Here is a 57045-nt window from a genome sequence, read left to right on the forward strand (position 1 = left end):
ACTGTCTCGCGAAGAACCGCAGATCAGCAGGTCGGGTGACCTCCGAGGTTAAACAACAAGCTCAGAAGCCGTTGTCGTACCGAACTTGATCGGCAAGTTTCCGCGGTTCAGGCATGATGCCGGCATGGCGAGGCATGCTCGGGCCGTTGGGTTGTCCCGTTGATGGAGGTGCCGGGATGGCGTCGGTGGTGGGTGTCCTGGAGGAGCGGGAGCTGGCCGCGCGTGAGCGCGTGGAGGAGCGTCGGGAGGTGGCGGACCGGGTATGGCATCCCGCGCTTTCCATGGACGCGCTCGCTCCCCACTACCAGCGCATCCTCGCCACGCTCACCGAACAAGGATCCGGCGGGAAGCCAGTGATGTCCTGTCAGGCGATCACTGCCGTACTCGGACTGGAACCGGTTCCGGCAAGTGTGGAAGCAGTTCGGTCGAAGATGAAGCGGCTGGCCGACCGGGGCTGGGCCGACGAGCCCACCCCGGGACGGTTCACGCTCGCCGCCGGGCCAGCCGGCGGCTCATGAGCATCGTCATCGACCACAGCACCATCTGCTCATGCACGGCGGGCAGCCTCTCGTAGTCAAGCACCAGGCGCCGCGAGCGCATCAGCCAACTCAGCGTGCGTTCCACCACCCAGCGTCTGGGCGGCACCACGAACCCTGAGGCGTCGTCGCTGCGCTTGACGATCTCCAGAGCGAGAGCCCCAGTTGCTGCTTCGCCCAGCCGACCAGGCGACCCGCGTAGCCACCGTCGGCCCACACCAGGACGATCCTGCGATAGCGGGCCCGGACACATTCCAGCAGCGGCAGCGCGGCCTCCCGGTCCGTCACGTTCGCCGCGGTGACCATCACGGCCAGCAGCAGCCCCAGGCAGTCGACCACGATGTGCCGCTTGCGCCCCGGCACCTTCTTAGAGGTCCTGACAGAAGCCGCTGAGGGCGTGACTGTCGAGCTCGGTGCTCGCTGGTCGGCCTGTGGGGAAGAGGGTGTCTCGCCCGTGGGTGGTGTCCGATGAACTGTGGGCACTGATCGAGCCGTTGCTGCCACCGAAGCCGCCGAAGCTGAAGCCGGGGCGCCCTCGGGTGCCGGATCGACAGGCCTTGTGCGGGATCCTGTTCGTGCTGCACACCGGCATCCAGTGGGAGTACCTGCCCCAGGAGCTCGGCTTCGGCTCGGGCATGACCTGCTGGCGGCGGCTCGCGGCCTGGAACGAGGCCGGCGTATGGGACCGGCTCCACCTGGTGCTGCTGCGAAAGCTCAGGGTGGCCAGGGACACGGCGTCCTCCTGGGCGTTGCGGATGGTCTCGGTGGCGGAGAGCTGGGCTCCCTCGCGGCCCAGGACGCGCTCCAGTGCTTCGACCATCGCGGTACACGAGCCGCTGACCACCCGCTGGTTGGCGAAGTAGAAGTCCAGCCCGGCGTTGTCGCCGGTGCGGATCTTGAGGGTGGCGGCGTCCTCGTCGTTGTCGCTGACCGGTGGAGGATGGTGAGTTCGACGACGCCGGCTTCGGCAGCGATCAGCCGCAGCGAGAACCCGCGAGGCCGCTCCAGAAAATTGGGGCCCGGCGATCGCACGCTTTCATGATCACAATGCACTAGGTGACATGAGCAAAGAGCAGCTGGCACTTCCCGGCGACGACGATCAGCAGGCGGACCTCGCGGGGCGCCCTGCTGACGACCACGAGCCGGCTCGGTCAGGGTCAGGGCGGGGCTCCGGGCGAGACTCTGGACCGGAGTTGGTGCTGCAGTCCGTCACGGCGGTGACGATCACGGTCTACGCGTCCACCCGGTCAGTTCTGCTGACTATCGTCACGCTGGTGGTTGCCGTCCTCATGGCCGCGTGGTGGATCGAGCGCCGGAGGTAGCGCCGACCTCGCCATTCGCTCAGTCCAGTGCCTGTACCCGATCGGAGACCAGACCATTCCCCCGAACTCCGAACTCCACGGCTCATTCGAGGAGTTCTGCCAACTGAACCTTTCCCACCTGCATCGTCACCTGCGGATGTCGGGGGCCGATCAATGGGAGGCCGAGGATGCCGCGCAAGACGCCATGTGCGCACTCGGTGAGGTCTGGGGAACCGAAAGGGCGATCCACCCCCGCGCCTGGGTCCGGACGGTTGCGTGGCGCAGAGTGCTCGCCGTACGTGACGGAGAGCGGCGGCTGCGTGAAGTGCACGACCGAGCAGCAACGCAAGCCGCAGAACGGCTGCTGGGAGAGCTGGGCGATTCGGACCTCGCGGAATTGCTGAGCGTCCTGGGGTCATTGCCAGAGGTCCAGCAGCGCGTCTTCGCCTGGACCTACGACGGCTACAAGCCGAAGGACATCGCGGAGATCCTGCACATGAACGCGGCGACCGTCAGGTCCGCGCTCCGAGAGGCGCGGAACAAGCTCAAGCCGGTGGTCGGCGCGGGACACATTAAAGAGGACGCCCGATGAGTGACTCGGAGGAGAGGGCTGAGATGACCGACGTTCAGTTGGATGACGAGGCGGGCGAGGACGCCGCCTTCGACAGCTGGGTCAGCCGGACGGGCGATCGGTTTTCGGCCGCGCTGCTGCCGGCCGACCGGGCGGCGGCGATGACCGCGCGAATCCTGGAGAGGGTCTCGGCTGCACGCTTCGTGATGGAAGAAGCGGGGGCATTCGAACTGAACCTGGAGCAGACGGGGACCGACACGTTCGCAGCAGTTCGTGCCCTGGTCGGGCGAGCCAATCCGGTGGCACGGAGGGCGAAGCGGGCCGCCGACCTGTACGGGCTGCCCGTCTTTGACGGCTTGGCAGAGGACGATCGCACCTCTGCTGATGTCCTCCAACTGCCGCGCGCCTACATGATGGTCGTAGACGGGCTGGACGATGACCACGAGGACGCCCGGGTCGAAGGCGAGGAGAGCCAGGGCCTTGCCCTGTTGCCGCCAGACGGCATCCGGGAACTCCTGATGGGAACTCAGCTCTACGGCGATCCGGCTCTAGCGCTCCGTGAGATGTATCAGAACGCACTGGACGCCTGCCGGTACCGGCAGGCCCGGTTCCAATTTCTTGCCAGGACGAACAGCGGGGCCGTGACCGACTTCGATCCCGCGGTCACGTTCACGCAAGGCTATGACGAACAGGGACGACGTTTCGTCGAGTGCCGCGACAACGGTGTGGGAATGACGGAGGAGGCGGTCCGGGAGCTGTTCTCCCGTGCCGGCCGCCGGTACGTCGCCACGGCCAAGTTCCTGGCCGAAAAGGCAGAATGGGATTCATGCGACCCGCCGGTAAGGCTTGAGTCGAACAGCCGATTCGGCGTCGGCGTGCTCAGCTACTTCATGCTGGCTGACGAGATCGAGGTGACGACCTGCGCAATGGACCGTCACGGGCAGGGCGGCCCGGTACTGCGACTCGCCATCGCCAGCTCAACCTCGCTCTACCGGATCCACCGCCATGCCGAAACTGGCGCACCTGGGACCAGCGTCAGGCTCATCCTCCGTGAAGGAGAGTCCAGCTTCGAGGCTGCGAGCTCAGAGCCTCTGGACGTTTTGATGTCTCTGGAGCGGGTGCTTGGTATCGCCGAAGTCACAACTACCCTCCAAAGCCATTCAGTTGAGGCGACTGCCCATAATCATGATTATGGGCAGTCGGTATGGAAGACCGGAGAGCTGAGGGCCGCGCGGTGGCTCGGGCGCGAGAAGAGCGGGCCGCGCGCTGAAGGCTGGACTCTGCCCTGCCTCGGAGGGCAGGTCATCTGGTGCGAATACGGGGGCGGGCTTCTCGTCGATGGGCTGCGCGTCGACCCCCAGCATTCAGGGCCCCACGCGGGAAACGAGGGCCTTCGGGGCGCAGTCGTCAACCTACGGCCCTCAACTCCCGGCCTGACGCTTTCGGTTGACCGCAAGCATCTACTCAGTGACAGCTCGGCTGTTGTCGAGGAGTTGTTGGAGGAGGCCGCCGACGAACTCGTAGCCAATCGCAGCGACTTGCTGACAGCTACCTGGCTGGAGGAGGTAGCACTCAGTAGCCCGCTGGTGGCCAGGGTTGTGTGGGAAGCGCTGCGGCGCCGGGGGCGGGCGGTCACACGTCGCGGTTGAGTTCTCGGTGCAGGCGATCGGCCTGCGCCCATAGCGTTCGGGCCTCCTTAGCGGCGGTCGTGGCGCGCTTCACCGCCGAAACGACCGCCAGTTCAGAGCAGTGCGTACGCCTGCTGGACCCGGGCCACCAAATCGGCGACCCGGTCGGCGACCTGGCCTGAACCGTCCTGCGCCAGGTCGGCGCGAGGAAGGACGTCGGCGCGGATCCGGTCCAGGTCCAGGTTGACACCGCCGAGCCCGCGGCCGATGTCGGAGCGTTCCACCTCGCCGTCGGTGACGCTCACGCACCGCAGTTCCGCCGCGGCGGCGTCCACGACCACGGCGCGCTCCGCCCCAGCCGCGAGCGCGGCGCCCCGGGCGGCGCTCGCGGTGGTGGAGGCGGTTGCGAGCTCCGGGTCGGGCCTGGTGAGCGCGCCAGCCGCCGCGGGATGACAAGGCGGGGAGATTCGCAGGACGGCGACCGGCCGAAGCCGCAGCGGGCCGCGTTCCAGATCGGTGGCGAGGCCGACGGCGTCAACCTCACCGGTCCGGTCCTCGGGCAGTTCGGCGAGCACCGCGCGCACGCAGTCCCCGAGGCCGGGGACGCTGTCCACCACCGCGCGTGCCACGGTGTGCCCACCCGGGAACCATGCTCCGGGCACAGCCGCCGAAGTCCCGAGTGTGCTCCCAGCACGGGTGGCCGGCGGGACAACGGCAAGCGAAGCACCACGCCCCGGACAAGGAGGCCCGAACTGCACCGTTCCGGGCGCACACCGAGGCCGATGCCCCCGCAGCCTCGCACTGAACGCCCCCGGCCCGGGCACTCGGCCTCCGTCCCGGCAAGCGATCGCCGGCAACGTGCGTTTCCTCGGAAGACCGAACCCTCGCGGAAGGTCCTGCGACCAGTTGCTGTCGGCGATGAACCCCCAGGCAGTGGCGGTGCACGGTGAGTGACCCGACCGGCTCGGGCCTGGAGGAGCTGGTACGCCGCCGCGGGTCGGCGGCTCGCGTCACACGAGGGCGTAGGCCTCGGCCTGGCGGTCGATGAGGTGCGGGGTGATGCCGGCGAGGACCAGTCGCTGGTAGGACACGCTCTCGCGGTGGGCCGCCAGGGCGTTCTCGTCCTCGTACTCGGCGAAGACGACGAAGGCGCCCTGGTCCCGCAGGGAGCGGACCACCCGGTAGGACAGCACGCCGGGCTCGGTGAGCGCGGCCTCGGTGACGGCGGGGAGCAGATCGGCGACGTGCTGGTCGGCGCCGGTGTCGGCGAGCCAGTCGGTGATCACGACGAGAGACACGGCGGGTCCTTCCGGGGTGGTGCGGGACGGTCCTGGTGATGGGGGCGGTTCAGGCGGGGGTCAGGGGATGGTGACGACGATCTTGCCGCGGGTGTGGCCGGCCGCGTTGAGGCGCTGGGCGTCGGCCGCCTGCTCCAGGGGGAACGTCGCCGCGACCTCGACGGTGAGGCGGCCGCTCTCGGCGAGGTCGGTCAGGGCGGCGAGGTCGGCGGCGTCGGGGCGCACGAAGACGTAGCGCCCGCCGAGGGCGAGGACGGCGCCGTCGGCGACGGAGGCGAGGCGGCCGCCTTCGGCGAGCAGCGCCGGCGAGATCTGGAGGGCTTCGCCGCCCACCAGGTCGAGTACGGCGTCGACGCCCTCCGGCGCCAGCGCGCGGACGCGGTCGGCCAGGCCCTCACCGTAGGCCACCGGCTCGGCGCCGAGGCCGCGCAGGTAGTCGTGGTTGCGGTCGCTGGCGGTGCCGATCACCCGGGCGCCGAGGGCGATGGCGATCTGGACGGCGAGTGAGCCGACCCCGCCGGCGGCCGCGTGGACCAGCACGGTCTCACCCGGCTTGAGTTCCAGGGCGCGGCTCAGCGCCTGGTAGGCGGTGAGGCCCGCCAGCGGCAGGCCGGCAGCCTGGGCGAAGTCCAGGTTGGCGGGCTTGCGGGCGAGAGTGCGCACGGGCGCGGCGACGTACTCGGCAAAGGTGCCGCGGCGGACCATGTCCTCGCGGACGTAGCCGATCACCTCGTCGCCCGGCGTGAACTCGGTGACTCCGACGCCGACCCGCTCCACGACCCCGGCGACGTCCCAGCCCGGGATCACGGGGAAGACCACGTCCATCGCGCCGTCGAGGTAGCCGGCCTGGATCTTCCAGTCGACCGGGTTGACCGACGCCGCCACCACGCGGACCAGGACGGAGTCCGGACCGAGCTTGGGCTCGGGCACGTCCCCGTACTCCAGGACGTCCGGTCCGCCGTAGCTGCGGTAGGTGATGGCCTTCATGGGTGGTGCTCCTCGCAAGAAGTGTTGACTCACTCGATGGTTCATCCCATTAAGTAATGCCGAAACGGTAGAACTGAACAGTTGAGGATGTCAAGTAATTCTGAACGGGCCCCGGCTTCGCTTCACCCATCGCAGGTCTTACCGGTAGCGGGCGGCCGGTGGCATGCTTGCCACCGCATGTGATCAACCGGGGTGTCCGTGTCCGCGAAGCCACCGGGCCAACCTGTCATCGGTGACGCCCAGGCCCGACACTCCGACAGAGAGAGGCCGCCTCCGATGGACACTACCGACCGCCTTCCCGATGACCTGACCGAACTGGAGAGGCTGCTCATGCGGGGCGCATCCACCATCCGGTGGGTGGAGGCGGCCGAGCGGCTCGTCCTGCAGGTGGACAATCTGCGGGACTGGCTCATCAAGAACCACTTCCTTCGCCTGTACAGGAGCGAGTCCGGCTCGTATGCCGCCACGGATTTCGCCGAGGCCTTCGACGCCGCGTGCGAGATCCTGCGCGGCGGCAGCAGTGCTCTGGAGGCGTCCGGTCTGCGCAGGTCGAGCTTCTCGGTTCTCGGCGTCGCCGCCAACCTCTGTGGCCGCGTGCAGAACTCGCTCCGCTATTCCGTCCACGAGATCGACGACCACGATGCCCAGGCGGTGGCGTTGGCGGTCCTCTATGCCATCGGCCACATGGACGCCACCGTGGACGTGAACGGCAACGAAGTGGACGGCTGGGGGCCGAACTCGTTGGCCTACGAGGAGCGATTGTCCCAGCCCTGAGCATCCGCCCGGCTTCTGCGACAGCGTTGTGGGGTCGGCGATCCGGACCGAAGGGTCGCCTCCCCGACGCCCGAGCCCGGCGGGCAGTGGGCCGAACGTGGCGGCAAGGGCAAAGACCCGGACCGCGGACCCCCGCCCCGCCCCGCCCCGCCCCGCCCCGCCCCGCCGCCGGGCGACCCACTCCCGACCGCACGCGGTCCTGCACCAGTGCGCTGGACCGACGTGATCACCACCGCGTTCGAGTGCCTCCAAGTCCCGCCGCAATCAGGCCGGCCGGCGACCGCAACCCTTCAGTTCATCACATCCGATGTCCGGAAGGGCTTCACTCACGGAAGTGGTGACGTGAGCATGGCCCGACGGCTACCGTCTGCTCCCGTCGTCAAGATCGTGATCAGAGGGTGGGGAAGTCGCGTGCGCAGCGGGATTTATGGGGACCGGCGGCTGCTGGTCAGTGTGTTCGGGCCGCAGGAGGCCCGTGAGGCGGTGCTCTGCGGGGCGCGGATCATCGACAGCGAGGACCCGCGCAGTGCGCTGGGCACGATCAAGCCCCGGCGCATCATGGACATCGCCGACGCCGTGCTCGCCACCCGCCGGGACCTGCCGGTGCAGTTGAGTACCAACATCGGCGAGGACCAGCTGCTGTACCGGCGCGCCGCGGGCGGGTTGGCGATCGGCAAGTCCCCGTACGAGATGGTCGGCAAGGCCGCGCAGGCGGCGCTCGGCGTCGCGGTGTCGATGGGCACCGCCGTGCACCCGTGCCCGATCGTGAAGGTCGGTCTCGACGGCATGGGTGTCGGCCAACTCTCCGACGTCCTGGGTGAGATCACCGCCACGCTGCGGCGCGCCGACGGGCTCGGGCGCACCCGCGTCATGTCCGTGCTGTTCGCCCAGGATCTGGACCTGTGGGACGCCCGCAAGAGCCTGCCCCAGGTGCGCCGTGCCCTGGTGGGTCTGCGCGAGTACGACCCGGCCGCGGCCGACGCGCCGGGCGCCTTCGACCTGGCGGAGCACGCGGACGCCCTGCTCGGCGACGACGGACGCCCGCTCTTCGCCGACCGGCGTCCCGACGAGGCCGAGCTGAAGGCCTGCGGTGCCCTGCCGGCCGCGGCGCGCGGCACCCACGTCACCGTCAACGAGCCGTTCCCGCATGCCGATTACGGCCTGACCCGTCGCCGCCGTACCGACACCGAGGCGATCCGAGCCATGGTCGAGGCCAGCGCCGCCGCCGGGGCGGACGCCATCATGATCGACACCAGCATCCTGCTGAAGGTCGCCCGCATCGGGCTGATCTCCACCGCGGGCAGCGACGAGCTGGTCGACCTGGACGCCCACGACACCGACGCCCACGGCCTGCCCCGCACCGGCATCCTGTCCCTGGAGGAGATCCGCTTCTTCGTCGACCTGTGCCACGCCCGAGGCCTGGAGGCCAACCTCGCCGGCTCCGTCCAGAGCCACCAGGCCCAGCAGATCTGGCGCTTGGTCCCCGACCTCGACCAGCTCTCCGCCCGTGGCGGCGTCGTCGCCCTCGCCCACGACCCCCTCCACGGCACCGGGGCCGCCACCCGCCACGACCGCGTCGTCCGCCGCGCCCTGGTCGCCGGGATCATCCCGCCGGAGCAGGGCGGATACCTGGTCGTGCCCGAGCACATGACCCGCTCGCCGAAGTTCCGCACCGACCTGGACGGACTGCTCACCCGCCACCGGGACCTCCGCGTCCACGTCGCGGACCGCTACGGAACCCTGTCCGCCCTGGACCGGCCGGCCCCGGGCACCCACTGACACCGGCCCTCCCCCAGACGTCCCGAACGGTCCGGGCGAGCCGGTCGCAGCGTAGAAAAACTCCTCCCCGGTGACGGCGAGCGCCCGGGTGAGGAAGGCGTTGGAGTGGTCGCAGGCTGCAGGAAGCCCGGTCAAGGCCGGGCTTCCTGGAAGGTGGTGAAGGACGAGGCGACCGCACCGGTCATGGTCGTGGCATTGACCCGGACCGTACCGGCCGACTCGCTGCGGATCTTCCCATGACGACGCGTCAGTCCACCATTGCTCTTGACAGATCGGGAGGTGCCCGCAGGACGCCCGCAGCGGCGGGACCCGCGCGCGGTGCCGGCCGTCGCACTGCTCGGCGAGGCGCATCAGACGCTGGGGCGGGGGATGCCGCGTCAACGTCGGCGGCCTGGAAGTGGTCTACGATCCGCCCGAGTCGGTCTCGACGTATCGCGGTGCGCGAGTGCCGTGCCAGGACAGGGGTTGGGGCGTTGTCGTCAGTGGACGTGGTACGGGAGTCGGCCGGGGCCGGGCGGGTCGTGTTCTTCGAGGAGTCGGCACGGGACGGTGCCCAGGCCAAGACCCTGATGAGCGCCGGCTTCCGGGTCCGGCTGGCCCGGGAGCAGGGGGCGGTGTTCGGGGCGGACGGGCCCCGGCACGTGGTGTTCGCGGCCGGCTTCCCCTCCGTGTGCGGGCAGGAGTTCGAGGCGACGCGCCAAGTCGCTCTGGAGGCGCAGGGTTCGGTCAGTCCGTCCGCGATCTGCCGGGGCACGGTGGCGGACGTACGGCTGGCACTGAGCGCGGTGCGGGGTGCGGCGCACGCGCGGGTCATGGTGATCGTGGCCGCTTCCGAGGCGACCGCCCGGGCCCTGGTGCACAGCGGTGCCCGCGAGGCCCTGCGCCGGGGTCTGGACGTGGTGAAGGAGGCCGTGGGTCTGGCAGACGGCGTCGCGGTGGACGTGTGCCTGGTGGACGCTCCCCGCGCGGACCACGCCCTGGTGGCGGAGTACGCGGGGGCGATGACGGCCCAGGGCGCGGGGACGATCGTGCTGGCCGACACGGTCGGCGACCTGCTGCCCGGCCGGACCCGGGACCTGTTCCAGCGGGTCGCGGCCGGCGCGGGGCCCGAGACCGTCCTGGTCTCGCACCTGCACAACGACCTGGGCCTGGGCCTGGCCAACACCCTGACCGCCCTGGAGAGCGGAGTGCGGGTGGCGGCGTGCTCGTGGCTGGGCATGGCCGAGCGCAGCGGCATGGCCGCCACCGAGCAGCTGCTCTTCCTGCTCGCCCACGACCGGACCAAGGCCGAGCAGATCCTCGGCCCCGGCTGCGAACCGTGGTGGACGCAGCCGGACCTGACCCGGCTTCCGACGATCGCGCGGATGGTGTCCGCCGAGACCGGAGTCCCGCTCACCGTCACCACCCCCGTCGTGGGCACCGGCGTCGCCACCATCTCCACCGGAACCCCCTTCACCCACCCCCAGACCTTCCAGCCCTACGACCCCCGACAGCACCTCGGGCTGGCACCGACCGTGGTCCTCACCCACCTCGCCAGCGGGCGCGTGCTGCGCGCGGTCGCCGAGCGACTCGGCCACCGACTCGACCCGGCCCAGACCCGCACCGCACTGGCCTGGGCCAAGGACCGCGCCTACCGCCTGAACCAGGCCGTCATCGCCGACGCCGACTTCGCCGCCTACCTCGACGGCCTGACCGCCGCCACACCCCGATCCTGAACGGAACCGCCCCCATGCCGGCCACCGCCCCGCTCGACACCAGCCCCGCCGCCCACGCCCTGACCGCCGGGCGCGCCGTCATCCTGCCCAACCCCAGCCCCCTCACCTACGTCGTCACCGCCACCACCCCCCAGGCCGTCAACAACGCCAAGGGCCGCCCCACCGACCAGGAAGTCGCCCTGTGGGTCCACGACGACACCACCTGGACCGACCTCACGGCGCGACTGGACCTGACACCGACCGCCCTGCGCACCGCGTACACCCTGCTCCGCGAGCACCTGGTCACCCTCCTGGTGCCCGTACACACCGACACCCCGCCACCGGCCTGGACCACCCCCGCACTGCGCGACGGCCACCTCCTCCTCTTCGGCACCCGCTGGCACCCCCTCACCCCGCTGCTCGACCGCTTCCCCCGCCTGTACGTCAGCAGCGCCAACCGCACCGGACAACCACCCGCCGCCACCGCCCCCCAGGCAATCGCCATGTTCGGCCCCGAAACCCCCGTCACCGACGCCGACACCCTGCGCCGCACCGGCACTCCCCACGCCGCCACCACCATGCTGCGCATCACCCCCGGCGGAGACCTGGCCCACATCCGCCACGGAGCCCAGGACCAGGCCCACGGCAGCGACCCGAACCGCTACCTGGCACACCTCCGTGAGGCGACAGGCAACTGAGGACGGACGTCCGCTGACACCCGTCTGAGCCCCCTGGCGGATGCGGTGGAGCAGGAGGCCCCCTGGCTGACGGTCCGCTTCCCTCTCGCCTACACGATCTGTCGTCCGCGGACCGCTCAACACTCTCCACCAGTTGCTGGACACCTTCGAGTACTGGTTCGGCCTCACCACCCCCTGACCGGCCCCAGGCGCCCGGGCCCGCCTCCGGCCGCCTGCGGCGGCGACGCGTGAAGGCTGACGGCCTACGCCTCTTCACCCCGGTCGACGTCGTCGTGCAGCGTCTCGCCGAACCGTTCCAGCGCCTCCTCCGGCCCGCAGCCGAAGGCGCGGCCGATGTACTCCCAGGTCATCATGCTGCTGCGGGCCTTGCGGCCGGCCAGCAGCGCGGTCGAACCGGCGGCCCGCTCGAAGCGGGCAGCCGCGCGGGCGGCGGCGTACGGCCGGCTCTCCGTCAGGTCGCAGATCCGGTCGACCAGCGCCGCGACCAGCTCCTCGACCTCGCGCGGCACCACGCCCTCGGCCAGGTCGACGTGCACCTCCCAGTCCGCGAACGGCCCGGTGGCCTCGCCCACCGCCTCGGTCGCCACGTCGTCGCCGAAGTCCAGCAGGTGCACCCGCTCACCCCGCCAGCCGCAGCTGCAGCCACCGCGCACCGCAGCGGCCCGAGGACCGTCCGCACCGTTGTAGAGCCACCAGGTGGTGCGCCCGTCCGGCAGCGGCGCCGGCTCGCTGCCGTCCGCCAACACCGCCGCCGGGAAACCCTCGTGGCGCTTGCTCTCGTCGATCCACGGCATATCGTGCCCCTCGCGTCCCTGGAGTACAGCACCAGGGTTCTCGGCCCGTGACGCAGTGTCAAGGCTTCGCGACAACCGGTGCGACCCACAGCTCAAGGGGGCGCGCACCGTCCGCCGCACGCCGGGCCAGCGGTGCTCCGGCAGCTCGGTGAGCCGCTCGATCCAGGCGACCGCCTCCCCGCCCCCGAGCTCCCTGGCATCCCGCTCAAGCTCGGCGGCCGCGCCGGCGGTGGCGGTCGACGGGCCGGCGTCTGCGCCGGATCCTGAGAGCGAGGAGAGCGAGGAGGACGAGACCGGCCGCGGCTGCCAGGGCGGCGAAGGCGGCGGCGGCCGAAGGGAGCGTCCCCCAGGCCGTACCGCCCGCCCGGGCCACGGCCGGGCTGTCGGTTGGCCCCGCCGGGGCCGGGGGGTCGGCCTGGCCGGGGGCGGCGTTCGTGGCGCTTGCCGACGGGGAGGCGGACTCGGTTGCCGCCGTCGTGGCCGTCAGCTCGATGTGACCGGCCGTGCGGGCGACCGAGAAGGCCGCTCCTCCCACGCTGAGGGTGTCGCCGGAGAGCGCGGCGTCCTGCGGGCCCACGGTGAGGCTCTGGGCCCCGCCGGGCAGGATGATCTTCGCGCCCGTGACGGCCTCCAGCTTGCGCAGCGTCGTCGATTTCGCCGCGGAGAGGTCGAGGACCGCGGACGCACCGGTGAGGGCGACCCCGCTGGAGGAGGCGAGCGAGGCACCGGCCACCGCGAGCGTCCCCTTGGCCACGGTGGTGGCGCCGGTGTAGGAGGCGGCGGTCAGCGTCGTCGTCGCGGTGCCGTTCTGGGTGACCGATCCGGAGCCGGACACCGCCGGGAGGGTGACGGGCGTCCGGACGTTCTGCATGATCAGCGCGCCGTCGTCGCTGATCGCGTCGAGAGCGCCCTTCGTGTGGAGACTCCCGTCCGCTCCCGCCCCGGACCCGAGGCGCAGCGTGGCGCCCCGCTGGATGGTGGTGGAGCCGTCGTAGAACTGCGCCGCGGCGAAGGTGACGTCGTTCCCGGACGTGCCGGCGATGACGATGTCGCCCGCTCCGGGAGCGGCGAGGGTGTCGTGGTACTTCCCGCCGCCGATGGGCAGGCCGAGGGTGACCGGGCCGTTGTAGTCGAAGGTCAGCCGCGAGCGCTGCGAGTTGGCGTGCAGGTTGATGTACGCCGTTTCGGCCGTGCCCGGCAGGAAGATCTGGTGGGTGGTGCCGTCGCCCCAGTGGACGTCGGCGCCCTCGATGTTGGTGCCGCGCTTGTTCAACTGGTGGGCGACCGGTACCAGGTTGAGGTTGCCGTTGCTCAGCGTCGGCGGGGCCGTGCCGGTGTTGTCGCTGTAGCTGTAGGTGCCCGTCAGGATGACCTTGCTGCCGGGCCGGGAGTGGACGTTGACGTCGTTGCCGTATTCGCGGCTGTAGAAGTTCTGGCGCTGGACGACCGTCTGGTTCAGCGGGGTGTCGATGATCCACGAACCGCGGTTGAGGACGGCCTTGGCGTTCGGCAGGTCGGCCGCGCAGGTGGTGGCGGCGTAGTTGGCGCCGGTGCCGATGTCGAGCACCCCGGAGAAGGGGCTGCTTCCGCACAGCTGGAGCGTGCCCCACAGGTTGCGGGGCTGGAAGATCGTCCCGGAGCCGCTGACGGTGCCCAGGTTGAACAGCCGCGTGAGCGACAGGTTGAGCGTGCCGTCGATCCGGATGTTGTCCTGGTTCTGCTGGTAGCCGGGCGAGTTGTAGGGGAAGGCGCCGATCAGGCCGGTGGTTCCGCCGTTGCCGTACTGCAGGGTGGCGCCGGCGTCGACGGTGATCGCGGGCCGGTCGGGGTTGCTGACGACCACATAGGGGTGGTTCCCGCCGAGGATGGTGACGGACTGGCCCTGCTGGGAGCCGGGCAGGGTGAAGGTGCTGTCCTTGGTGAGGATCAGGGTGCCCGTGCCGGAGACCCGCAGGGACCCCTGCCCGCTGATCACCCCCGAGTAGGTGTGCGACCCGGGCGGCACGTTCACGACGGCGCTTCCGCCGAGGACCACGTCGCTGTTGGCGAGGATCGACGGGGTGATGTCACCGTCGGCCGCGACGGCGTCGGTCGGCGCCAGGGCCACGGGCACGGCCGTCGCCGCCACGATCGCGGACACCAGCAGTGCGTGCCATGAACGTCTCATCGGTGGTGCTTCCTGGGTGCGGGCGGGGAAAGAAGGCGGTGCCGGCGCGCTCCTCGGAGGCGCCGGCACCCGGTCGGGTCAGCTACCCGGTCCGGTCAGCCGGTCACGCGGAAGGTGGCGTCACCGCGGCCGGTCGCGGTGGTGATCGGGTCGAGCTTCAACTCGTACGCGTAGTGCCGGATGTAGTGGTCGGGGTGGTTGTACGACTGGAACGAGGACCAGGTCGGGTCGGCGAGCCCGGCGACCTGGCGGAAGGTCGCGTCCTGGGCGAACTGGCTGCTGCCGTCGTTGGGGACCAACTGGAAGTCGTAGTCGAAGTGCCGCAGGAAGTACCCGGGGAAGTTCACCGACTCGAAGGAGACGGTGCCGGTGCCCGCGAGGCCGGGCCGCAGGCGGAACCGGGAGTCGTCGACGGGGCTGACGTTCGGGTCGATGCGCGCGTCGAAGTTGACGTGCCGCACGTACCGGTCCTGGAAGTTGAAGGACTGGAGCCGCTGGGCGGGGGTGCTGGGCCAGCGGGCGAGCACCCGGCTCTCCTCGGCGGCCGTCAGGTTGAGGATCCAGCCGTGGCGCTTCTTCGTGCCGCCCATGTCGTAGGCGCTCGACGCCTGCCGCTGGTAGACGGCCGGGTTGGACGGGTCGGTGGTCAGGACCGGCATGTAGCCACCGCTGCTGGCGTACTGGTCGAGGTAGAGCGCCCACTTGTCGGTGCCGTTGAACTTCATCCACATCGGGCCCTCCACCTGGGAGCCGGTGAGGCCGATGCCGGAGAGGTTGCCCAGGTCGGTCCACGTCCCGAGGATCGAGTTGCCGCCCTCGAGGGTGATCTGCCCGTCGCCGGAGGCCCGCACGTAGCGGAAGTTGCCGACACCCGACGGCACCTCGATGATCTGGGTGTCGATGATGCCCTGGGTGCCGGGGCGGTCGATGTACACCTGCGGGGTGGTGATGGTGCGGAAGTCCGACGTGCGGGCGGCGTAGATGCGGTGCTTCAGTACGCCGTCGAGGGTCGCGTTGGTCGCCCAGTACAGGACGTAGCTGCTGCTCGCCGGGTCCCAGATCGCCTCGGGCGCCCAGGCGTTGCGGCCGTCGGGGATCGCGCCGGCGACGTTGAGCAGCCACGGCTGGGACCAGGTGGCCAGGTCGGTGGACTCCCACACCACCAGGTTGCGGCTGGCGTTGTTCACGGCCTGGTCCCAGTTCTGCCCGCAGCCGATGCACAGGTCGGTCGCGATGATCCAGTACCGGCTTCCGTCCGGGGAGCGCACCAGTGCGGGGTCGCGCACGCCCTGTGTGCCGACGGTGGAGCGCAGGACCATCCCGCCACCGTTGAGGTCGTTCCAGTGCACGCCGTCCGTGCTGTGCGAGAGGTACATCTGCTGACCGGTCGAGCCTTCGCCGATGAAGTGCACCATCAGGTAGCCGGGACCGGCGGCCGCGGCCTGCTGGGGGGCGGCCGCGGCCAGGCCGGTGAAGAGCAGGCAGACGGCGATGAGCATCGCCGACAGCCGTGCGCGAAGCGCGGTCATGGACTTCTCCTGTCGATCTGCTGTGCCACCGGGAGGGTGGTCCGGGCAGCGGTGTGGGCTGAACCGGAGGTGGCGTCGCCGTTTCGCTCTGGGGAGAGTGTTAACGCTAACAATTCAGTGGACAAGAAGCCGGGACGGCCGTTACCCAATCTTGACCGGTCATGTACAAGTCCGCTGAATCCGGCCGCTCCGGCCCGAGTTGACGGCCGGTCGAGCGGCCCCGTCAACCCGGGATCGACGCCCGCGTCGCAGGCCACCCGGTCTTGGTGTCGCGTCACGACATCATGATGATCAGGTAGCCTGCGTCCGCCGACTCGGTGTTCATCGACACCTGGAACCTGGCGCATCCCCGATACCGCCGTCGCCAAGGAGGCCGTGCCATGGAACCCGTCACGTTGATCACCGGCGGTTCGAGCGGGATCGGTGCGGCCACTGCCCGCGCCCTGCTCAAGCAAGGCCACCGCGTGGCGATCACCGGCCGCGACGCCGATCGCCTGGCCGCGTTCGCCGCCTCCGCCGGAGCCGGCGAGCGGCTGCTGACCATCACCGGTGACGCCGGCGACGAGAACCATGTCGCCGCCGCCGTGCGTCACGTCACGGGCTCGTGGGGACGATTGGACACGGTGATCGCGAACGCCGGGTTCTCCCTGCCCGGCACGCTGGAGGACCACGACCCCGCGGCCATGCGCGCCATGATCCTCACCAACGTCCTCGGCCCGGCTCTGCTGGTCCGCGAGACACTGCCGCACCTGAGGGAGTCCAAGGGCCGGATCGTGATCGTCGGTTCGGTCGCGGGCACCAGGAACACGCCCGGCAACCTGTACTCCGTCACCAAGTGGGCCGCGCACGCCCTGGCCGAGAACGTCCGGCTCCTGGTGGCCGGGGACCGCGTCGGCGTCACTCTGGTCGCCCCAGGGGTCGTGGACACCCCGTTCTGGGACGAGCGCGGTGGATCACCCGCGGCGGCGCCGACCCTGACCGCCGAGCAGATCGCCGAGACGATCCTGTTCGCCGTCAACCAGCCCGAAGGCGTGGACATCAACCACCTCGTCGTACGGCCCGCCGGCCAGGTCAACTGATCTCGATCGCGCCGCGGGCGACGGGACGTACGAGCAGCATCGGGCCACGGTCCCGGGGCTGTCACGTCCAGACGGAACCCAGCTGCCACGCCCGCATGCGGTCGAGGGTCGCGGTGCCGTTGTCGGCGAAGACGTCGACGCCGGTGCTGGAGGGGTCGGGAAAGACCTGGTCGGTGAGGACGACCTGTCCGCCGCGCGCGTTCTCGGCGTAGACCTCGACGGAGGAGGCGTCGACGAGGACGTGCAGGCTGAGGGGTCCGCCGTCGAGGGCGAGCGGGGCTCGTTGGACGCCGGGGAAGGTGGGGTCGAAGTCGACCAGGCCGGAGGCGGTGCGGTCGATGGAGACCTCGCCGGTGGTCGTGTCGTAGCCGATCCGGGTGCGTTGTCCGCCGCCGGTGCGGACGTCGAGGCCGAAGCGGTCGGCGGTACCCGGGGTGAGTTGGGCCTCCAGCTCCAGGGTGCTGCCGTGGACGGCGAGCGGGGTGCTGCCGCTGTCGACAGGGGTGGTCGGCATGGTGGAGCCGGCGTCGCGGAGGGTCCTCAGTTCGCCGACCGGCTGTTGGACCAGTCGGGTCCTGCCGTTCACGGTCCGCAGGGAGAGCTGACGGGGGAAGGCGTCGGCGCTGCGCCAGGGGGAGGTGGGGACGGCCTGCGCGTAGTTCCAGTTGCTCATCCAGGCGAGCATGACGCGGCGTCCGCCGGGCGCGTCGTTGTAGGTGACCGCGGCGTAGAAGTCCTGACCGTAGTCGACCCAGTGGGCGCGCTGCGGGGTGCTGAGCGCGGGCTCGTCGGCCGCCGTGAAGTCGTCGGCGAGGATGTGTCCCCAGCCGTCGGTGTTGTGGTCGACGAGCTGGATCCGGGCCTGCTTGCCGATCAGGTCCTTCAGGTCCCAGGAGGTCCAGTCGAGGGTCTCGCTGTTGGAGCCGGTGGAGGTGCGGACCACCTTGCCGTCCACGAGGAGGTTGACGGCGGTCTGGGTGTCGGCGCCGTCGGTGTGGGGGTGGTTCCCGCCGCCGACCAGGAAGTTCAGGTAGCGCCTGCCGACGGTGAACTCCGGTGAGGTGAGGGTGCCGGTGGAGCCGTCGCCGCTGTTGTAGCTGTTGACCAGGCCGGTGCCCCGGTAGCCGGAGACGGTCTGCTGGTCGGGCAGGGTGCCGGTGGCGGGGGCGGTGCCGAAGGCGGTGCCGTTGGTGGTCCAGTCGCCGTAGGAGCCGGATTCGAAGTCCTGCAGCACGGTGCCGCCGGGCGGGACGTAGGCGGCGGGGTCGTCGGAGGTGAAGCGCTCGCCGTCGAAGTCGCCGGTGAAGTACTGGGTGCCGGTGCCGCCCGCGACGGACTGGGTGCCCACGACCAGCACCCACTTGGTCTTCCCGGGGTCGCCGTCCACCGCGAGCGGGAAGAGGTCGGGGCACTCCCACACGCCGCCGGTGGCGCCCGCGGGGCCGAAGTCGCTCAGATGGGTCCAGCTCTTCAGGTCGGACGAGGAGTAGAAGGAGACCTTGTGCCGGTCGGAGAGGGCGACGGCCATCAGCCAGCTGTGGGTGGGCGCGTACCAGAAGACCTTGGGGTCGCGGAAGTCGGCGGAGCCGATGGCCAGGACGGGGTTGCCGGAGTACTTGGTCCAGGTGGTGCCGCCGTCGGTGCTGTAGGCGAGCGCCTGCTCCTGCCTGCCCGTGCCCTTCCGCTGGCTGGTGTAGACGGCCACCAGCGGCGGGTTCTCCTTGCTGCCGAAGCCGGTGGAGTCGTCCTTGTCGAGGACGATGCTGCCGGAGAAGACCATCTCGTCGGCGTCCTGCGCGATGGCGAGCGGCAGTTGCGTCCAGTGCACCAGGTCGGTGCTCACCGCGTGACCCCAGGACATGTTGCCCCAGCTGTTGCCCGACGGGTTGTACTGGAAGAACAGGTGGTACTGACCCTGGTACCAGATCAGGCCGTTGGGGTCGTTCATCCAGTTCCGGGCCGGGGAGAAGTGGAACTGGGGCCGGTACTGCTCGTGATACGGCGGGCCGGCGGTGGCCGGCGACGCGGTGAGCAGGGCCAGCCCGGACAGGACGGTCGTGGCGGCGAGCAGTCGGCGGCGCCGGGTGGTTCTGGACATGGTGCTCCTTCCGTCGGGTGTGCGGGACTGGGCGACGGGGACGATCCGCGGGGTGGGCCCCTGGGCACGACGGTGCCGAGGCATTGCGGCGGGACGGCTGTGTCGGAACGGTGTCCGGGTGGGCCGTTGTGCTCGTTGGTCGGTCCGAAACGCTAGGCAGCGGGCGGGAGTTCGCCGGAGCCGCGGACGATGAGACGGGTGGGGACGGTGACGGTCCGGGCCCGGCTGCGGTCACCGTCGAGGCGGGCGAGGGCGAGTTCGGCCGCGGCGGCGCCGATGGCGGCCGGGTCCTGGGCGACGGCCGTGATGGCGGGTTCCAGCACCTCCGCGAACGGCAGGTCGTCGAAGGACACGAGGGCGGTGTCGCGTCGGCCGGCGCGGGCCAGCCCGAGTACGGTGCCCATGGCGGACAGGTTGTTGGCGGCGAGGATCGCGGTCGGCGGTTCCGCCCGCTGCATCAGTCGTACGGTGGCCTCGGCGGCCTCGGCCTGGGTGTGGCCGTCGACCACCAGCGAGCGGTCGTAGGGCAGGCCGGCGGCGTCGAGCGCCTCCCGATAGCCGGCCAGACGCTCGCGGCGGGTGAAGAGGCCCACCGGCCGGTCGCCGACGAAGGCGATCCGCCGGTGCCCGCGGGCGATCAGGTGGGCGGTGCCGTCACGGCCTCCGTCCCGGTTGGAGCTGACCACGCAGTCGGCGGTCAGGCCGGCACCGGGCCGGTCGAGGAAGATCACCGGCATCCCGCTGTTGCGGGCCGTCCGCAGGTGGGCGTGGTCGGCCCGGGCCGTGGGCGCCACCATCAGGGCGCTGACCCGGCGGGCCAGGAAGGTGCTGGTCAGCGCCCGTTCCCGGTCGGGATCGTCGGCGCTGGAGCCCATCAGCAGGGTCAGTCCGCGGTCGCGGATCGCGTCCTCGATTCCTCCGGCGACGGTGCCGAAGAACGGGTTGCCCATGTCGGGGATGATCAGTCCGACGGTGGTGTCCGGGCCGCCGGTGCGGATGTTGCGGGCCATCAGGTTCGGCTGGAAGCCCAGCCTCTCGACCGCCGCCAGGACCTTCTCGCGGGTCTGCGCCGAGGTCGGGCCGTCGCCGTTGAGGACTCGGGAGACGGTCTTGGCGCTGACGCCGACCTCCTGAGCCACATCGTGCAGCGTCGTACGACGGGGCGCGGCCATGTACCCACCTTCGCCAGGCAGCGGCCCCGGTCTCGCGCGCGAGGCCACTGCGGGGGACGTTCTTCTCAGTCGGTTCCGACTCCGGCGGCCTTGGCGGCCTCGGCGTCGGCGACAACGGTACCGCCGCCGTCCTCGTCGACGGTGAGCGCGCCGGTCATGATGGCGACCACCTCCGACATCGAGTGGTCGCCGGGCTTGATCAGGGCTGCGCGCCGGCCCATCCGGTGCACGTGGATCCGGTCGGCGATCTCGAAGACATGGGGCATGTTGTGGCTGATGAGCACCACCGGGAGGCCCCTGTCGCGGACCCGGCGGATCAGGTCGAGCACCTGTCCGGACTCCTTGACGCCGAGCGCGGCCGTGGGCTCGTCCATCACCACCACGCTGCGGGCCCAGGCGACGGCGCGGGCCACGGCCACGGCCTGGCGCTGGCCGCCGGAGAGCGTCTCCACCGGCTGGGTGAGCGAGCGCAGACCGATCTTCAGGTCGGCCATGTGCTCGGCCGCCTCCTCGCGCATCCGTTTCCTGTCGAGCATCCGCAGCACGCTGCCGAGCGGGCCGGGCCGGCGCAGTTCTCGGCCGAGGAACATGTTGGAGGCGATGTCCATCGAGGCGGCGACCGCGAGGTCCTGGTAGACGGTCTCGATGCCGTGCGCCCGGGCGTCCTGCGGGCCGCTGAAGCGGACGGCCTCGCCGTTCAGGCGGATCTCCCCCTCATCGGGGGTGACGGCCCCGGTCAGGGCCTTGACGAGGCTCGACTTGCCGGCGCCGTTGTCGCCGATCACGGCGAGGACCTCTCCGGGCAGGAGGTCGAAGTCGGCGCCGTCGACGGCGGTGACGTGACCGTAGCGCTTGACCAGGCCGCGGGCCTGCAGGACGGGCGTGGGAGTCCGGGTGCTCATCAACGGGTCCTCTTCCGGGAGAGCTGGTCGACGGTGACGGCGAGGATGACCAGGACGCCGGTGATCAGCGTCTGGTAGATGGACGCGACGCCCATCAGCTGGAGGCCGTTGCGGAACACTCCGACGATGAGAGCGCCGATCAGCGAGCCGAGCACGCTGCCGCGGCCGCCGAACAGGCTGGTGCCGCCGAGCACCACGGCGGTGATGCTGTCGAGGTTGTCCGTCTGCCCGGCCTGCGGGTCGCCGACGCCGGTGCGGGAGATCAGGAGCAGCGCGGCGACACCGTAGACCAGTCCGGCCAGCGCGTACAGGCCGATGGTGAGCCGGCCGATGCGGATGCCGTTGAGCCGGGCGGCCTCGGAGCTGTTGCCGAGTGCGTAGACGTGCCGGCCCCAGGAGGTGCTGCTCAGCAGGTAGGCGAAGAGGGCGAACAGCGCGAGGGCGACCAGCGAGCCGTAGGTGACGTCGGTGCGTCCGAGCGGGAACGTGCCGCCGAGGAACGTCAGTTGGCTCGGCAGGTCGGAGACGGTCTGCTCCTTGGAGTAGATGTGGGTGAGCGCGAAGGCCACGTTCAGCATGCCGAGCGTGACGATGAACGGCGGCAGCGGGATCAGCTTCACCAGCAGACCGTTGACCAGTCCGAAGCCCGCGCAGACGGTGAGCCCGAGCGCGATCGCCACCAGCGGCGGCACCGTGCCCGCCGCGGCCGTCCTCGCGATCACGATCGATCCGAAGGCCATCACCGCCCCGCAGGACAGGTCGATGCCGGCGGTCAGGATGATCAGCGTCTGGCCGATGGCCAGTGTGCCGACCACCATCACCTGCTGGATGACCAGCGAGAAGTTCCCGCCGGAGAGGAACTGGTCCGTCGTCAGGGAGAAGAAGGCGCAGGCCAGAACGAGGGCGGCAAGCGGGCCCGCGGTCGGCGCGGTCATGATCCGGCGGGCGAACGTCGGCCCGGTGAGGTCCGCGTACGGGGCGGTGGAGGTCGTCATGAGGAGGTCCTTGCCGATGGAGCCGGTCGACGGGCCGAGCGAACGGCGTCGCGCCGGCGGAGCGGTAGCGGCCCGGGCGGGGCGGGTGGCCCTGGTCAGGTCAGGTCAGGCGAGGGGGTCCTGGCCGGGCCGCTGCTTCGGAGCGGGGATCAGCCCCAGCAGTTGGCCAGGCCGAAGCCGGTGTCCTTGTGGTCCACGCCCGGCTGCGGCTTGTCCGTGACCAGAGTGACGCCGGTGTCGGTGTAACCCGAGGCCTTGGTGCCGGTCTTGGCGAAGTCGGCGACCGCCTTGACGCCCTTCTCGGCCATCACCAGCGGGTACTGCTGCGAGGTCGCCGCGATCTTCCCGTCCTTGACCGCCTGGGTGCCGGCGCAGCCGCCGTCGACCGAGACGATCATCACGTCCTTCTCGCGGCCCTTGGCCTTCAGCGCCGTGTACGCGCCCAGCGCGGCGGGCTCGTTGATGGTGTAGACGAGGTTGATGTCGGGCGCCTTCTGCAGGCAGTTCTCCATCGCGGTCTGGCCCTTGGCCTGGTCGCCGCCGGTGTCCTGCGAGCAGACGACCGCCGGGTCGCCGGCGGCGACACCGAAGCCCGCCAGGAAGCCGTCGTGGCGCAGCTGGCCGACCGCGACGCCGGGCGCGAGATCGAGGGTCGCGATCTTCGCGGGCTTGCCGGTCATGGCGGCCTTGGCGTACTCGCCGATCAGTTGACCGGCCTTCCTGTTGTCGGTGGCGAACAGGGCGTCGGTGCCGTCCTGCGGGTCGGTCGGGCTGTCCAGGGCGATCACCAGCACGCCCTTGGCCCGGGCCTTCTTGATCGCGGGCAGGATCGCCTTGGAGTCGCTGGGCGTGATCAGGATGCCCTTGACGCCCGAGGCCACCATGTTCTCGATCGCGGCGATCTGCCCGGCGTTGTCGCCGTCGAACTTGCCGGCCGCCGTGCTCAGCGTGACGCCGTCCTCCTGGGCGGCCTTCTGCGCGCCCTCCTTCATCTTGACGAAGAACGGGTTGGTGTCGGTCTTGGTGATGAGGCCGACCTTGACCGCGCCTCCGGAGGAGCCGGTGCCGGCGGCGCCCTTCGAACCCGAGCCACAGGCGGTCAGCGTGAGCGCCATGGCGCCGACCAGGACGGCGGCGGAGGCTCTGAAAAGGGTGGGGCGGGGCGTGCGAGACATCGTGGCTCCTAGGAGGTGCGGTCTCGAGGTTCAGGGCTGGGGTGAGCGGCAACCGCACTGTCATCGTTGACTCATGTCAGCGTTGACATCCGCTTGACGAGGATGATGAAGTCTGTGTGACCGGGGCCACAAGCCCCGCAGACGTAACGACTGGGTAACGCGACCGCGACCACCCGTGCTGATCTGCGGAAACGACCTTCGAACTCAACAGGACCCGCCCCGCAGCCAAGTCCCGTCCCCCATCCGTTACTTGACTCCCTCGACTGAGGCACCGTCAGCCGAGGGCCAGTCCTTTCGCCACCAGCAGCGCGGGCCGGTCAACCGGTCAGGGCGCCGAGGGCCCCGTGAGGTGGGCCTGGACCAGGGGCAGGGCGACGCCCTCCAGCGCGCCGGGGCCGCTGATCACCGGGTGGACGTTGACCTCGAAGACGCATCCGCCGTCCGCGACCGCGAGGTCGACCCCGCCGAAGGACAGCCCGAGCGCGCGGGTCGCGGCGACGGCCAGGTCGGCGAGCCGCTGCGGCAGTTCCTCGGGCGGCAGCACGGTGGAGCGAGCGCCCCGCGCCTCGTTGCACGGCTCGTCGAGCGCCTCCTGCACGTGCTCGCAGACCCGCAGCACGCGCTCGCCCAGGACGACGACGCGCAGCTGGTGGCGGCGGCCCCGGGCGTCGAAGTTGCGGGCGTCCCGGGAGAGTTGCCACTTCCGGCCGGTGGCGGCGTAGTGGTCGCGGGCGGCCAGCAGCTGGGCGGTGGTGGTGGCATGGAAGACGCCGTCGCCGCCCAGGCCGGTGGCGGGCCGGGTCCACACGTCGCCGCCCAGTCGGCTGAACGCGTCGAGCGCCGCCTCCCGGTCCGGCGCGTCCAGGGTGATCGTCGGGGCGTGCGGGACGCCGTGCCGGGCGAAGCGTTCGACGGTGCGGCTCTTGTCGGTGGCGTTGCGCCAGGCGGCACTGTCCGCGGCGCCCAGGCGGGCGGTGTCGCTCCGGCCGAGCACCCGCTGGAAGTCCTCGAAGCGGTGACGGTCGCCCGGGGGGATCTCGTAGACGATCACGGCATCGGGGGTGAGGGTGCGGCCGTCCTCGGCCAGGTGCAGGGCGAGGCGGCCGTCGCGGACCTCGGCGCGGTCGGCGCCGCCGGTCATGAAGCGGCGGGCGTCGAGGGGTAACGCGGCGGCGCCGGTGAGCTGCTTGACCGCGGCTTCGAGGACGGCACTGCTGCCCTCGTCGGAGCCGTGGTCGGTGATGACCACGATGCGGTGGTCGTGGCGGGCGGGCACGGTGGTCACGGCGGTCACTCCTGGGTGCGAAGGTGGCGGGCGAGGGCGGCGGCGGTCGTCCCGACGGAGCGACACCAGCCGGTGCGGCCCGCGAGGACCCCATCGGATGAGTTGCTCTCGTAGGACCGGCGGTCGCTCACGGGTGACACTCCAGCACCTCCGGACCTCCCGGACAGCGGAACGCGGCAATCCCGTACCTTCCAGTGACGACGGATGCGACATCACGTCACATACCGGCCCCTCGGATCCGCTGGTCCCGCCGATCCCTGGCCCTGCGCACCACGCGCGTCAGCCGTCGTGCGGGGCCTGAAGGTCGTTCAAGGTGTCCTGGAAGCTGCGGATCAGGGCGGCGAGGCCGGTCTCGAAGGCCTGCTCGCGGAAGTCGGGCGGGGCGTTGCGCAGCGGTTCGAGTCCGGGCGGGAGGTCGTCGTCCGCCCAGGCCGCGTCGTGCGGCTGGTTGAGGTGGAGCGCGGAGCCGATCAGGAGGTACTCGAGGGACTGGACGACCGGGAGGACGCGCTCCTCCGGCCAGCCGGCCTCGCGCAGCATGGCGAACGCGCAGGCGTAGCTCCGCAGGGCCGCGACGGAGCGGGTCGGCCGGGAGGCGAGCAGCGGCACCATGTTCGGGTGGCTGGCGAGGGCGGCACGGTAGGAGCGGGCCCAGGCGTCCAGGGCGGCGGTCCAGGGCTGGACGGTCGGGTCGAGGTCCATCTCGGCGACGATGAGGTCGCTGACTCCGGCGATGATCTCGTCGCGGCTGGAGACGTAGTTGTAGAGCGAGGGCCCCTTGACGCCCAGCCGGGCGGCGATGCGGGTGGTCGAGAGTGCGGCGGCGCCCTCCTCGTCGACCAGGGCGAGCGCGGCCCGCATGATTCCGTCCCGGGTCAGCAGTGGCCGTGACGGCCTGCCCATCTGTTCGGTCCTCTCGTCCGTCGGTGGTTACCCCCGGGTATTGGTCCCTCGTCGTGGACTAGTGTACGTTCTCGCCTGGCAAAACTACTGGTTCTAGTTTTAGGGTTGCCTGCGGATTTGGCCTGGCGTCTTCCCCTGTGGCGCCAGGCCAAGGCCGCGAAGGGCGACTCGCCTTCGCGGCCCCGGCCGACGGCGGACCTCGGCCGTGTCCCGCGTGACCCGCCTCGCTGTGCCGGTAGCCACCCGGGCCTTCCCCCGGTGGACCTTGCCGACCGTATGTCTGGCATGCCCTTGACACCTTGTTGATCGCCTGCCGACGGCTTCCCTGCCTGTTCCGCCCGTTCCGACCCGTTCCCGCTCGTTCCCGCCCGTTTCCTGTCCGCCTTACGCCGAAGGTGACCCTCCGCATGTCCATGCGCACCCTCGTGCTGCCGGCGCTCGTCGTCTCCGTGGTGCTCTCCCTGAGCGCCTGCGATCCGACGAGCCCGACAGCCCAGCCCGCCGACCACGGCGCCGCCGCCCAGGCCGTGCCCGTTCCGCCCGACGGGAGCCCGCCCGTCTCCCCGGCGCCCGGCGGCAACCCCTCCGTCACCCTGGTGACCCCGGCCGCCGACGGCGCACCGTCCGCCACACCGACGCCCCTCGCGTCGACCGTCACGTCGCCCGTCCGCCCGTCGGCCGCCCCGATCGTCCCCGGCGCTCCGACGGCGGCCACCCCGTCCCCGTCCGGGACACCGGCCGTCGCGACCTCCGAGGCCGGGGCGGCGGACCTCACACTGACCTCGTACGACCGGCAGAGCGGCAAGGCCGTGCTCGCCGTCGTCGCCGACGACGGCAGGAGCGCTCCGAGCCCGTCCGCCACCGCCGCGGCCACCGCCGCCGTGCGCACCGGCCGGCTGATCGACAGCCCGCCGTCCGCCGCCGCGCCGCAGGGCGCGCTGCTGGCGATCACCGCCGTCAAGCCCGCCGGCGCCGGGAAGGTGCAGGTCGACACCCGCCCGGCCACCATCTCGGAGCTGCTCGGCCAGACCTGGGCGAACATCAAGGCCGCGCTGGATCCGCACAAGATCCGGGTCACCCCCAAGGTCAAGGACCTCAAGGTCTCCTACGTCCCGAAGCCCGACGGGGGCAGTGGCTCGGCCTCGGCCGTGCTGAAGCTGGACGCCGACGACACCGTCCCGCTGCCCGGCGGATCCACGGCGGCGCTGACGGGCTCGATCGAACTCGACCCCAGCGTCGTCTTCACCTACCAGGGCGCCCACGGCATCCTCGCTCCCGAGCAGGCCACGGTCGGCTTCGACCTGGGCGCGCACGCCGACTGGCACCTCACCGCCGGGCTCACCGGCTCCACCGGCCCGGTCAGGATCCCGGTCGCCGCCCTCACCGCCAGCCCCACCGTGATGGTCGGCGCGCTCCCGGTGGTGATCACCCTCAACCTCACGGTCTACGCCGAGGTCAGCGCCGACGGCACCGTCAGCGTCGACGTCGGGCAGACCGTCGACGGCACCTGGGCCCTCCACGCCGACTACACCAAGGCGGCCGGCTGGCACAGCGCCGTCGACCCGGTCAGCACCAGCGTCACCCCGGTCAAGGCCGTCTTCACCGGCTCCGCCGACGTGCGCAGCGCCCTGGTCGCCGAGGGGTCGGTCGCGCTGTACGACGCGCTGGGCGTGAAGGCGACCGTCCGGCCGTACCTGCGGGCCCAGGTGCGGGGCACGGTCACGGTCGCGCTCGACAGCGGCGGCGTCAGGCCGGGGATCGACGGCAGCGGCGGCCTCTACGGCGGGCTCGACGTCGACGGGGCCGTGCTGGCGAGGATCGCCGTCCTCGGCACCCCGCTGTTCGAGAAGGACCTGCCCTTCAAGCTCTACCACCAGGAATGGCCCATCGTGGCCGGCTCGTACCGCAGCCCGACCCCGAGCGCCGCACCGACCACCTGACCACCTGACCACCTGACCGACCGATCACCTGACCGACCGTCCGTCCGTCCCGCACATCGAAAGCCGAGTTCCAGACATGAGCCTCAAGGCAAAGCTCGTCGCCACCGCGACCCTGACGGCCGCGATCACCGCCGGTCTCGCCACCCCCGCCGTCGCCGCCCCGGCCCCCGCCCCCGCTCCCGTAGCCGCCGCGGCCGGCAGCACGGTGACCGAGCAGCAGTGGCTGGCCGACGTCACCGCCGCGATCGCGCCCGCCCGCGCCTACATCGAGCAGCGCACCGCCGAGCCGTCGGACGAGACGCCCGCGATCGTCTTCGACATCGACAACACCACCCTCGCGACGCACTTCCACCCGTTCACCATGCCCGGCATCTCGCCGGTGGTGGAGCTGGCGCAGTACGCCCACTCGCGCGGGGTCGCGGTCATCTTCGTCACCGCGCGGGTGGACTTCATCGAACCCGTCACCCGCTACAGCCTGCAGAAGGCCGGCTACACCGTGGACGAGCTGCACGGGCGCGGCCTGGGCGACCTCTTCAAGTCGGTGCAGCAGTACAAGACCGACGAGCGCACGGAGATCGAGAACGAGGGCTACACGATCATCGCCAGCGTCGGCAACAACTGGACGGACCTGAACGGCGGTCACGCCGAGCAGACCTTCAAGCTGCCCGACTACGACGGCCTGCTCTCCTGACCCACCCCACCGGTGCGCCCCACACCGTCCGGGGCCCGGCCGCCGCGCCGGGCCCCGGCCGAAGGTGAGGGCCGATGCACCCCGGTGCGGTGCCTGAGGAATGATCTCCCGCGTGACGAAAGAAGCTGATGCCGGTACGGGCGCCGATGAAACCCGTGCATGGGACGCGCGGTTGGGCTGGGCGTTCGGGCTGATCGCCGACGATCCGGCCGAGCGGGCCGCGGCGCTGGCCCAACTCGCCGATGCCCAGGGAAAGGTGGAGGACGCCCTTGGCCGGTACAACGACCTGTGGCACCTGACACTGCCGCCCGGCGGACAGGAGCAGTGGCGGGATTCGGTCCTCCTGCGGGCATACGAGAGGTACGTCGAAGCCGGGACGTCTTCGCTGCCCGAGGCCTTGTGGAACCGCCCGGCCGGGGACATCAGGACATGGCCGGGCCTGCCCTATGCGCTCCTCTTCCTGGAATGGGAGGCACGGTATCCGCAGGAGTGGACCCGGCATGCCAAGCATTGGGGCACGAAGCAGAGCCTCGTACGGGCCGTGGCGGTCGCCGGCCACGGTGAGAGGGTCAGAGCGAAGCTCACCGACCTGGTCGAGCTCGTCGTTCGGAGGGCCTACCGCTGCAAGGACCGCGAGTACCTGCGCGTTGCCCGAGCCGTCGACGGTGCGGATCTTCGCGGCAGGCTGGACACCGCCGCCCGGTCCGACGATCCGTGGGCACGGCGGCATGCCGGCTATGTGCTCTGGCTCCTCGATCGTCCGGAGGTGCCCAATTCGCTCCACGTCTGGCAGACCTGGCTCTCGGCCGAAGCCGACGGCTGAGGCCTCCGGCCGAACGCCCCGAACGCCCCGCCACGCCCGGCGGCCTGGGCCGCCGCCGGGCGTGGCGTGAGAGCCGCCGGTCAGCAGCAGCCCCAGCGCGGGGTGGGCGCGGTGGCCGGGACCGCGGAGGTCCGGCCGGCGGGTGCGGGCGGGTGGACGGTCGTCCCCGCCTTGATCGTCTCGATGACCTCGATGTCGCGGATCGCCTCCGGGTCGACCGTCAGCGGGTTGGCGCTGAGGATCACCAGGTCCGCGAGCTTGCCGACCTCGATGCTGCCCTTGCGGTCCTGTTCGCCGTACTGGTGGGCGGCGTTGAGGGTGATCGCGCGGACCGCGTCCAGCGCTGACACCCGCTGCTCCGGCCCGAGGACGACCCCGTCGGTGCGGGTGCGCCGGGTCACCTGGCTGGACAGCACGGCGATCGAGTTCGGCAGCGCCACCGGCGCGTCGTGGTGCGAGGTGTAGCGCAGGCCCCGGTCGAGCGCCCAGCGAGCGGGGGAGATGGTCGCCGCCCGCCCCTCACCGAGGACGGTCCGGCGGTACCAGTCGCCCCAGTAGTAGGTGTGCATGGAGAAGAAGGACGGCACGACCCCCAGCCGGGCGAACGCGCCGACCTGCTCCTCGCGGGCGGTCTGCGCGTGGATCGCCACGGTGGGCCGCCGGCCCGGGCCGGCCGCCTCGACCGCCCGGAGGAACTGGTCGATCGCGGCGTCCCCGTTGACGTGCGCCAGGACCTGCCAGCCCCGCTCGACGGCGGTGCCGACCTGCTTGGCCACCACCGCGTCGTCCGGCTGCGCCGGGTACCCGCAGTAGTCCTCGGGCTTCCCGGCCGGCGGCGTCAGGTACGGCTCGGTGAGCCAGGCCGTGCGCCCCTGCGGCGAGCCGTCCAGAACCAGTTTCACGCCGGCCGCGCGGACGCCGTCCACGTACTCGTCGCTCACCCCGATCGGGTCGTCCAGGGCGGAGGAGGTCGCCTCGTCGGCCTTCACGTACGCGACCACGTCGACGGTGAAGGGCACGGCGGCGGCCGTGTCCCGCAGCGCCTTGAGGTTCTTGAGGGTGGTTCCGCCCTCCTGGACGGTGGTGAAGCCGAAGCTCGCCGCCGTGGCCGCGCCGGTGATGAACAGCGTCAGCAGCTCCCGTTCCGGCAGTTCCTCCAGCGCCAGCTCGGAAGCCGGGGTGAACGCCTTCTCCTCCAGGACCCCGTCGGGCTCGCCGTACGAGGGCGGGACGGCGAGTTCGCGGCGCCGGATCACCCCGCCCTCGGGGTCGGGAGTGGCGGCCGAGTAGCCGAGCCGCTGCAGGCCGAGGCTGTTCACCGCGCCGAGGTGGAAGGACTGGTGGATGGCGAGCACCGGACGGTCCGTGGACACCTCGTCGAGGTCGTCGCGGGTGGGGTGGCGGCCCTCGGCGAGCATCGCGTCGTCGTACCCGAACCCGACGATCCACCCGGAGTCCGCCCCCACCGGGCTGTCGGCCCAGGCGCGCAGCTTGCCCTTCAGCGAGTCGAGGTCGGTGACGTCGCCGTCCGGCGCGGCCAGCAGGTTGGCGATGGTGGCCTGCAGGCCGATACCGCCGAGGTGCCCGTGGGCGTCGATGAACCCGGGCAGCAGGGCGCGGCCCCCGAGGTCCCGTACGACGGTGTGCGGGCCGCTCCACCGGTCCAGCGCCTCCTGCCGGGGACCGACGAAGACGATCGTGCCGTCCTTGACGGCCACGGCCTCCGGCCCGGGCCCGGCGTCACCACCGGAACGTTCGGTGCTCCCGGCGCTCCCGGGGTCGTCGGCGCTCTCGGCGACGGTGACGATCTCGCCGCCGTGGAGGATGAGGTCGGCCTGCTGGGCCATGCGGGGCTCCCGTGGGTAGGGGGTGACGCCCGGCTCCTACCCACTGTGCCCGATCCCTCACCTTCCGTGGCGCGGTGTGCGATCGGTCCGCCACCGGCACGAGTGACCGGAGGCGATGCCGCGCGCGAGTGTGCAGAAGCGATGCCGCGGCCCACCCGGACGGCGCGTCAGACCACGGCGAGCCGGTCCACCAGCAGTTCCACCCTCCGCTCGGCGTCCTCCGGCGGCAGCCGTCCCGCCCGGGTCAGGGTGGCCAGCCCGTGCAGGCCCGCCCAGAACAGCTCGGTGAACAGTGCCGGGTGGACGCCCTCCCCGGCGACCTCGCCGAGCGTCTCCAGCAGCGCGGCGAAGGCGTCCTTCAGCGGCTCCGGGGTCTCCTCGTCCGCGAACGCCAGGCCGCCGTCGAGCTGGAACATGGCGTCGTAGACCGCCGGATTGCGCTCGGCGAAGTCGAGGTAGGCGCGGGCGAGGGCGGCGACCCGGGCGCGCGGGCCGTCCGCGGCGCGGGCGGCGGCCCGCAGCGCCGCGGCCATCTCGGCGGCGCCCTCCAGGGCGACGGCGCCGATGATCTCGCGTTTGCCGCGGAAGTGGCTGTAGAGGACGGGCTGGCTGTACTCGATGCGCTCGGCGAGCCGGCGGGTGGTGACCGCCTCCCAGCCCTGCCGCTCGGCGAGTTCGCGGGCCGTCGCCACGATGAGGCGCTCGCGGACGGCCCGTTCGCGCTCCTTGCGTTCCTGTACCGACATGATTCGATCCTAGCACTGCTAGACAATCAAGCGGCAGTAGTACTAGCGTTGCCTCACCAGCTAGCAACGCTAGATTCCAGGAGGGGTAGTCATGCTCGACGCACTTCGGATCGCCACCACCGTGATCGTCGGCCTCATGGTGGGGGTGGAGTTCTCCGTCGCCTTCGTCGTCAACCGGATCCTCGACGCCCTCCCCGAGGACAGCGGCCAGCTCGGCCGAAGCCACGGCGGCCGGATGCTCGGCGCCGTCATGCCGTTCTGGTACATCGGCTCGCTCGCCCTGAGCGCCGTATGGGCCGTCGCCGGCTGGCACCACGACGGCGCCGGACTCGTCGTCACCGCCGGCGCGCTGCTGGTCCTCAGCGTGATCATGTCGATCCTGCTGCTCGTCCCGATCAACAACCGGACCAAGACGTGGACCCCCGAGAACCGGCCCGCGGACTGGAAGGAGCAGCTGAACCGCTGGGACCGCTACCACTACGTCCGCATCGCCGTCATCATCACCGCCTTCACCCTGCTGGTCGCCGCTCTCACCTGAGCCCCGGGTGTTGCCCCACGGGGTGCCCACCGGGGCACCCGGGTCTGCCCTTCGGTCCCTGGCGCTCCGGGCGCCGGGCGCGTATGCAGGAAGGGTCGGTGTTCCTGCGTGGGAAGAGGCCCTCTTGCATGCCCCCTTGCACGCCCGGGACAGCGCCCGGGCCCAGGCTGCCGCACGGGCTACCGGACGGGCCGGTGCGACGGCCCACCCCTCCCGCCGTGGTGGCGGGGCCGCGCGGCCGGAGCTGATGGGGCTGCAGGCCGCCGTCGGGAACCGGGCCGTCGTCCAGATGCTCGAACGGGACGGACGCAGCGGCGACGCGGTGCAGCGCTCGGCCGTCCACGACGTCCTGCGCACGCCCGGCCGTCCGCTGGACGCCGCCGTCCGCTCCGAGATGGAGGGCCGGATGGGCGCCGACTTCTCCGCCGTCCGGGTCCACGACGACAGCGCCGCCCGCGCCTCGGCGGCCGAGGTCGGGGCCCGCGCGTACACCTCCGGCAACCACGTCGTCATCGGGGAGGGCGGCGGGGACCGGCACACCCTGGCGCACGAGCTGACCCACGTCCTCCAGCAACGCCGGGGCCCCGTCGCGGGCGCCGACAACGGCTCCGGTCTCAGGGTCTCCGACCCCTCGGACCGGTTCGAGCGCGAGGCCGAGGCCAACGCCGTACGGGTGATGCGCAGGGCGCTGCCCGGGAACGGGCCCGCCATCGCGGAGCCGACCGAGGAGCACACGGACGCGCACGGCTCCGGGCCGCGGGCCGGGGAGGCGGTGGTGCAACGGGCGGCCGCCTTCACGCCGTTCGCCACGACGACGCCCAGCAGCGCGTCGCTCGCCGGCCTCCAGACCGACGTGCTCAACGGAGCCGGCCTGGTCTACCCCGGCGGCGGCACCCTCGGGAACTCCCTGTACCTGGAGCGGATGCTCAGCAACAGCGGTGGCGGCTCGTCACCCGGCGAGCCCGCGGACTTCTCCGTGATGAAGGCGGCCGACCGCAACCTGGTGCGCGCCAACGGCCAGCAGAACGCGGCCACTGCGATGCACGCGATCAACGGCGACTTCGTCGCGGGCGCCAACGACACCGCCTGGAACATCTTCCTGGGCTCCGCCAAGTCCAACACCAACGAGCACTTCACCAAGGTCGAGCGGCCCATCCGCACCGCGATGCAGAGCGGCACCACCGGCCTGGCCGCGGGCTACGAGCAGTGGATCGCCGCCAACCACCCGATCGACCTCGGCGACAAGAAGATCGGCTTCGCCGCCCCGGGGCAGCACGTTCAGGGGGCCGCCACGAGCGCGGCCGCGCTGAAGCCGTACAAGGACACGCACCCGACCGTCACCCACGTCCTGGACCCGGCGGCGCCGCTGAACAACCCCGACGCCAGGTGGCCCAAGCTGATCCACTACCGGGTGACACCGCACTACACCTACAGCAACGATCCCGCACAGTGGCCGCAGTTCCTGAAGGACAACCTGGCGGCGGCCCAGGAACTCGTGGACGAGGAGCAGGCCAAGCCGGCGGCCCAGCAGGACCAGCAGGGACTGGCCAACGAGCTCGCGGCCATGGACATCCTGAAGCTGCGGGCGCACCAGCTCTTCCCCGCCACCTACACCTGCGAGGCGGACTACTACATCGCCTCCTACGACCCGCGGGCCCCCTGGCACCACGGCCACGACAAGGAAACGTACGACGCGGAGATCTGAGGCAGCCTTGAACGACCGGAAGCACGACACCTCCGGGGAGCCGCAGCACCCCGGGGTCTTCCTCGCCCACGCGCCGGCGGACACCGGCCGGGCCGCCGACCTGGACGCCCGGCTGCGTGCCGGGGGCGCCCGGACCGCCCTGGACGAGTCCCGCGACCTCTCCGACGGTCTGCCCGCCGAGCCGGTGCTGCAGGAACTGGGCGCCTGCGACCTGTTCCTGCTCCTCTGGTCCCGGGACGCGGCCGAGGACCCGCACGTCCGGGCGCAGCGCGAGTACGCGGCCTCGTTCGACAAGCCGTGCCTGGTCTGGCCGCTCGACGAGACGGCCCTGCCCCCCGGGCAGGGACGGGAGGAACGGCTCCCGCCCGGCAGCGACGCCGGGGCGGCGGAGGCGGCGGTACACCGGCTGCTGGGCACCCCGGCCGACGGTGCCCCGGCGGCGCGCCCGGCGGTCGGCGCGGTGGTGGGGCCCGGCCACTGGACGATCGAGAGCGACGCCCGGTCCGGGGAGTCCCTGGACGTCGACCTCACCGCCTCACCCGACGGCTCCGTCGACGGCGGCGACGACGGCGGCGTCGACGGCGGCGACGACGGCGGCGTCGACGGCGGCGACCTGACGGGCACCCACCGCAGGGCCGGCCTGGAGGGCAAGGTCACCGGCCGCTGGTCGTTCGACCGGACGGAAGGGCGGCTGGACCTGGAGCTGACCTCGGCCTTCGGGCTGCGCCCGGTGCAGGAGGCGCGACGGCTGCGGATCCTGGGCGGCGACGACGGCAGCACCTCCCTCACCGCCGAGGACCTGCACGGCATCGCCGACCCCCGTCACTACCGGCTCACCCCCGGCCGCTCCGACTGACCCCGACCCGTCCCGCCCCGCCCCATCCGCTCGGCTGACCGGTGACCCAGTTCCAGCTCGCCGACGGCCGCGGCGGCGTCTTCGAGGACCGCGCCACCCCGATCGGCCTGGACCAGATCCTCGGCTACTGGCTGCGCACCCCCGACGCGGACGCCTTCCGCCACGCCCTGCCCCGGGCCCAGAAGCACTGACCCCCTCCCCCGACGCCAACCGGCCCGCCCGCCCGCCTGACTCCCCGGCGTCAACCGGCCTGCCGCGGTACGGCGGTGGCCCGGGCGTACGCGGCGGCGCGGATCTGCGAGGGGCCGCAGGCCCACACCATCAGCCGCCCGCCGGTCCGCGCCAGCGGGCGGTCCCAGGACGCACGGACCAACCGGGGCCGCCGCACCGCGAGTTCGGCCCTGGCCCAGGACGGCAGCAGGTCGATCGAGGCGTTCGTCAGCACCCGGACGGCGGCCCGCTCGCGCCGGCTGCGGCCGAACCCCCGCAGCAGCCGGAGCACCTCCAGGGCCGGCGGGGTGACCCGCAACTCCGGCCGGATCCCGGCCAGATAGGCCGCCACCTCGGCGCGGGAACGGGGGACGTCGCGGGCGCCCAGCCGTTCGGCCACCCGCACCGCCTCCGCGTAGTAGCGGTCGGACTCGGCGGCGGTCAGCGGTGTCGCGGCGAAGGCCTGGTAGCCGGTCAGGAAGCAGTACACCTCGGCCGTGTGCACCCAGGTGAGCAGGTGTGGATCGTCGGCCCGGTAGGGGCGGCCGTCCGGTGCCGTGCCGCTGATCCGGGGGTGGATCCGCCGGACGCCCGCGATCGCCCGCTCGGCCGCCGCCGTCGATCCGAGCGTGGTGGTGGTGACGAACCGGGCCGTACGGTTGAGCCGCCCGGTCGGGTCGGCCCGGAAGTCCGAGTGGGCGTCGACGGCGGCCATCGCGAGCGGGTGCAGGGACTGCAGCAGCAGCGCCGCGAAGCCGCCGACCAGCATCCCGGCCGGGTGCCCGTGCACCCGCCACACCACGCTGTCCGGGCCGAAGAGGCCCGGGTCGCCGGCCGGGCGGTCGTAGCGCTCCAGGTGGAGGTCCTGGCCGTGCACGGTCGCGTTGATCTCGGCCAGCAGCCTGGCACGCAGCGCGGCGAGCGGCGAGCGCGGCCCGGTCGACGCGCCTGACGGCCCGCTGCCGTTCGTGACTCCGGCCCCGCTTCCCGACCCCACCATGGCCACCCCTCCCCACCCCTTCCCGCCCCGGCCCCCACCGTACCGCCGGTGCCGCCCGGTCCCGCCACCGCTGCCGGCACACGCCCCCTGCCCGAACTTGTCTGACCAAGTTTGCTCGACATTCCCCCGCAGGACAGCCCCGCCCGATACCTCTGTCCCACCCCCTGGCGCACCGCCGGGGGTTCCCACCCTCACCACGACGACACGAGGTACCCCCATGCGACTGCGCTGGAGCACCGTCGGCGGGCTGCTCGCCACCCTCCCCCTGGTCGGCGCGCTGACCGTCGCCGTCCCCGCCACCGCCTCGGCGGCGGGCGGCAGCGGCAACCTGATCGTCAACGGCGACGCGGAGGCCGGCGGCTACTGCACCGGCGACTGGAGCGCCGCCTCCACCGTGCCCGGCTGGACGGTCCAGGCCGGCGGCATCGACGCCGTCTGCCACACGGCGGGCTCCTTCGGCCTGCCGGACGACGGCCGCACGCCCGGCAAGGCCTTCTTCGGGCCGGGCAACTTCGGTGACGGCTCCATGGCCCAGACCGTCGACCTCTCCTCGGCGGCCGCCGCCATCGACGGCGGCGGGGTGCACTACAACCTCTCCGGCTGGCTGGGCGGTTGGACCGTCTACGGCGGATACGCCGCCGTCAGCCTGCACTTCCGGGACGCCGGCGGCCGTCCGCTCGGCGCGACCGCCAAGCTGCCGACCGTCTCGGCGAGCGACCGCGGCCTGAGCACCCGGTTCCTCTCCCGCAGCGCCACCGGGGCCGTCCCGGCGGGCACCCGGTCCGTCCAGGTCGAGGTGCAGTTCCTGTCCACCACGAACGAGACCGGCTACCTGGACAACCTCTCGCTCACCCTCGACACCCCGGTCGCCGCGCCCGCGCCGGTGGCCCCGCCGGCGTCCCGAGTGCCGGGCTACGACCACGTGTTCGTCGTCATGATGGAGAACACCGACTACTCCCAGATCATGAACGACCCCGCGGACACTCCGTTCATCCACAGCCTGATGTCCCAGGGCGCCACCCTCACCGACTCCCACGGCGTCTACCACCCGAGCGACGAGAACTACCTCGCCGTCGCCGGCGGCGACACCTACGCCAAGGGCGCCACCTACTGGCCGAACATCAACTCCCCCCAGCGCAACCTCGGCGACACCGTCGAGGACGCCGGCAAGACCTGGAAGGCCTACGAGCAGGGCATGGGCACGCCCTGCAACACCACCAAGACCTACGACAGCTACTTCATGCCCGACGACGCTCCGTTCATCAACTACACCGACATCAGCGGCAATCCGGCCCGCTGCGCGGCACACCTCGTCGACACCTCGCAGCTCACCACCGACCTGAAGTCGGCCGCCACCACCCCGAGCTTCTCCTGGATCGCCGCCGACGACTACTACGACGGCGAGGCCTCCGGCAACGGCAGCGCCACCAGCCTGAAGACGCAGGACGGCTGGCTGCAGCAGACCCTCGCCCCCGTCCTGTCCTCCCCGGCCTGGACCCAGCAGCGCTCGCTGCTCCTGCTCACCTGGGACGAGAGCCAGTCCGAGGCCTACAACCACCTCGCCACCGTCGTGGTCGGCTCCCAGGGCACCGTCCCGGCCGGCACCAGCAGCCCGCTGCACTACGACCACTACGGCATCGGCCGCACCATCGAGTCGGCCCTCGGCCTGCCGGGCCTGACCGGCAACGACACCTACGCGACGCCGCTGAACGCCGCCTTCGCGCCGTCCACCGCGACCCGGCCGACCCTGACCGGCGACCTCGACGCCGTGACGGCCGGCGGAAACGTCACCCTCCGCTACGCCCTGCCGGACACCTCGCAGGCCGGGGCGAAGAACTGGGTCGGCCTCTACCCGTCCGGCGTCACCCCCGGCTCGCGCTCCGCGCTGACCTGGGCCTACACCCCGAACCAGAGCGGCGCCGTCACCTTCTCCACCGGCAAGCTCAACGGCGCGGGCGCGTACGACGCCTACTACCTCGCCAACGACGGCTACACGGTGCTGGCCGGGCCGTTCCCGCTGACCGTCGGCTGACGGTCGGTCCCCCACGCGTCCGGCCCCGGCGGCGCTTCGAGCGTCGCCGGGGCCGGACGGTGCGGACGGTCGCTCGCCCGCCCGGGCGTCAGGGGCAGTGCTTCCAGGCGAGGTGGTAGACGGTGTTGATGTTGCCGTCCGTCGAGTCCATCGTCATGAAGCTGGTGCTCCGGGTCGGGTCCGAGCTGCCGGCCGAGACCCGCAGTTCGGTGTTGATGTTGAAGTTGCGCTCCTCGCCGCAGGGGGCCCAGACCAGGGCCGCGACGTCGACGGTGTCGGTGGCCTGCCAGCTGTCGTCCTGCGGGCCGTTGAACCGGTGGGACGCGTAGGTGGTCTGGGCCTGGCCCTGGAAGTAGTAGTTGGCCCGTTCGGTGCCGTTCGCGCCCTTCTCCAGGTGGGCGAAGCCGCGGTAGTCGGCGGAGGCGATCGCGTAGGTGAAGCCCTGCGGGACGTGCACCCGCAGGTCGAGCTGGCAGTTCTTCCGGAAGTCGGTCGGCTTCGAGCCCAGCCCGACCTGGGCGAGGTAGTCGCTGTAGGTGACGGTGAAGGCGGTGTTGTCCGGGGAGACGGCCACCGCGGCCGTCCCGGCCGGACAGCCGGAGCCGTTGACGGTCGCGACGTCGATGACGATCCGGTCCGGCGGGGTCGGGAGCGAGTCGACGCCGAAGGCCGACGAGCCGGACAGTGAGGCGGCGACGGCGGCCGCGGCGGCCAGCACGCGGAGCAGCATGGGCTTCCCTTCGATCGAGCACGGAGTCCGGGCAGGGAGTCCGAGCGCGGAGTCGAGTACGACCTCCGAGGACGACGTCCGAGCGCGGAGTCCGAGGACGGAGTCGGAACCGGGGGCGGCGCGGTGCGGTGCGGCACCCGGCACCCTCTCGATTTGACATGGATATGTCAGCACAACAACGGGCCGCTGCCCAGGGGTGCGGCACCGGAAGAAGCGGTGGCCCGACCCCAGTCGCCACGCGGGCGAACTCCGGCCCCACGAACCCGAGTTCGTCAGCCGGTGACGGACGGCGACGGCGGTCGGGAACGGAGCGTGACGAGGTCAGGGACCGTCAACTGCCGCACCGCCCGTACCCGGTTGCAGCAGTACGCGGGGCTGCCATAGTGGAACTGAGTGGACATACCCGGCAACCATGTCCAGAGGCAACCGGCTCCAGAGGGTTGCACCATGAACGACAGACACGTACACACCGGAATCAGCGACGACCAGTTCGACCTGGACATCCGGGTCAAGGTGGTCACCAAGGCCGTCGACAGCTTCGCCACCAAACGGGGTGAGACCGCCAGCTGCGCCAGCACCTGCGGCGACGAGTGCACCAACAGCTGCGCCAGTACCTGCGGCGAGGAATGCGCCACCATCAGCGTCCCGGTCGCCGCCGGCGAGACCGAGACCTGTGCGACCTGCGGCTCCTGCACCTCGGAGTGCGACACCGTCCCGGTCAAGTTCTACGAGGACCACTACCTCCTGGAGATCAGTCAGGTCCACGCCGACGGCGTGGTCCGCAGGGTCGCCGGGGACCAGGTCATCCGCCGCGTCGAGCGCGAACCCCGGCCGGCCGGGGACGGCTGATGACCGTAGCGGCACGCCGGGCCGCCCGGTGGCGGCCCGCGGTGGGTGCCCCGCGCGCCGACGCCGCCCGTGCCGCCGCCGAGGACGTGCTCGCCCGGCTGCGCGACCCCGACGCCGCCGAGGCGGCGGGCCGCGCGGGCACGCGGCGGGGGCGTCCGCACTGGACCCCGTACAGCACCGCGCAGGGCGGCTGCGGCCTCGCCCTGGCCTTCGGGCACCTCGACCGCTGCCGGCCCGGCGAGGGCTGGGACCTGGTGGCCCACCGTCACCTCGCCCGGGCCGTCGAGCGGACCGCGCGGGACCCGGTCACCGGGCTGGGCCTCTTCGCCGGCCTCGCCGGGATGGCCTTCACCACCGCCTACCTCGCCGGCGGCCAGGACCGGTACCGGAGCCTGCTCGACGACATCGACCGCGGCCTGTACGACCGGATCCCCCACCGGATCCCCGGCGACGACGGGCAGGGCCTCGCCGTCGGCACCTTCGACCTGGTGTCCGGCTGGACCGGCGTCGCCGCCTACCTCCACTCCCGGCCGCCCGGGCCCGAGCGGAACCGCACGCTCGCCACCCTGCTCGCCCGGCTGGTCGACCTCTGCCGGGCCCCCCGGGAACCGGACGGGATGCCCGCCTGGCACACCCCGCACGCCCTGATCGCCGACGACGGCATGCGCGCCCGGTACCCGGCCGCGATCGCCAACTGCGGCCTGGCGCACGGCGTCACCGGCCCGCTCGCGCTGCTCGCGCTCGCCCACGCCGACGGCCCGGTGGTCCCGGGGCACACCGAGGCGATCCACCGGGCCGCGGCCTGGCTCCGCGCCCGGCACGTCGACGGCCCCCGGGGCGGCGGCTACCCGGCGGTCGTCGCGTACCCGGCGGCGGGCGACGAGCCGGGCACCGCCGAACAGCCGCCCGCGCCGTCGCCGGCCCGCGACGCCTGGTGCTACGGCAGTCCCGGCGTCGCCCGCGCCCTGTGGCTGGCCGGCACCGCCCTGGGCGACCGCGGCCTCACCGACGCGGCCACCGACGCCCTGCGGACCGTCCTCGCCCGCCCGGTCCCCTGGCGCCGGATCGACTCGCCCGGCTTCTGCCACGGCGTCGCGGGCCTGCTGCAGATCACCCTCCGGTTCGCCGCCGACACCGGGGACGGGACGATCCGCGCGGGGGCCGGCCGCCTGGTCGACCAGCTGCTCGCCGCGTACCGGCCGCGATCGCCGTACGGCTACCGCAGTGTCGAGCCCGACGGGAGCCGTGCGGACCGGGTCGGCCTGCTGGAGGGCACTCCCGGGATCGCCCTCGTCCTGCTGGCCGCCGCCACCCCCGAACCGCCCGCCTGGGACCGGTTCTTCCTGCTCTCCTGACCGCCCGCCCGCGACCATGACCACCGACACCCCCCACCTGGACGGCGCCCGGCGACGGCCCACCACCCCGCCGAGCCGCTACCGCGCCCTCGACTTCGTGATGATCCGCGCGCCGATCCTGCCCGTCACCCGCTACCCCGTGCCCGACGCCCCCGGCCCGGAACCCTGCACCACACGGGTCCGGGAGGACGAACTCGCCCGCTGCTCCGTCGCCGTCTCCTCCCTGCCGCTGGCGAGCGCGCTGCAACGCCCGCCGGCCGGCGACCGCGACCGCCGGCACCTCGAATCGAGCCTGCTGCGCTACCTCGTCCGGCTCAGCACCCGCCCCACCCCGTTCGGGCTCAGCGCCGGCGCCGCCCTGGGGCGCTGGGGGCCGGTCACCGACGTCCGGCTGGCCGACGACCGGCCGCCCGAACTCCACGCCCGGCTCGACATGCACGCCCTGCTGCACCTCGTCACCACCTTGGAAGCGACCCCGCCGATCCGCCGGGCGACCCGGGTCATCGCCAACCCGGCGGTCCTGCACCGGGCCGGGCGGGTCACCCTGAGCGGCGTCGAGGCGCCCCGGACGGCGGCCGGCGGCGAGAACGTCACCCTCCGGGCCACCGGCGCCGTGCTGCGCGCCCTCGCCCTCGCCCGCTCCCCGATCGGCCACGCCGACCTCGCCGCCGACCTGCTGGGGACCGTACCCGGGGCGACCCCCGACAAGGTCGACGAACTGCTCCACCGGCTGTGGCGGCACGGCTTCCTGCTGACCGACCTCCAGCCGCCGCTGACCCACCTCGACCCGGCCGGACACGTGCTCGACCGGCTCGGCCGGATCCCGGCGGCCGCCGCCGCCCACGCCGACCTGTCCGCGCTGCTCGCCGCGATCCAGGACTGGCAGAAGCAGCCCCCCGGCAGCGGCGCCGACACCTTCCCCGCACTCGCCGACCACGCCCGCCGGGTCACCGGCCTCGACACCGGAACGCCCCTCCAGGTCGACACCACGCTGCCCCTCGCGGCCGGCCGGATCTCCCGCAAGGTCGCCGACGCCGCCGTCCGCGCCGCCGACCTGCTGCTCCGGCTCAGCCCCTACCCGGACGGTCCGCCGCACATCGCCGCCTACCGGCGCGCCTTCGCGACCCGCTACGGCACCGACCGCGACGTGCCCGTCCTCGAACTCCTCGACCCCGTCACCGGCCTCGGCACCCCGCCGCCCACCGTCGCCGCGCCCCTCGACCTCACCCGGGCCGAAACGCTGCACCGCCTCGCCACCGAGGCGCTGCACGACCACCGGGACGTCGTCGACCTCGACCGGTCCACCCTCGACCGGCTCACCCTCCGGGAGGCCGACCCGACCCGGCTGCCGCTCTCGCTCGACCTCTACGCCACCGTCGCCGCCCCGTCCGCCGCCGCCGTCGACGCGGGCGAGTTCCTGCTGGTGGTGGGCGCCAACATCGGCGCCGGAGCCGCCGGACGCAACCTCGGCCGCTTCGCCGGCATGCTGCCCGGCGCCGTCCCCGCCCTCGCCGAGGCCGTCGCCGCGGAACGGGCCCTGGACCCCGGGCGGGTCCTCGCCGAACTGGTCTACCTCCCGGAGAAGGCCCGCTCCGCCAACGTGGTCGTCCGCCCCACCGTCCGCGACCACGAGGTCGGCATCCGGACCAGCGCCGCCGACGGGCCGGCCCGCTTCATCCCGCTCGACGAACTCGCGGTCCGGATCACCGACGGCAGGTTCGCCCTGGCCTGGGACGACGGCACCGGGGCCGTCCGGGAGGTCGCCGTCTGCGCCGGGCACATGCTCAACCACAGCCGCGCACCCGCCGTCTGCCGCTTCCTCGCCGACCTGAGCCACGACCGCACCGCCCTGCTCACCGGCTTCGACTGGGGCCCGGCCCGCGGCTTCCCCCGCCTCCCCCGGATCACCAGCGGCCGGATCGTCCTGCGCCCCGCCCAGTGGCGGATCGACCACACCACGGCCGCCCGGCTCACCGCCCACCCGGACGGCTTCCCCACCGCCTTCGAAGCCTGGCGCCGGCGCTGGCAGCTGCCCCGCCACGCCTACCTGAGCAGCAGCGACGAGGCCGCGGACCACCGCCTCCTGCTCGACACCACCGGGCGCTCCCACACCGAGGAGGTCCGCCGCGCCCTGGCCCACCTGCCGCCCGGCGGCGCCGTCGTCCTCCAGGAGCCCCTCCCCGGACTCGACCACGCCTGGGCCACCGGCCCGGACGGCCCCCACCTCGTGGAGCTCGTCGTCTCCATGACCCGCCGCGCCGCCGCCCCGCCGGCGCCACCACCCCGGCCCCGCCCCGCCCCGGTCAGCCGGGCCGACCGGCTACGGCCCCCTGGCAGCGACTGGACCTACCTCAAGCTCTACGGCGACCGCCAGGAGGAGGACGCCCTGCTCGCCGGCGCCGTCCGGGACCTGGTCGCCGACCTGACGGGGCACACCGACCGCCGGGTCTTCCTGCGCTACGCCGACCCCGACCCCCATCTGCGGCTCCGGCTGCGCGGCGACCCCGGTCGGCTCCTCCCGGCGCTCGGCGACTGGGCGGGTGCCCTGCTGGCCGACGGGTACCTGACCCGGTTCGGCTTCGACGTCTACGACCGGGAGGTCGAACGCTACGGCGGCCTCGCCGGCCTGGACGCCGCCGAGGAGCTCTACACCGCCGACAGCCAGGCCGTCCTCGACCTGCTCGCCCTGCGCCACGGCGGGCGGCTGCCGCTCGACGACACCGCGCTCGCGCTGCTCAGCATCGACGACCTGCTGGCGGGCGTCGGCCTGGACGAGCCGGCCCGGCTGCTCCTCTACCGGCGCCGCTCCCTCCGCGAACGCCTCGCCGGCGCCGAATTCCGCGCCCGCCAGGCCGAGTTCCGCGAGCTGCTGACCACCCCGCCGCCACCCGTCGTGGCCGCCGTCCTCGCCGAACGCCGCCGGCTGCTGGCCCCCGTCGCCGCCCGGCTCGCCGACCTGGACCGGCACGGCCTGCTGGCCCGCCCGCTCCCGGAGCTCTGCGACAGCTACGTCCACCTGCACTGCAACCGCCTGCTGGGCCCGAGCCGCACGGCCGAGCAGACCGCCCTCGACCTGCTCGACCGCACCCGCCGGAGCCTCACCCTGCGTACCGGGGGGACCACGGATGCCGGAAAATGATTGACAAACTCAACCTTTCACCCCTAGGCTCGCCTCATTGCTTCATGTGGTGAAAGTTCCATGTGTCAAGCGCCCCCGACGCCTCGAGACCGCGAGATCCTCATGCACGACACCCTTTCCTCTGTGCCTTCTGTGGTCGCCCGCCTGCGGGCCGAATTCGCCACCGGGCGGACCAGGCCGCTCGCCTGGCGGCTGGAGAAGCTGGCCGCCCTGCGGACCATGCTCACCGAGCAGGCCGAGGTGTTCCGGCAGGCCCTGCACGCCGACCTCGGCAAGAACGCCGCCGAGGCGCAGCGCACCGAGATCGGCTTCACGATCAACGAACTCGACCACACCGTCGAGCACTTGGCGCAGTGGCTGGAGCCGAAGCCGGCCGCCGTGCCGGAGTTCTTCCGGCCCGCCGAGGCCCGGGTCGTCCGTGACCCGCTGGGCGTGGTGCTGATCATCGCGCCCTGGAACTACCCGCTGCAGCTCGCCCTGGCCCCGCTGGTCGGCGCCCTGGCCGCCGGGAACACCGCCCTCGTCAAGCCCAGCGAGCTCGCCCCCGCGACCTCCGCGGCCATCGCCGAGCTGCTGCCGCGCTACCTCGGCGAGGAGGCGGTCGCGGTCGTCGAGGGCGCCGTGCCGGAGACCACCGCCCTGCTGGAGCAGCGCTTCGACCACATCTTCTACACCGGCAACGGCGCCGTCGGACGGATCGTCATGACCGCCGCCGCCAAGCACCTGACCCCGGTCACCCTGGAGCTCGGCGGCAAGAGCCCGGTCGTGGTCGAGCCCGGCGCCGACCTCGCCGTCACCGCCCGGCGGATCGCCCGCGGCAAGTTCCTCAACGCCGGCCAGACCTGCGTCGCCCCGGACTACGTCCTCGCCATCGGCGACACCGCGCCCGTCCTGGAGGCGGAACTGGCCGAAGCCGTCCGGGAGTTGTTCGGCGAGAAGCCGGCCGAGAGCGCGGACTACGGGCGGATCGTCAACGAGCGCCACTTCGACCGGCTCACCGCGCTGCTGGACGGCGGCCGGACCGTCGTCGGCGGCGACCACGACCGGGCCGCCCGCTACCTCGCGCCGACCGTCCTCGCCGACGTCCCGGCGACCGCCCCGGTCATGCAGACGGAGATCTTCGGCCCGGTCCTGCCCGTGCTGACCGTCCCCGACCTGGACTCGGCGATCGCGTTCATCAACGAGCGCGACAAGCCGCTCGCCCTGTACGCGTTCACCGAGTCCGCGGACACCAAGCGCCGCCTCGCCGAGGAGACCTCCTCCGGCGCGCTCACCTTCGGCCTGCCGGTGTCGCACCTGGCGATGCCCGAGCTGCCGTTCGGCGGGGTCGGCGAGAGCGGCATGGGCCGCTACCACGGCGAGTACTCGATCGACACCTTCAGCCACCTCAAGGCCGTCGTCGACAAGCCGCTCGACTGACCGCGCGGGCCCCGGTCCGCCCAGCGCTTCCGGCCCTTGGTCGGATCGGACCGGGCGGGCCGGGGTCAGGCGGGGCCGGGGCCGGCCGGGACGGGCATGGCCCGCCAGGTGTCCGCGAGCACCTCCATGGTCACCAGCCGCATGGTGGTGTCGGCCTCGGGGAAGTAGCGCTCGGTCTCGCCGGTGGGGGTGAAACCGAAGCGGGTGATCGCGCGGACCGCGTCGGTGTTCTCCACGGACGTCATGCTCCACACCCGGGCGAGGCCGAGTTCGGCGAAGGCCAGCTTCAGCATCAGCCAGCCGATATCGGGGGCGCAGCCGGAGCCGCGGAGGTGCCGGGCCATGGTGAAGACGCCGGAGTACCCGGTGGTGTCGTCCTCGACGTCGAGGCGGATGCCGCCGACGGGGCGGTCGTCGTCCCGGAGGCAGGCGGCCAGCTGGTAGTGCCGGCGCGGCACCTCGGCCGCGGTCGCCATCGCGTCGTCGAGCTTGCGCCGGATCCGGGCGTCGTCCATGACGCCGGTCGAGAGGTGGCGCATCCCGGCCGGGTCACCCCAGACCAGGCGCATGGCGTCGAGGTCCTCGGCGCGGTGGTCCCGCAGCCGGACGAGGGCGGTCTCCAGGACCGGCAGGGTCGTGGGCGGACGGACGGGCATGCTGTTCATGATCGAACCCTAACGAGCTGGTAGGTGGGCGGTGCTTCGGGCCCGCCCGGTCGGCACCCGTAGGAGACCAGCCGTGAGTAGACGTCCGGTCAACGTCGCCGGGCCGGGACCGGCTCCAGGGTGGGCACGTTGCCGGCTCCAGGATGGGCGCGTTGCCGGCTCCAGGGGCAGGGATTCCGCCCGGAGGGGGGGTGGAATCGCGCGCCCGGGTTTTCCCGGTCGGGCCGATCGCCGTACGGAGCGGTAGGTTCACGGATCCACCACGGCCGGAATCGCGACCTGAATGTGTCATTCCGGGGTCTGTCCGAAAATCGCCCCGGGGCCTAGGCTGCGGCGCGTGTCGCTCTTCCGAAGAACCCGCGCCTCCGGGCCGAGCCTGCGCCCCGAGCTCGACGACGTCGAACTCGGCCGCGTACGGCGCCAACTCAAGTCCCCGGGACTGCCCGGCCAGAGCGCCATCCAGGTCGACCAGGTCGAACGGCTGCTGCGGGAGACCGGCACGGACTGGGACCGGCGCGCGCACCGCTTCGCCGTACTCGCCGAGACGACCGCGCCCTCCTCGCTCGCGAAGAACTGGCGATTGCGTCGCCCGCAGAATCCGGACGCGCAGATATTCGAGGCGTGGGTCGAGCTCTTCCGCGGCCGGTACGCCGGGCGGATGGAGGATCCCCGCGCGGCGGCCGACAACTGTTACCGCGCGGCCGAAATCTCACCCGAGGATCCGATGCCGTGGGTCGTCCTGCTCGGAATCCTGCGGCTGATGGGCGCCCAGTCCCGCGACGTGGTCGCGGTCTGGCAGGAGGTGACCGCGCGCGACCCGTGGAACCGTGAGGCCCACCTGCAGATGCTGCGCTACCTCTCCCCGGAGGAGTGCGGCTCCCGCAGCGCCCAGCTCAACTTCGTGGACACCGTCCGGTCCTCGGCGCCGCCGACCGCGCCGGCGGCCGGCGTGGAACTGACCGCCCTGGTGGACGAACACGCCCGTACGACCGCCGGAGGCGGCGTCGAGGCCCTGCTGGTCCGCCGCCAGTGGACGCACGGCCGGGCGGTCAGCGCGCTCGGCACCGCCCTGCACGAGTGGACCCGGCCCGGCGGCCTCGACCACGCGGCGGCCGCGGCCGACCTCAACCTGCTGGCCTTCGCCCTGATCCAGGCGGGCCGCCCGCGCGAGAGCGCCGACGCCTTCCAGCTGATCGACAACGCGGTCACCGCGTGGCCGTGGAACCTCCTCGGCGATCCGGTCCAGCAGTTCACCTACTGGCAGTCCCGAACGGCGGCCTGAGGCCCGGCCGTTCGGAGGGCCGGACCGGGGATCAGGCGGGACCGGGGATCAGGCCGGGCCGGGGATCAGGCCGGACCGGGGATCAGACGGCGGCCCGGCGGGCGGCCAGGTCGTCCAGGATGGTGGCGGTCGCGGTCGCGCCGAAGCGTTCGGCGCCGGCGGCCACGAACTCCAGCATGCGGTCCAGGGTGCGCACCCCGCCCGCGGCCTTGACCCTCATGTGCGCGGGAACGTTCGCCCGCATCAACCGGACGTCCTCCAACGTCGCGCCACCGGGCGCGAAGCCGGTCGAGGTCTTCACGAAGTCGGCGCCGGCCAGCGTGCTGAGCCGGCAGGCGCGCAGCTTCTCCTCGTCGTCGAGGTAGGCGTTCTCGAAGATCACCTTGGTGAGGCCGACACCCCCCGAGGCGTCGACGACCGCCGCGATGTCCTCCCGCACCGCGTCGTCCTCCCCGCTGCGCAGCAGGCCGATGTTGAGCACCATGTCGAGTTCGGTCGCACCGGCCGCCAGGGCGTCGGCGACTTCGCCCGCCTTGACCGCCGTGGTGGAACCGCCGTGCGGGAAGCCGATGACGGTGCCGACCGCGACCGCGGTGCCGTCGAGCGCCTTGACCGCGAGGGCGACGTCGGCGGGCCGCACGCAGACCGAGGCGACGTCGTAGGTCGCGGCGAGCTCACAGCCGAACAGGACCTCGGTGGTGGTGAGTTCGGGCCGCAGGAGCGAGTGGTCGATCATCTTGGCGAGCTGCCGGACGTCGATTCCGGTGGAGTCCATGAGCCTGTCCTAGGGGTGAGGCAAGGTCGCGTCCCACCGGTCGGGGCCGCCCGATCCGGGTGCGACAGCGCGGACGGTTCGACGATAACCTGAACCTGTCTAGCCGTCTATACAGCTCCGGAAGGGTGCACCCGGCGCCGAGATGTGACGCAGATCACCGTGCACGCCTCTTGCCCTTGGCGCATTTCACTGCGGATTGTCCCGCTCTGTACTGGTCTACTCTGGTTGACTAGACAGCTAGACGGCGTAGTCTCAATTTCGGAGGAGCCATTTTGGAAACGGATTTCGCACCCAGGTACCACCGGATCGAACAGGCCCTCCGAAACAGGATCGCCAAGCATCGACCGCACGACCCCCTCCCGTCGGAGACGGAGTTGTGCGAGGAATTCGGGGTGAGCCGCATGACCGCCCGAGCGGCCGTTCAACGGCTCGTCACGGAAGGCCTGGTGTACCGGATCTCCGGACGCGGCACATTCGTCGCGGAGCCGCCGACCCACCGTCGCGCGGAAAACCTGGTCCGTTTCAGCGAGGAAATGCGCAGACAGGGCCGGAAGCCCTCGTCACGACTGATTTCCGCGGTACTCCGCGACGCCCTTCCGGAGGAGACCGACCGGCTCCGGCTGCAGAGGTCCGCGCAGGTCGTGGAGGTCGGTCGGGTGCGGCTGGCCGACGGGATCCCCACCGCGCTGGAGCGGGCGGTGTTCCCCGAGGACCTCACCGCCCTGCTGGAGGTCGACTTCCGGACGGCCTCGATGCACGAGACGCTCGCCGGGCTCGGCCGGACGCCGACCCGCGGGCACTCGTCCATCAGGGCCGCCACGGCCGACGAGCGGGAGGCGGAGCTGCTGGCGGTGGCTCCGGGCACCGCCCTGCTCGTCGAGCAGCGGCTCATCACCGACCAGGACGAGCGCCCCTTGGAGCTCACCGAGTCCCGGTACGTGGGCGACAGGTACGCCCTGGACGTCGCCTTCGAGGTCGATTCCTGAGGCAGGCGACACCTCGGGAGCCATTCGGCCGTCCGGCCATCCGGTCATTCATTCATTTGTGCGACCCGCGAGTCGAGCAACGACGCCGACTGCACCACGCGGGATGAATTCCGACGGGGAACTGTCCGATCGGCGGCCGACAAAGCCCGGTCCGATGGCGGCAGTGGAATGCCATGCAGGCGTGGAGGGAAAAACCGTGTACGCGTATCTGATGACCTCGCCCGGAGAGATCAACCGCACCCTGGTGCCCGATCCGGAATGCCACGAGGACGAAATCCTGCTGGAGACCGAGGCGGTTTCCATCTGTTCGACCGACGTCTCGTACTTCCGCGGCCACCTCTTCGCGGAGGAGTGGCCGATCATTCCCGGGCACGAATACGTGGGAAGGGTCGTCGAGGTCGGCAGGCGGCTCCGGGACGACGTGCGGCCGGGCGACCGGGTGACCTACTGGGGGCAGACCGACTTCGGCGGGATGGCCGAGTACCGGGCGCTGCGGCCGCTCTTCCCGGGCCGGCTCGGCGTGGAGACCGCCTGGTACACCGGGCGCAACTTCTACGACGCCGACCAGGCCGCGGCCGTCGTCCTGCCGTCGCACGTGCCCTCGGACCTGGCCTCCGTGATCGAGCCGCTGACCTCGGTCCTGCGGTCGTTGCTGCTCAACCCCCCGAAGCCCGGCGACACCTGCGTCGTCCTCGGCTGCGGCCCCAGCGCCCAGCTGGCCGTCCAGGTGCTCCACCGCCACCTCGGCGCGGGCTCGATCACCGTGCTGGACCGCAACAGCGACCGGATGGACGTCGCGCTGCGGCACGGCGCCTCCCGCGCCTTCAACACGGACACCCAGGCGGAGGAGCTCGAAGCGTACGTGCGCGAGCACCACGACCAGTACGCGGACTACGTGTTCGACGCGCTGCCCCACATCTCGGCGCCGGCCCGCCCGGGCGGAGCCGCCGCCGGGCAGGCCGGCGGGCAGGCCGGCACCCCGGGCAAGGACATCCGGGAGATCGCGATGGGCCTGCTGCGCCCCGGCGGCTCGTACGTCATCTACGGTGCGACGGCCGTCCCGCAGCGGCTCAACACCTGGATGATCCTCGCCAAGGGCCTGAAGCTGCTCTCCACCCCCTTCGACGTCCGCTCGTTCCCGATGGCCCGCTCCGCGCACGTCACCGCCGTGGCCCTGCGGCTCGTCGAGTCGGGCCTGGTCGACCCCGCCCCGCTGATCACCACCCGGGCCTGCCTCGACGACGAGGACGCCGTGCGCGAGGCGTTCACCGGCTACGGTCGGGGCGCGTCGATGAAGACCTCGCTGCTCGCCCCCTCCGTCCTCCTCGACCACGTGCGCCGCACGGCCGCCGCGGCCGGCAGCGTCTCCGCCCTCGGCCACGGCCACGGCGACGCGGTCCCCGCCGGCGGGGCCTTCGCCGAGCAGACCGGGATACCCGGGTGACCGGGACCGAGGCCCCGCCGACCCCCGATCACCGCACCCCCGCCTTCGTCCGCGACCGGCTGACCACCACCGCCTACGGCGGGCTGGCCGTCTACGCCTACCTCCTGTACGCCCTCGGCCCGCTGCTGCCGCTGCTGCGCCAGGACCTGCGGCTGAGCTACGCCCTGATGAGCCTGCACTCGACGGCCTTCGCCGCCGGCGCGATCCTCACCAACCTGCTGTTCCGCCGGATCCGGACGCGAGTGGGCCACCGGGTGCTCTTCTGGTCCGCGCTCGCGGCCCTGGCCCTGGGGTCGCTCCTCCTGGCGACCGGACTCTCCGCCGCCGTCACCCTCACGGCGGCGGCGCTGGGCGGCATCGGCGGAGCGCTGCTGCAGACCACGGCCCTGGCGGTGCTGGCCGAGCACCACGGCGCGCACGAGTCGCTGCGGGCCCGGGCCCTGGTCGAGGCCAACGCGGCCGCGAGCGTCAGCGCGGTCGCCGCGCCCCTGGTCATCAGCGGCCTGGAGGGTGCCGGGGTGGCCTGGAACTGGTGCCTGGTCCTGCCCGCCCTCGCGCTGGCCGCCATGTACCCGACGCTCCGCGACGAGCCGCTGCGGCCGCGCACCGCGCCCTCCGGCCGCTCCGACCGCTCCGAGGTGGCCACCGCGGACGCGGCGGACGCCCCGGAGCCGGACCGGCCGACGGGCTCGTTCCCGCTCCGCGCCGCCCTGTGCGGCCTCGTCGTGGGCTTCGAGTTCTGCCTCGCCTACTACGCCGCGCCCCTGCTCACCAGCGCCGTCCACCTGACGGACAATCAGTCCTCGGCGGCGCTGGCCCTGTTCTACGGGGGCGAGCTCGCGGGCCGTCTGGCGGGGAGCCGGCTGACGGCCGGCACCGGTTCGGCCCGCCCGGCCGCCCTGGTGGCCGGCTCCCTGACCGTCGCGGCCGCCGGGTTCCTCGCCCTGTGGCTCGCCCCCACCACCTGGCTCGCCCTGCTGGGCCTGGTCCTGGGCGGGCTGGGGGTCGCCAACCTCTTCCCGCTGACCCTCTCGCTCGCGGTGAGCGCGGCGCCCGGCCGCATCGACCAGGCCACGGCCCGCGTCCAACTCGCGGTCAGCATCTGCATCATGCTCGCGCCCCTGCTGCTCGGCACCCTGTCCGACCACCTCGGCGTCCGGTCGGCCTTCGGCCTCGCCGGCTGCCTGCTGCCCGCCGCCGCGCTACTGCTCGCCGCCGGCCGGCGCCGCCCGCTCCCCGCCGCCGCGTCCTCCTCGGGAGTCACCCCGCATGTCCCTCGTTGAAAGCTCCGCGCCCCTCGTTGAAAGCTCCGCCCGGGCCCGCGACACCCTGGCCCGCAACCACCGCACCGGGTTCTCCCGGACCGCGCAGCGCCACTACGACTTCACCTGCCCCTCCCCCGACAGCTATCCCTTCCAGTGGGCCTGGGACAGCAGCTTCCACGCCATCGCCCTCACCCACCTCGACACCCGCCGGGCCAGGGACGAACTGCGCTCCCTGCTCAGCGCGGTCACGCCCGCCGGCTTCCTGCCGCACATGGTGCTCTGGCAGGACGACCTCAGGCCGCACGCCACGGCGGACTTCAGGATCGACCTCTGGGAGGGGTGGCGATCCGTCACCATCGCGCCGCCCGTGGTGGCCCGAGCCGTCGAGCGGGTGTACCGGGCCACCGGTGACGAGCTCTGGCTGCGCCGCGTCCTGCCGCCGACGCTGGCCTTCTTCGGCTGGCTCGCGGAGCACCGTACGAGCCCCGGCACCGGCCTGATCGAGATCTACCAGCCCGACGAGTCCGGCCTGGACAGCAGCCCCAAGTACGACGCCGCCCTCGGCATCGGGTCGGTCTCCGGGGACGACGTGCACACCGCGTGGCACAGCGCGATGCGTTCCCTGATCACGGCGTACGCCTCCCCCGCCCGCACGCCCGAGACCCCGCTCCGCGACCGGCGGCTGTTCGTCTGGAACGACGTGCTGGTCAACACCGTCTACGCCGACGGGCTGGCCTGCCTGGCGCGCCTCGTCCGGACGGTCGGATCGAACGAGCGCACCGCGGACCGGCTGGCCGAGCAGTCCCGGGCGATCGGCGCCGCGCTGATGCGGCACTGCTGGGACGAGGACGGCGGGGCCTTCCACGACCTCGACCTCGTCGCCGGCAAGCGCTCCGAGGTCCTCACCGCCAGTTCGCTCGTGCCGATCCTCCTCGACTCGGTGCCGGACACCGCGGCGCGCCGGGTCATCGAGCAACACCTGCTGAACGAACGGGAGTTCTGGCGGCCCCACCCGGTGCCCAGCGTCGCCGCCACCGAGCCGTCCTACGACCCCTCGTTCCGCACCGGGGCCATCTTCCGCGGCTCCAGCTGGGTCAACCTCAACTGGTACCTGTACTGGGGCCTGCGCCGACGCGGCTACCGCGCGGAGGCCGACACGCTCGCGGCGCGCACCTGCGCGCTCGTCGCCGCCTCGGGCACCCGGGAGTGCTACGGCCCGGAGGACGCCGAGGGGCACGGCGCGCGCTCCTTCGGCTGGAGCTCCCTCGTCCTGGACCTGGCCTCCGCCATGGCGACGGAGCCCCACGCGATGGCGGAGGCCCACGCGGCGGCGAAGACTCACGCGATAGCGGAGACTCACGCGGCGGCGAAGACTCACGCGGTGGCGGAACCGGCCGGGACGACGGAAGGGCGCTGACCATGGCCAACTGGGGTTTCCTGGGAGCCGGTTCGATCGCCGCCTCCAGTCTCGCACCCGCCGTCCACGCCGCCGACCGGCCGCGCCTGCACGCCGTCGCCGCGACCGACGCCCGCCGGGCCAAGGCCCTCGACCCGGCCCGGGTGTACACCCGCTACGAGGACCTGCTGGACGACCCGGCCGTCGACGTCGTCTACATCGCGCTCCACAACAGCGCCCACCGCCCCTGGGTGGAGCGCGCCCTCCGTGCGGGCAAGCACGTGCTGTGCGAGAAGCCGCTCGGGCTGACCGCCGCCGAGGTCACCGCGATGACCGCCACCGCCCGCGCGACCGGACGGCTGCTCGTCGAGGCGGCCTGGAACCGCTGGCACCCGCGCACCCGGGACCTCGAATCCCTGATCACCGGTGGTGCGATCGGCACCGTCCACACCGTCACCGCCCGGTTCGACGGCCTCGCCCCCGCCCCCGGCAACTACCGCCTGGACGCCACCCTCGGCGGCGGCGCCCTCTACGACGTCGGCTACTACGCCGTCTCGGCCGCGCTCGCGGCCTTCGCCTGGCAGGCCCCGGACGTGGTCCGGGCCGAGCAGGACCACTGGGAGACCGGCTCCGCCGACTCCGCCACCCGCTTCCTGCTCACCTTCCCAGGCCGGGGGGTGGCCGAGGTCGGCTGCTCGCTCACGGGCGACATGTCCGAGACCTTCACCACCACCGGCACGAGTGGCTCGCTCACCCTCACCCCGCCGGCCTTCTGCGCCGGCGCGGCCCCCAGCACGCTCACCACCACCGGCGGAGGCCTCCCCCGCCACTACCCGCCCCAGGACCCCTACCGCCTCATGGTCGAGTCGGTGGACGCGGCGGCGGAGGGCGACACCTCCGCCCACCTCGTCCCGCTCGCCGAGTCGCTCCTCATCGCCCGCACCCTGGACGCCGTCCGGAACCGTGTCGCGTCCGGGGAGCTACCGTCTCCACGGCGCTGAGTCCCCTCGGCCCCTGCCCCACCGAGCTGCCACGCGGTCGGGGCACGGGTCCCTCGGCGTACGGGCTCTCCGCCCGGCCGCCTCCCCCTGCGCGTCCGGACCACGGTGGTCATCATGGAACTGCCGCCGACGGACAGGAGGGACACGCGATGGAGCTGTTCCCACCGCTGCCGCTCACCGAGTGGCGGGACACCAAGGAGACGCTGCACCGCTTCGCCCAGGTGGTGGGCAAGATCCGCCTCGCGGCGAGCGTGCGGCGCAACCACTGGTGGAACGTCCCCTTCCACCTCACCGGGCGCGGGATCACCACCCGGCCGATGGGGCAGGTCGACGGCAACCCGGTCTTCACCATCGACTTCGACTTCGTCGACCACCGGCTGGTCGTCGCGACGGCGGACGGCAGGTCCGCGTCCTTCCCGCTCCTCGACCAGTCCGTCGCCTCGTTCTACCGGCAGACCTTGGAAACCCTGGCGGACCTGGGCGTCCGGGTGGAGATCCGGGTGCCCCGGCCGTACGGGCTGCCGGACGCGGACCGGCCGTTCGCCGAGGACTTCGAGCACGCGACCTACGATCCCGCCTGGGCGAACCGCCAGTGGCAGGTGCTCGGTCAGGTCGGACTGGTGCTGGAGGAGTTCGCGGCGCGCTTCTCGGGCAAGGTCAGCCCCGTCCACCTGTTCTGGCACTCGTTCGACCTCGCCCACACCCGGTTCTCCGGAGGCGCCCTCGACCAGCCCTCGCACGTGGACCCGGTGACCCGCGAGGCGTACTCCCGGGAGCTGATCAGCTTCGGGTTCTGGTTCGGGGACGCGAACCTGGGCGAACCGGCCTTCTACTCCTACACGACTCCCGAGCCCCCGCACCTCGCCGAGGACCCGCTCACGCCGTCGTCCGCCCGGTGGACCGAGCTCAACAACAGCCACCTGGCCGTCCTGCGGTACGACGCGGCCCGCGCCGAGGCCGATCCGCGAGCGACCGTACTCGCCTTCTACGAGAGCGCCTACCGCGCCGGAGCCGCCCGGGCCGGCTGGGACGTCGCCCACCTCGCCTGCCCGGGCGGGATCACCGACCCCCGGCTTCCGGCCCCGCCGCTCTGAGCCCGTCCGGGCCCGTTCGGGCAGGTCATTGCGGGTCAATGCAGGTCAGTGCAGGTGCGCCTGCCAGTCGGCCGGGACCTTGCCCTGCGGGCCGGGCGTCGGCTGCGAGACCGGGTGCGCGGCGGGCGCCGCGAGCTCCGGCCCCTCGTAGTACTGCTCGGTCTCGATGTTCCACAACCAGGCCTCACCGGGCTCGAAGCTGGCCAGGAACGGGTGCCCCACGGCTCGGGCATGCCGGGTGCCGTGCTGCGAGGGCGAGGAGTCGCAGCAGCCGATGTGCCCGCACTCGGCGCATCGGCGCAGGTGGAACCACCACCCCGGCCCCTCCCCCGCCAGGCACTCCACGCATCCGTCCCCACTCGGCCGCACGGACGGATCGATCCCCCGGATGGTGCTGTCAGCCATCGGACACGCCTCCCGACATGGGCTCGGACGGGCCCTCTGCTCGGAGCGTCGAACGTCGGCGTCGATGTCGACGCCGTCGGGCCGTCCCTGTCGAATCCCAACCAGCCGGCTCACCCGGAGATTCCACGACGAGCGGCGACGGCCTGTGCCGATGGCCTTCGCAGGCCGCCTTCGCAGGTCGCCTTCGCAGCCGGCCTTGAAGGTGACGACCGGCTGTGCGTGACTGGAGGGAGCAACCGTGACCCGGCCGACATCGAGGTGGCCCGGATGGGATTCATCGGCACGGTGGGGCTGGTGCTCCACCCCGAGCGCACCTGCGCCCCCACCGTGGAGGCCGTGGTCCGGTGGAGCCGGGCCCGGGGGACGAAGGTGCTGGGACTGGCGGCGGAGGTGGCCCGGATCGGCTGCGAGGCCATCCCGGTCGAGGCCGAGGAGCTGGCCACCGGCACCGATCTGCTGATCAGCCTCGGCGGGGACGGCACCATGCTGCGCGCCATGCGGCTCGCGACCGGGGGCCACGCGCCGGTCCTGGGCGTCAACGTCGGTCGCCTGGGCTTCCTCGCCGAGGTCGACATACCGGAACTCCCCGCCGCGCTGGACGCCGTCGACGCCCACCGCTTCACCGTGGAGGGCCGCTCCGCCGTCCACGCCCGCTTCGGGGCCGCCCAGGAGACGGCCCTCAACGACGTCGTGCTCCTGCGCAGCCCGGGGCACAAGTCCGCGGCGGTCGCCGTACGGGTCCAGGGCGAGCCCTTCGTGGCCTACACCGCCGACGCGGTCGTCGTCGCCACCCCGACCGGCTCCACCGCCTACAGCTTCTCCGCCGGCGGCCCGATCGTCTCCCCCAACGCGGAGGGGCTGCTGATCACCCCCGTCGCTCCGCACGCCGCGTTCAACCGCTCCGTCTTCCTCTCCAGCGGCGAGCGGCTCGACCTGGAGGTCCTGCCGCACAGCGGCGACCTCGCCATCGAGGCCGACGGCCGCCTGGTCGGCCACGTCTCACCGGGCGACAGCGTCGAGGTGACCATGCTGCCCGCCGCCGCCAGCGTCGTACGGCTCGGCCACACCACGTTCTACCAGCGGGCCCAGCGCAAGCTCCGGCTCACCGGCTCGGCGGAACACGGCTGAACGGCTGAACGGCTGACGCGATCGGTCAACGACCGCCCGTCCGGCGCAGATGGGCGTCGATCAGGGCGAGGGTGGCCTCCGGCTGCTCGATCTGCGGGAGGTGGCCCGCCCCGGGGATGACCTCGAGCACCGCGTCGGCGAAGGCCTCGGCGTACGCGGCGCCGTATGCGGGGGTGACGATGCGGTCGCTCTCCCCCCAGAGGAGGCGGGTCGGCACCTGGACCCGCCCGAGCCGGCCCAGCAGCTCGGGGTCGTGCATGTAGGGGTCGCCCGCGAGGGTCCGCATGGTGGCCATGTTGGCCTGCCGGCGGGCGAGTTCCTCGACGGGGAGGCCCGCGGGGTCGACGTGGTAGCGGTCC

General features: G+C 72.4%; 52 protein-coding genes and 1 pseudogene (1 of these 53 only partly in view). 30 read left to right on the forward strand and 23 right to left on the reverse strand.

Annotated elements, in window-relative coordinates; all coding sequences use genetic code 11:
- Nucleotides 1-176: 176 nt before the first annotated feature.
- Complete coding sequence (locus IE332_RS27420) at nt 177-518, forward strand: hypothetical protein (protein ID WP_189921417.1); 342 nt, start codon at nt 177-179, stop codon at nt 516-518.
- Here IE332_RS27420 and IE332_RS27425 read toward each other — a convergent pair.
- Together IE332_RS27425 and IE332_RS27430 are read right to left on the reverse strand one after the other, a co-directional pair.
- Nucleotides 484-648, reverse strand: coding sequence for a transposase (locus IE332_RS27425; RefSeq protein WP_229928955.1), 165 nt, complete (start codon nt 646-648; stop codon nt 484-486). The genes IE332_RS27420 and IE332_RS27425 overlap by 35 nt on opposite strands.
- Nucleotides 609-899, reverse strand: coding sequence for a transposase (locus tag IE332_RS27430; RefSeq protein ID WP_189921422.1), 291 nt, complete (start codon nt 897-899; stop codon nt 609-611). Before IE332_RS27430 ends, IE332_RS27425 begins: the two co-directional genes overlap by 40 nt.
- Before the next feature lie 80 nt (nt 900-979).
- On the opposite strand from IE332_RS27430, the pseudogene IE332_RS27435 reads away from it, so the two are divergent.
- The 4 genes and pseudogenes from IE332_RS27435 to IE332_RS27450 form a co-directional block, all read left to right on the forward strand.
- A pseudogene (locus IE332_RS27435) lies at nt 980-1261 on the forward strand (transposase); the annotation flags it as partial.
- Between the two features lie 336 nt (nt 1262-1597).
- Nucleotides 1598-1858 carry a hypothetical protein gene (locus tag IE332_RS27440; protein WP_189921424.1) on the forward strand — a complete coding sequence of 87 codons (261 nt, stop codon included), beginning with the start codon at nt 1598-1600 and terminating at the stop codon, nt 1856-1858.
- A gap of 136 nt (nt 1859-1994) precedes the next feature.
- Nucleotides 1995-2429: an RNA polymerase sigma factor gene (locus tag IE332_RS27445; RefSeq protein ID WP_189921426.1), complete on the forward strand. Its 435-nt coding sequence runs from the start codon at nt 1995-1997 to the stop codon at nt 2427-2429.
- Between the two features lie 23 nt (nt 2430-2452).
- Nucleotides 2453-4057 (forward strand): hypothetical protein, encoded by a 1605-nt coding sequence (locus tag IE332_RS27450; protein WP_189921428.1) that lies wholly within the window; start codon nt 2453-2455, stop codon nt 4055-4057.
- A gap of 92 nt (nt 4058-4149) precedes the next feature.
- Here the strand turns inward: IE332_RS27450 and IE332_RS27455 are convergent, their stop codons facing one another.
- From IE332_RS27455 to IE332_RS27465, 3 genes are all read right to left on the reverse strand, one after another.
- A complete protein-coding gene (locus IE332_RS27455; RefSeq protein ID WP_189921430.1) occupies nt 4150-4665 on the reverse strand; it encodes a hypothetical protein in 516 nt (171 codons plus the stop codon).
- Nucleotides 4666-5046: 381 nt separating this feature from the next.
- Nucleotides 5047-5334: an antibiotic biosynthesis monooxygenase family protein gene (locus tag IE332_RS27460; protein WP_189921432.1), complete on the reverse strand. Its 288-nt coding sequence runs from the start codon at nt 5332-5334 to the stop codon at nt 5047-5049.
- 60 nt (nt 5335-5394) lie between these two features.
- A complete protein-coding gene (locus IE332_RS27465) occupies nt 5395-6321 on the reverse strand; it encodes an NADP-dependent oxidoreductase (protein ID WP_189921434.1) in 927 nt (308 codons plus the stop codon).
- Between the two features lie 276 nt (nt 6322-6597).
- Between IE332_RS27465 and IE332_RS27470 the strand changes: the two genes are divergently transcribed.
- The 4 genes from IE332_RS27470 (at nt 6598) to IE332_RS27485 (ending at nt 11266) form a co-directional block, all read left to right on the forward strand.
- Nucleotides 6598-7095, forward strand: a complete 498-nt coding sequence (locus IE332_RS27470) for a hypothetical protein (protein WP_189921436.1) — start codon at nt 6598-6600, stop codon at nt 7093-7095.
- A 411-nt stretch (nt 7096-7506) separates the two neighbouring features.
- Entirely contained in the window at nt 7507-8874 is a 1368-nt protein-coding gene (locus IE332_RS27475) for a (5-formylfuran-3-yl)methyl phosphate synthase (protein WP_189921438.1), read from the forward strand.
- Nucleotides 8875-9356: 482 nt separating this feature from the next.
- Entirely contained in the window at nt 9357-10589 is a 1233-nt protein-coding gene (locus tag IE332_RS27480; RefSeq protein ID WP_229928977.1) for a hydroxymethylglutaryl-CoA lyase-like TIM-barrel protein, read from the forward strand.
- Between the two features lie 14 nt (nt 10590-10603).
- Nucleotides 10604-11266, forward strand: coding sequence for a hypothetical protein (locus IE332_RS27485; protein WP_189921440.1), 663 nt, complete (start codon nt 10604-10606; stop codon nt 11264-11266).
- A gap of 242 nt (nt 11267-11508) precedes the next feature.
- On the opposite strand, the gene IE332_RS27490 is transcribed toward IE332_RS27485, so the two are convergent.
- The 3 genes from IE332_RS27490 to IE332_RS27500 form a co-directional block, all read right to left on the reverse strand.
- Nucleotides 11509-12060, reverse strand: a complete 552-nt coding sequence (locus IE332_RS27490; protein WP_189921442.1) for a hypothetical protein — start codon at nt 12058-12060, stop codon at nt 11509-11511.
- Nucleotides 12061-12265: 205 nt separating this feature from the next.
- A complete protein-coding gene (locus tag IE332_RS27495; RefSeq protein WP_189921444.1) occupies nt 12266-14227 on the reverse strand; it encodes an autotransporter in 1962 nt (653 codons plus the stop codon).
- A gap of 95 nt (nt 14228-14322) precedes the next feature.
- Complete coding sequence (locus IE332_RS27500; RefSeq protein ID WP_189921446.1) at nt 14323-15756, reverse strand: glycoside hydrolase family 43 protein; 1434 nt, start codon at nt 15754-15756, stop codon at nt 14323-14325.
- Between the two features lie 380 nt (nt 15757-16136).
- On the opposite strand from IE332_RS27500, the gene IE332_RS27505 reads away from it, so the two are divergent.
- Nucleotides 16137-16835 (forward strand): SDR family oxidoreductase, encoded by a 699-nt coding sequence (locus IE332_RS27505; RefSeq protein ID WP_189921448.1) that lies wholly within the window; start codon nt 16137-16139, stop codon nt 16833-16835.
- A 61-nt stretch (nt 16836-16896) separates the two neighbouring features.
- Here IE332_RS27505 and IE332_RS27510 read toward each other — a convergent pair whose 3' ends face one another.
- The 7 genes from IE332_RS27510 to IE332_RS27540 form a co-directional block, all read right to left on the reverse strand.
- Entirely contained in the window at nt 16897-18933 is a 2037-nt protein-coding gene (locus IE332_RS27510) for a glycoside hydrolase family 32 protein (RefSeq protein WP_189921450.1), read from the reverse strand.
- A 152-nt stretch (nt 18934-19085) separates the two neighbouring features.
- On the reverse strand, nt 19086-20105 hold the full coding sequence (locus IE332_RS27515) for a LacI family DNA-binding transcriptional regulator (protein ID WP_189921452.1): 1020 nt from the start codon (nt 20103-20105) through the stop codon (nt 19086-19088).
- A 65-nt stretch (nt 20106-20170) separates the two neighbouring features.
- Complete coding sequence (locus IE332_RS27520) at nt 20171-21007, reverse strand: ATP-binding cassette domain-containing protein (RefSeq protein WP_373313853.1); 837 nt, start codon at nt 21005-21007, stop codon at nt 20171-20173.
- Nucleotides 21007-22002 (reverse strand): ABC transporter permease, encoded by a 996-nt coding sequence (locus tag IE332_RS27525; protein WP_189921456.1) that lies wholly within the window; start codon nt 22000-22002, stop codon nt 21007-21009. The genes IE332_RS27520 and IE332_RS27525 overlap by 1 nt, the downstream gene beginning before the upstream one ends.
- Nucleotides 22003-22151: 149 nt before the next feature.
- On the reverse strand, nt 22152-23177 hold the full coding sequence (locus tag IE332_RS27530; RefSeq protein ID WP_189921458.1) for a sugar ABC transporter substrate-binding protein: 1026 nt from the start codon (nt 23175-23177) through the stop codon (nt 22152-22154).
- Between the two features lie 325 nt (nt 23178-23502).
- Nucleotides 23503-24462 carry an ATP-grasp domain-containing protein gene (locus IE332_RS27535; RefSeq protein WP_189921460.1) on the reverse strand — a complete coding sequence of 320 codons (960 nt, stop codon included), beginning with the start codon at nt 24460-24462 and terminating at the stop codon, nt 23503-23505.
- 279 nt (nt 24463-24741) lie between these two features.
- Nucleotides 24742-25365 (reverse strand): TetR/AcrR family transcriptional regulator, encoded by a 624-nt coding sequence (locus IE332_RS27540; RefSeq protein WP_189921462.1) that lies wholly within the window; start codon nt 25363-25365, stop codon nt 24742-24744.
- 407 nt (nt 25366-25772) lie between these two features.
- Between IE332_RS27540 and IE332_RS27545 the strand changes: the two genes are divergently transcribed.
- From IE332_RS27545 to IE332_RS27555, 3 genes are all read left to right on the forward strand, one after another.
- The gene (locus IE332_RS27545; RefSeq protein WP_189921464.1) at nt 25773-27305 is read left to right on the forward strand and encodes a hypothetical protein; all 1533 of its coding nucleotides are present in this window, start codon (nt 25773-25775) and stop codon (nt 27303-27305) included.
- A gap of 76 nt (nt 27306-27381) precedes the next feature.
- Nucleotides 27382-27996: an HAD family acid phosphatase gene (locus IE332_RS27550; protein WP_189921466.1), complete on the forward strand. Its 615-nt coding sequence runs from the start codon at nt 27382-27384 to the stop codon at nt 27994-27996.
- 112 nt (nt 27997-28108) lie between these two features.
- Complete coding sequence (locus tag IE332_RS27555; protein ID WP_229928956.1) at nt 28109-28819, forward strand: hypothetical protein; 711 nt, start codon at nt 28109-28111, stop codon at nt 28817-28819.
- Between the two features lie 80 nt (nt 28820-28899).
- Here the strand turns inward: IE332_RS27555 and IE332_RS27560 are convergent, their stop codons facing one another.
- Nucleotides 28900-30666 (reverse strand): amidohydrolase, encoded by a 1767-nt coding sequence (locus IE332_RS27560; protein WP_189921470.1) that lies wholly within the window; start codon nt 30664-30666, stop codon nt 28900-28902.
- A 167-nt stretch (nt 30667-30833) separates the two neighbouring features.
- Nucleotides 30834-31412: a TetR/AcrR family transcriptional regulator gene (locus IE332_RS27565; RefSeq protein ID WP_189921472.1), complete on the reverse strand. Its 579-nt coding sequence runs from the start codon at nt 31410-31412 to the stop codon at nt 30834-30836.
- Nucleotides 31413-31503: 91 nt separating this feature from the next.
- Here IE332_RS27565 and IE332_RS27570 point away from each other — a divergent pair, with 91 nt between their 5' ends.
- From IE332_RS27570 to IE332_RS27585, 4 genes are all read left to right on the forward strand, one after another.
- On the forward strand, nt 31504-31950 hold the full coding sequence (locus IE332_RS27570) for an anthrone oxygenase family protein (protein ID WP_189921474.1): 447 nt from the start codon (nt 31504-31506) through the stop codon (nt 31948-31950).
- A 247-nt stretch (nt 31951-32197) separates the two neighbouring features.
- On the forward strand, nt 32198-33655 hold the full coding sequence (locus IE332_RS42470; protein WP_373313854.1) for an eCIS core domain-containing protein: 1458 nt from the start codon (nt 32198-32200) through the stop codon (nt 33653-33655).
- Between the two features lie 7 nt (nt 33656-33662).
- Complete coding sequence (locus IE332_RS27580; RefSeq protein WP_189921476.1) at nt 33663-34511, forward strand: toll/interleukin-1 receptor domain-containing protein; 849 nt, start codon at nt 33663-33665, stop codon at nt 34509-34511.
- 41 nt (nt 34512-34552) lie between these two features.
- Nucleotides 34553-34702 (forward strand): hypothetical protein, encoded by a 150-nt coding sequence (locus IE332_RS27585; protein WP_189921477.1) that lies wholly within the window; start codon nt 34553-34555, stop codon nt 34700-34702.
- Nucleotides 34703-34752: 50 nt separating this feature from the next.
- Here the strand turns inward: IE332_RS27585 and IE332_RS27590 are convergent, their stop codons facing one another.
- On the reverse strand, nt 34753-35721 hold the full coding sequence (locus IE332_RS27590; RefSeq protein ID WP_189921479.1) for an oxygenase MpaB family protein: 969 nt from the start codon (nt 35719-35721) through the stop codon (nt 34753-34755).
- A gap of 217 nt (nt 35722-35938) precedes the next feature.
- Between IE332_RS27590 and IE332_RS27595 the strand changes: the two genes are divergently transcribed.
- Nucleotides 35939-37753, forward strand: a complete 1815-nt coding sequence (locus IE332_RS27595) for an alkaline phosphatase family protein (RefSeq protein WP_189921481.1) — start codon at nt 35939-35941, stop codon at nt 37751-37753.
- Nucleotides 37754-37841: 88 nt separating this feature from the next.
- Here IE332_RS27595 and IE332_RS27600 read toward each other — a convergent pair whose 3' ends face one another.
- Nucleotides 37842-38483: a DUF4360 domain-containing protein gene (locus IE332_RS27600; protein WP_189921483.1), complete on the reverse strand. Its 642-nt coding sequence runs from the start codon at nt 38481-38483 to the stop codon at nt 37842-37844.
- A 447-nt stretch (nt 38484-38930) separates the two neighbouring features.
- Here IE332_RS27600 and IE332_RS27605 point away from each other — a divergent pair, with 447 nt between their 5' ends.
- The 4 genes from IE332_RS27605 (at nt 38931) to IE332_RS27620 (ending at nt 45245) form a co-directional block, all read left to right on the forward strand.
- Entirely contained in the window at nt 38931-39332 is a 402-nt protein-coding gene (locus IE332_RS27605) for a hypothetical protein (RefSeq protein WP_189921485.1), read from the forward strand.
- Nucleotides 39332-40687 carry a lanthionine synthetase C family protein gene (locus tag IE332_RS27610; protein WP_189921487.1) on the forward strand — a complete coding sequence of 452 codons (1356 nt, stop codon included), beginning with the start codon at nt 39332-39334 and terminating at the stop codon, nt 40685-40687. Before IE332_RS27605 ends, IE332_RS27610 begins: the two co-directional genes overlap by 1 nt.
- A 16-nt stretch (nt 40688-40703) precedes the next feature.
- On the forward strand, nt 40704-43826 hold the full coding sequence (locus IE332_RS27615; protein WP_189921489.1) for a lantibiotic dehydratase: 3123 nt from the start codon (nt 40704-40706) through the stop codon (nt 43824-43826).
- A 102-nt stretch (nt 43827-43928) separates the two neighbouring features.
- A complete protein-coding gene (locus IE332_RS27620) occupies nt 43929-45245 on the forward strand; it encodes an aldehyde dehydrogenase family protein (RefSeq protein ID WP_189921491.1) in 1317 nt (438 codons plus the stop codon).
- A 65-nt stretch (nt 45246-45310) separates the two neighbouring features.
- Here IE332_RS27620 and IE332_RS27625 read toward each other — a convergent pair whose 3' ends face one another.
- Nucleotides 45311-45910, reverse strand: a complete 600-nt coding sequence (locus IE332_RS27625) for a GNAT family N-acetyltransferase (RefSeq protein WP_189921493.1) — start codon at nt 45908-45910, stop codon at nt 45311-45313.
- Between the two features lie 337 nt (nt 45911-46247).
- Between IE332_RS27625 and IE332_RS27630 the strand changes: the two genes are divergently transcribed.
- Entirely contained in the window at nt 46248-47192 is a 945-nt protein-coding gene (locus IE332_RS27630; protein WP_229928957.1) for a tetratricopeptide repeat protein, read from the forward strand.
- A gap of 82 nt (nt 47193-47274) precedes the next feature.
- Here IE332_RS27630 and deoC read toward each other — a convergent pair whose 3' ends face one another.
- Nucleotides 47275-47967 (reverse strand): deoxyribose-phosphate aldolase, encoded by a 693-nt coding sequence (gene deoC / locus IE332_RS27635; RefSeq protein WP_189921495.1) that lies wholly within the window; start codon nt 47965-47967, stop codon nt 47275-47277.
- A gap of 272 nt (nt 47968-48239) precedes the next feature.
- Between deoC and IE332_RS42475 the strand changes: the two genes are divergently transcribed.
- From IE332_RS42475 to IE332_RS27665, 6 genes are all read left to right on the forward strand, one after another.
- On the forward strand, nt 48240-48953 hold the full coding sequence (locus tag IE332_RS42475) for a GntR family transcriptional regulator (protein WP_189921497.1): 714 nt from the start codon (nt 48240-48242) through the stop codon (nt 48951-48953).
- A 211-nt stretch (nt 48954-49164) separates the two neighbouring features.
- Nucleotides 49165-50397 (forward strand): zinc-dependent alcohol dehydrogenase, encoded by a 1233-nt coding sequence (locus IE332_RS27645; RefSeq protein WP_229928958.1) that lies wholly within the window; start codon nt 49165-49167, stop codon nt 50395-50397.
- On the forward strand, nt 50394-51680 hold the full coding sequence (locus IE332_RS27650) for an MFS transporter (protein WP_189921501.1): 1287 nt from the start codon (nt 50394-50396) through the stop codon (nt 51678-51680). The genes IE332_RS27645 and IE332_RS27650 overlap by 4 nt, the downstream gene beginning before the upstream one ends.
- On the forward strand, nt 51667-53079 hold the full coding sequence (locus tag IE332_RS27655) for an amylo-alpha-1,6-glucosidase (protein ID WP_189921503.1): 1413 nt from the start codon (nt 51667-51669) through the stop codon (nt 53077-53079). Before IE332_RS27650 ends, IE332_RS27655 begins: the two co-directional genes overlap by 14 nt.
- A 2-nt stretch (nt 53080-53081) precedes the next feature.
- Entirely contained in the window at nt 53082-54059 is a 978-nt protein-coding gene (locus tag IE332_RS27660) for a Gfo/Idh/MocA family protein (protein WP_189921505.1), read from the forward strand.
- Nucleotides 54060-54208: 149 nt separating this feature from the next.
- Nucleotides 54209-55153, forward strand: coding sequence for a DUF5996 family protein (locus IE332_RS27665; protein ID WP_189921508.1), 945 nt, complete (start codon nt 54209-54211; stop codon nt 55151-55153).
- Between the two features lie 45 nt (nt 55154-55198).
- Here IE332_RS27665 and IE332_RS27670 read toward each other — a convergent pair whose 3' ends face one another.
- Entirely contained in the window at nt 55199-55558 is a 360-nt protein-coding gene (locus tag IE332_RS27670) for a UBP-type zinc finger domain-containing protein (RefSeq protein WP_189921510.1), read from the reverse strand.
- Nucleotides 55559-55777: 219 nt separating this feature from the next.
- Here IE332_RS27670 and IE332_RS27675 point away from each other — a divergent pair, with 219 nt between their 5' ends.
- Nucleotides 55778-56686, forward strand: coding sequence for an NAD(+)/NADH kinase (locus tag IE332_RS27675; RefSeq protein ID WP_229928959.1), 909 nt, complete (start codon nt 55778-55780; stop codon nt 56684-56686).
- Nucleotides 56687-56711: 25 nt separating this feature from the next.
- Here the strand turns inward: IE332_RS27675 and IE332_RS27680 are convergent, their stop codons facing one another.
- Nucleotides 56712-57045, reverse strand: partial view of an alpha/beta fold hydrolase gene (locus tag IE332_RS27680; RefSeq protein WP_189921512.1) — the end only. It continues 440 nt past the right edge of the window; 334 of the gene's 774 nt are visible here — the last part of the coding sequence; its start codon lies off the right edge, out of view; it ends in the stop codon at nt 56712-56714.

This window comes from Kitasatospora xanthocidica, assembly GCF_014656195.1.
GTDB lineage: Bacteria > Actinomycetota > Actinomycetes > Streptomycetales > Streptomycetaceae > Kitasatospora > Kitasatospora xanthocidica.

Coding starts and splice junctions, on each gene's coding strand:
- IE332_RS27420 (WP_189921417.1), top strand. CDS start 177: ATGGCGTCGGTGGTGGGTGTCCTGGAGGAGCGGGAGCTGGCCGCGCGT.
- IE332_RS27440 (WP_189921424.1), top strand. CDS start 1,598: ATGAGCAAAGAGCAGCTGGCACTTCCCGGCGACGACGATCAGCAGGCG.
- IE332_RS27445 (WP_189921426.1), top strand. CDS start 1,995: ATGTCGGGGGCCGATCAATGGGAGGCCGAGGATGCCGCGCAAGACGCC.
- IE332_RS27450 (WP_189921428.1), top strand. CDS start 2,453: ATGACCGACGTTCAGTTGGATGACGAGGCGGGCGAGGACGCCGCCTTC.
- IE332_RS27465 (WP_189921434.1), bottom strand. CDS start 6,321: ATGAAGGCCATCACCTACCGCAGCTACGGCGGACCGGACGTCCTGGAG.
- IE332_RS27470 (WP_189921436.1), top strand. CDS start 6,598: ATGGACACTACCGACCGCCTTCCCGATGACCTGACCGAACTGGAGAGG.
- IE332_RS27485 (WP_189921440.1), top strand. CDS start 10,604: ATGCCGGCCACCGCCCCGCTCGACACCAGCCCCGCCGCCCACGCCCTG.
- IE332_RS27490 (WP_189921442.1), bottom strand. CDS start 12,060: ATGCCGTGGATCGACGAGAGCAAGCGCCACGAGGGTTTCCCGGCGGCG.
- IE332_RS27495 (WP_189921444.1), bottom strand. CDS start 14,227: ATGAGACGTTCATGGCACGCACTGCTGGTGTCCGCGATCGTGGCGGCG.
- IE332_RS27500 (WP_189921446.1), bottom strand. CDS start 15,756: ATGACCGCGCTTCGCGCACGGCTGTCGGCGATGCTCATCGCCGTCTGC.
- IE332_RS27505 (WP_189921448.1), top strand. CDS start 16,137: ATGGAACCCGTCACGTTGATCACCGGCGGTTCGAGCGGGATCGGTGCG.
- IE332_RS27510 (WP_189921450.1), bottom strand. CDS start 18,933: ATGTCCAGAACCACCCGGCGCCGCCGACTGCTCGCCGCCACGACCGTC.
- IE332_RS27515 (WP_189921452.1), bottom strand. CDS start 20,105: ATGGCCGCGCCCCGTCGTACGACGCTGCACGATGTGGCTCAGGAGGTC.
- IE332_RS27520 (WP_373313853.1), bottom strand. CDS start 21,007: ATGAGCACCCGGACTCCCACGCCCGTCCTGCAGGCCCGCGGCCTGGTC.
- IE332_RS27525 (WP_189921456.1), bottom strand. CDS start 22,002: ATGACGACCTCCACCGCCCCGTACGCGGACCTCACCGGGCCGACGTTC.
- IE332_RS27530 (WP_189921458.1), bottom strand. CDS start 23,177: ATGTCTCGCACGCCCCGCCCCACCCTTTTCAGAGCCTCCGCCGCCGTC.
- IE332_RS27540 (WP_189921462.1), bottom strand. CDS start 25,365: ATGGGCAGGCCGTCACGGCCACTGCTGACCCGGGACGGAATCATGCGG.
- IE332_RS27545 (WP_189921464.1), top strand. CDS start 25,773: ATGTCCATGCGCACCCTCGTGCTGCCGGCGCTCGTCGTCTCCGTGGTG.
- IE332_RS27550 (WP_189921466.1), top strand. CDS start 27,382: ATGAGCCTCAAGGCAAAGCTCGTCGCCACCGCGACCCTGACGGCCGCG.
- IE332_RS27560 (WP_189921470.1), bottom strand. CDS start 30,666: ATGGCCCAGCAGGCCGACCTCATCCTCCACGGCGGCGAGATCGTCACC.
- IE332_RS27565 (WP_189921472.1), bottom strand. CDS start 31,412: ATGTCGGTACAGGAACGCAAGGAGCGCGAACGGGCCGTCCGCGAGCGC.
- IE332_RS27570 (WP_189921474.1), top strand. CDS start 31,504: ATGCTCGACGCACTTCGGATCGCCACCACCGTGATCGTCGGCCTCATG.
- IE332_RS42470 (WP_373313854.1), top strand. CDS start 32,198: ATGGGGCTGCAGGCCGCCGTCGGGAACCGGGCCGTCGTCCAGATGCTC.
- IE332_RS27590 (WP_189921479.1), bottom strand. CDS start 35,721: ATGGTGGGGTCGGGAAGCGGGGCCGGAGTCACGAACGGCAGCGGGCCG.
- IE332_RS27595 (WP_189921481.1), top strand. CDS start 35,939: ATGCGACTGCGCTGGAGCACCGTCGGCGGGCTGCTCGCCACCCTCCCC.
- IE332_RS27600 (WP_189921483.1), bottom strand. CDS start 38,483: ATGCTGCTCCGCGTGCTGGCCGCCGCGGCCGCCGTCGCCGCCTCACTG.
- IE332_RS27605 (WP_189921485.1), top strand. CDS start 38,931: ATGAACGACAGACACGTACACACCGGAATCAGCGACGACCAGTTCGAC.
- IE332_RS27610 (WP_189921487.1), top strand. CDS start 39,332: ATGACCGTAGCGGCACGCCGGGCCGCCCGGTGGCGGCCCGCGGTGGGT.
- IE332_RS27615 (WP_189921489.1), top strand. CDS start 40,704: ATGACCACCGACACCCCCCACCTGGACGGCGCCCGGCGACGGCCCACC.
- IE332_RS27620 (WP_189921491.1), top strand. CDS start 43,929: ATGCACGACACCCTTTCCTCTGTGCCTTCTGTGGTCGCCCGCCTGCGG.
- IE332_RS27625 (WP_189921493.1), bottom strand. CDS start 45,910: ATGAACAGCATGCCCGTCCGTCCGCCCACGACCCTGCCGGTCCTGGAG.
- deoC (WP_189921495.1), bottom strand. CDS start 47,967: ATGGACTCCACCGGAATCGACGTCCGGCAGCTCGCCAAGATGATCGAC.
- IE332_RS27645 (WP_229928958.1), top strand. CDS start 49,165: ATGACCTCGCCCGGAGAGATCAACCGCACCCTGGTGCCCGATCCGGAA.
- IE332_RS27655 (WP_189921503.1), top strand. CDS start 51,667: ATGTCCCTCGTTGAAAGCTCCGCGCCCCTCGTTGAAAGCTCCGCCCGG.
- IE332_RS27660 (WP_189921505.1), top strand. CDS start 53,082: ATGGCCAACTGGGGTTTCCTGGGAGCCGGTTCGATCGCCGCCTCCAGT.
- IE332_RS27665 (WP_189921508.1), top strand. CDS start 54,209: ATGGAGCTGTTCCCACCGCTGCCGCTCACCGAGTGGCGGGACACCAAG.
- IE332_RS27670 (WP_189921510.1), bottom strand. CDS start 55,558: ATGGCTGACAGCACCATCCGGGGGATCGATCCGTCCGTGCGGCCGAGT.